Origin of the sequence: Qipengyuania flavescens (assembly GCF_029688735.1) — a bacterium.
GTDB lineage: Bacteria > Pseudomonadota > Alphaproteobacteria > Sphingomonadales > Sphingomonadaceae > Qipengyuania.
Map to the genome: position 1 here is coordinate 388,033 of NZ_JARULD010000002.1, position 57,118 is coordinate 445,150.

The window sequence follows — 57,118 nt, forward strand, 5'->3', positions numbered from 1 at the left end:
CGCAAGGGCAAGGCCAAGCCGATCGCCGGCAAGAAGAAGTAAGCCGGTCCCACGGACCGACGCTTTTCCCTTCTTGATAGAATAGAGGAATACACATCATGGCACGCGAACCCGGCCGCGTAAGGCGCCGCGACAAAAAGAACATTTCGAGCGGCGTTGCGCACATCAACGCCAGCTTCAACAACACGATGATCACCATCACCGACGCGCAGGGCAATGCGATCAGCTGGTCCAGCGCCGGCATGATGGGATTCAAGGGCAGTCGCAAGTCGACTCCCTACGCTGCGCAGGTCGCCGCCGACGACGCGGGCCGCAAGGCCGCCGAACACGGCGTGCGCACCCTCGAAGTCGAAGTGAAGGGCCCGGGCTCGGGCCGCGAAAGCGCGCTGCGCGGTCTCGCCGCAGTCGGCTTCACGATCACCTCGATCCGCGACGTGACGCCGATCCCACACAACGGGGTCCGTCCTTCCAAGCGTCGCCGCGTCTGATCCGTACCTGCCTGGTGGCTCGGATCCGCTGAGCCACCGACACATTTCACGGACCGGACGCTCTCGCCAGAGGGCTCCGGTCCCGCCCGCATCCGAACCAGGGGATTTTCATGTCCGTCAACATCAAGAACTGGCAGGAACTCAAGAAACCCAATACCCTTGATATCAAGGATTCCGGCGACAAGGCCCGCAAGGCCACCTTCGTCGCCGAACCGCTCGAGCGGGGCTTCGGCCTGACGCTCGGCAATGCCCTGCGTCGCGTGCTCCTGAGCTCGCTCCAGGGTGCCGCGATCACCTCGATCAAGATCGAAGGCGTGCTGCACGAATTCTCGTCGCTCTCCGGCGTTCGCGAAGACGTGACCGACATCGTCCTCAATGTGAAGCAGATCGCGCTGAAGATGGAAGGCGAGGGCATGAAGCGCCTGCAGCTTTCTGCCACCGGCCCTGCCGAAGTGAAGGCCGGCGACATCGCCGTGTCGGGCGACATCGAGATCATGAACAAGGATCTCGTGCTCTGTCACCTCGACGAAGGCGCGACGCTGAATATGGAACTGACCGCCGACACCGGCAAGGGCTACAAGCCCGCCGTGATGAACCGCCCGGCCGATGCGCCGATCGGCCTCATCCCGGTCGACAGCCTGTATTCGCCGGTCCGCCAGGTGAGCTATAAGGTCGAGAACGCCCGTGTTGGGCAGGAACTCGACTATGACAAGCTCTCGCTCAACATCGAGACCGACGGCACCGTCACCCCGGAAGACGCCGTGGCCTATGCCGCGCGCATCCTCCAGGACCAGCTGACGCTGTTCGTCCACTTCGAAGACGGCATTCCGCAGCCCAGCTCGGCCATGATCGGTCAGGCAGCAGAGCCGCAGGAAAGCGACACCAACCAGCTCAACCGTTACCTTCTCAAGAAGGTCGACGAGCTGGAACTGTCGGTCCGTTCGGCGAACTGCCTCAAGAACGACAACATCATCTACATCGGCGACCTGGTTCAGAAGACCGAGGCCGAGATGCTCCGCACGCCGAACTTCGGCCGCAAGAGCCTCAACGAGATCAAGGAAGTCCTGAGCTCGATGGGCCTGCGCCTCGGTATGGACATCCCCGGCTGGCCGCCCGAGAACATCGAGGAAATGGCCAAGAAGCTCGAACAGGAGCTGCTGGGTTAAGGTCTCGCACACGGGAATGGGCCGGACCCGCTAATCCGGCCCGTACCGGGCTACCTAGAACGGGCCCCTTACGAACGAAGGAAGAACTACGATGCGTCACAAGATTTCCGGCCGCAAGCTGCAGCGCAAGACCGGCCACCGCAATGCGATGTTCCGCAACATGGCTGCCGCGCTGATCAAGCACGAGCAGATCATGACCACGCTGCCCAAGGCGAAGGAAATGCGTCCTTACATCGAGAAGCTGATCACGCTGGCAAAACGTGGCGGCCTGTCGAACCGTCGCCTCGCAATGAGCCGCCTGCAGGACGAAACCCAGCTGAAGAAGCTGTTCGACGTCCTGGCCGAGCGTTACGGCGACCGCGAGGGTGGCTACACTCGCGTGATCAAGGCCGGCTATCGCGGCAGCGATGCGGCGCAGATAGCGATCATCGAACTGGTCGATCGCGATGTCGACGCCAAGGGTCAGGACAGCGGCCCGGTGATGACCGACGAAGACGAATTCGAAGACGCGTAAGCGCGATTGAAACGAACAAGCGGGGCTGGAAGAGCGATCTTCCGGCCCTTTTGTTTTGCGCGGAAGAGAACCCGTGGCACAAGGCGCGCATGATAAGACACGCCTTCGCAGCCGCAGCGCTGCTCGCCTCCGCTCCGCTAGCCGCGCAACCCGTAACCCAGGAAGACTTGCAGGCCCGTTACGACCGGGCGCTGGCCGCTGGGTACAAGTCGCTGTTCCTGTGCGGGGCGATTGCTTCCGACCCCAGCGGGCTGCGCCGCACCGAGCGCTCGGTCGAAGATTATGAACTGACCGGCATCTACGGCGCGCTCGATCCCATGGTGCGTGGGCTGGAACATCGCATCGAACGCGGCACCGATGGCATGATCGAATACGTCGCGACCGATTGGGCGGAGGATATGCCGCCGCGCGTGGCCGAGTATCGCGGGGATACGGGCTGCGCCCTGCTGCCGATCGGGGCTTCGCTACCGACGACGGAGGTAGTCCGGGGCATGCGCATCGACCGCGTGGGCGACCCCACCGTCTACCCGCTCGAAGAACAGCTCGTCCCGCGCGTGCACCAAGCGGCGCAACAGGCGCTCGGCCATACCTATGGCGAGGGCACGCGCACGACAGCCGTGCTCATCCGCCAGGGCGATGTAACGAAGGGCAAGGCGTTTGCGGCCGGCTTCGACGCCAACAGCACGCAGCGGACGTGGTCGGTCGCCAAGAGCCTCGCCGCGACGCTCGTGGGTGCTGCAGTCCAGAGCGGCGCGGCGGACGTCTCGCAATCTGCCGGGCTAGGCCTCGGCGACAGCGATCCGCGCCGCGCCATCACCATCGATCACGCGCTGCGCATGGCCTCGGGCCGCTATACGGATACCCCGGGCAATCGCACCGACCCGCTCTACATGGGCGGGACGACCGTGAACGAAAGCGCGCTGGACTGGCCGCTGCTCAATCCTCCGGGCACGGTGTACCGCTATGCAAACAATGACACGCTAGCCGCGGTAAAGGCGATCGACGGCTATCTGGCCGAAAGCCCGCCGATCGCGCTGTTCGAGCGGATCGGCATGCATTCCACGAAAGCGGAAACGGACTGGCAGGGCGACTATATTCTGTCGAGCCAGGTCTGGACCAGCGCCGCCGATCTCGCGCGGTTCGGTCAGCTTTATCTCAACGACGGCATGTGGCACGGCGCACGCGCTTTGCCGGAGAACTGGCTCGAATATGTTTCCGCCCCCTCCGGCCCGCAGCCGGACAACGGCTTCGGCTATGGCGCAGGTTTCTGGCTGTTCAACGACCACGAGGGCATTCCCGCCGACACCATCGCCGCGATGGGCAACCGTGGGCAGTATGTGGTGATCGTCCCGAGCATGAACATCGTTATCGTCCGCAGGGGCGAAGATCCGGCCGGCTCGCGCTTCGACATCGTCGCGTTCACGCGCGATGTGCTTGAAACCTTAAGATAAATATTGTTAATACAACTGGTGGATTAGCTGAACAAAAACTGTAGCCCGAATTCAGCCTCACCTCAGTGGCGCTCTCCTATCACCAAGTCAACCGAGGCAGTCCCGCCGCGGTGCAGACGAGGAGAGCCTCACATGACCAAGAACATCACAAGCTTCGCGAAGGGTGGGATCGCAGCGGCTGCCGTCGGCGGAATGGCGCTGGCCACAGCGACGCCCGCGCAAGCCCAGTATCGTGACCGCGACCGCGACGGGATTTCCGTCGGCGACGTTATCGCAGGCGCTGTAATCATCGGCGGAATCGCCGCCGTAGCCAGTGCCGCGAGCCGCGACCGGGGATATCGCTATGACGACAGGCGCTATCGCGGCGACCGCTATTATGGGCGCGGCAATCCGCGCGCAGCCGTCGAACGCTGCGTCAACGCCGCCCGCCAGGACGCCCGCCGGTATGGCTATCGCTATGCGCAGGTGACCGATATTCGCGATGTGGACGACACGCGCTATGGCTGGAAGGTCAAGGGCCGGATCATGGTCGATGGCAATTATCGCGGCGGCCGTTACGACCGCTACGGCTATCGCGACCGGTACAATCGCTACAACCGCTGGAACGACCGCGACAGCGGCAAGTTTACCTGCCGCATCGATCGCGGCCGCGTGACCGATCTCGACTTCAGCGGCATCCGCGGCCTTCGCTGATCAGCCGAACTAAATATCACCACAGGCGGTTCAGGCTCCATGCAGTCTGGACCGCCTATTTACGTCTTATCGTGTCGTCACGCGCGCCAGGTGGGGGTGCGCCCTGGGGTTAAAATTGTCATGACATCCTTTCGCAAATCTGCAGCCGTTCCCGCTTTCGTCGCGGCAATCTCGCTGGCAGGCACACCTGCTGCCGCCGCGGACATGCCCGCTCCCGTCAGCGCGTCGCCCATCCAAGCCGCTCCGGGCTGGGCGCCCGGCGACGACACTTCGGACTACCACCGCCGCTACCGCTATCGCCGCCATCGCGGCGTGAGCGCGGGCGATGTGCTCGCCGGCGTGCTGATCATCGGCGGGATCGCGGCCATCGCGAATGCCGCGAAGAACTCCGACGACCGCCGCTATCGCGACCGCGATTATCGCTATCCGGACCAGCGCCGAGACGACTATCGTCAGGATTACGATGCGCGCGGCGTGGATCGCGCGGTCGAGATGTGCGCCGACGAGGTCGAGCGCAACGCGCGCATCGGCAGCATCGATACCGTGAACCGGACTGCGAGCGGATGGCAGGTCACCGGTTCGCTCTATAATGGCGACGGCTTCACTTGCTCCATCGGGCAGGACGGCCGGATCGACGCCATCGAGTACGGTCGGGGTGGATCGGGCTACCAGGGCGCGATGGGCGAGTACGACGACGCGCAGAACTATGACGGCGGGCAGGATTACGCCGATGCGGACCGTCAGGAAGATCGTCAGTACGACAGCGATTACTATTCGGCAGCGCGCTCGCGCATGGATGCCAACCCGTTGCCGACCCAAACCGACGCGCAGCCCGCCTATCCGGGCGGTCCTCTGCCCGGCGAAGCGCAGGACGAACCGGACATCGAATACGGCAATGGCTACAAGGGTGTCGGCGCCGGAAGCTAATCCCGCTCGTAAGCCGGCAGCGACAACTTCCATTGAATGGCGGCGAGCCGCAGACCGAAACCGCATGTTGCGGCGATGACCCACACGGCGCTGCGGGCGACAGGTACGAACTCGCCCGCGACGGTCAGCGTGGCGGAGAGCGCCGCTGCCGTCACGTAGAGCTCGGGCCGCATCAGGATCGAAGGCCTGCCAGCGATCACGTCGCGGATGATCCCGCCGACGGTGCCCGTCACCACGCCCATGACCGCCGCAGGGACGGGCGGCACGCCATACTGCAGTGCCTTGGCCGTGCCGAGAACGGCATAGGCCGTCAGGCCCAGGCCATCGGCCACGTCCAGCAGTTTTCCGTCCCACCATCGCGTCGGCGTGAACCAGGCGAGCAGGGCGATGGCGAGGCACACCACGGCGACCAGCCCGTCTTCGATCCAGAAGACCGGCGCGCCGATCAGCAGGTCGCGCACCGTCCCTCCGCCGACGCCGGTGAGCAGGGCGAAAAACGCTAGCGTGACGAAGGTCTGCTTCTCCCGCGCGGCGACGAGCGCTCCGGTCAGCGCGAAGATCGCGACGCCGGCAAGGTCCAGCCAGTCGAGCACCGGGGTCAGCACTTCGGCGTTCACGCCGCGACCTTTGCCCGGGTTGAGACGCGAGCCTTACGGCGGCGGAACATCAGGATGCACCCCAACAGCGATCCGATCACGGCCAGAACGGCGAAGAGGATCAGTATCGGGTGGTGCGTGTCCTCGCGCGTTTCAAGGTCCATGATGTGAAGGCCCCACATGACGTCGAACAGCCGCCACCAGCGCGTGCGGACCGCCTCGATCTGGCCGGTCTCCGTGCCGACATAGACATGCGTCCCGTCCTCCAGCGCAACCTGCCACACCGGCATGGGCCGACGGAAATCGAAGGGCACATTGTCAGCCGAAAAGAGCTTGGTGCCCGCGACCCTGTCACCGCCCTTGATCGCTTCGGCCACGATCAGCCGTGCTTCCACATTGGACAGCGGGCTCATCCGCTCTCCATCGGCGCGGAAGCGGTCGCTGGTCCCATCCATGTAGGTTATCCGCGTAACCGCTTCGCCGCGCTCCATTTGCGTCGCGACCGAGCGGACCGGTTTGGTCCCCTCGGACGGCAGGGCGATGGCGATGTTCGTGTCGCCGGGCAGCGGCTCCTCCGCCACATCCTTGCGCAGGTGATTGCCGCGCACTTCCTCGATCGGCTTGGCCACCATGACGAGGCCCGTTACCGTCCACATCAGGATCGGTAAGCCGACAAGCCAGCCGAGCCAGATGTGCCATTTGGCAAAGCGCCGCATGGTGCGCTGGTGTCCCATGATGTCTCGCCGTCCTCAGCCGTGCAGGATACGCCCGATCGCCTCTGCCGCGGCAATGCAATCGAGATCGGCCCACCTGCGCGAAATCACCTGCATGCCGCAAGGCAGGCCATCGGTGTCGCCCACAGGCAAGACCGTCGATGGCAAGTTGGGGTAGGTCGCCAGGCCCGCCCAGCAGAGCGCCGAGCCGCCCGGCACCTCTGCGCCGTCGATGGCGATAGTACCGTCGAACACCCGCCCTTCGCGATGCGGCACGGCGAGTACCGGAGCGGGCGGGGCAAGAACGAAATCATAAGTGTCGAACAGCGCCGCCCACGCATTCTCGTTGCGCGCCTGCAGGTCGAGCATGTCGAACCAGTCCGTTGCACTGGCCCGCTTGCCATCGGGCGCGGGCGCACCGCGCGCCATGGCAACGTTGAGAATGCGCATATAGTCGGCTTGCTGGCGCTCGAGGTCGGGCAGCAGGTCGCTTGATCGCTCTACGGTCACCCCCGCATCGCCCAGCGCGGCCAGCGCTGCCTCGATTGGTCCCTGCACGGCATGATCGGTCGGGCAGGAGGGATGGTCCAGCAGCGCGAGAATGCGGCATTCGGCTAAAGGCTTGCCATTGGACCTCAACGGCAGGCTGGCAGTAAGTTCGAGCAGGAGGCGCAGGTCCGCGCCATTGCGTGCCAGCGGCCCGGCGATGGAAAGCGCCCCGTCATGTCCGTCCGAGCCAGCCATCGCCGGATGGTCGTGCCCGTGTTTGGAGATCAGTCCCCAGCTCGCCTTGTGACCCCAGATACCGCAGAAATGCGCAGGCACGCGCACCGATCCGCCGATGTCGGTACCATATTCGCACGGCACCATCCCGCTGGCGACGGCCGCTGCCGACCCGCCCGAGGATCCGCCAGGCGAACGCGCATGATCGTGCGGATTGTTGGTCCGGCCATAGACCGGATTATTCGATTGCCAGTCGGCAAGATCGGGCGGCACATTCGTCTTCCCGACGAAGACCACGCCGGCGCGCTTCAGCCTGTCCACCACATGGGCATCGCGAGTGGCGATGTTCTCGGCGTATTCTTCGTGCCCCCATGTCGAAGGCAGGCCGGCGATGTCGAAGCTTTCCTTGATCGTCATCGGCACGCCGAACAGCGGCTGGTCGGCACCGGCGTTAGCCACATCCATGGTCCGAGCCTGACCGAGCGCCCGGTCGAAATCGGTCACGACGACCGCATTGATATGCGCGTCGTCCTTCTCGATCCGCGCGATTGCCGCTTCGACCGCTTCATAGGGCGACATCTCGCCGCGGCGGATGGCCGTAGCGGTCTCGACAGCGCTGGGTCTCTTGGTCAGTCTCGGATAGGCCATGCGTTTCTCCCCGCCGCCAGTCTAGGCCGCGGGATGTGGCACGCAAGCCTTACTCCGCGACTGGTGGAGCTTTGCTTCTCGCTCGCTCGATTTGCGACAAGGCAATCGCGAAGCCGAGGATGGGGGCGGCACCATAGCCGATGAGCGCGCTGGGATAATTCGAGAGCACGGCAGCGATCGAAAAGCCGAACAGGGTTCCCGCCAGCGCATGCCGTTGGGCCATGGGAGCAGGCAGGGCGTGCAGGATCAGTAGGAAGCTCGCGACCAGGCAGGCTAACAAGGCAAGGGCTGCCAGTGGCTGCACCACCGCGACATCGACCAGCACCCGCTCGACGAAGGGCTGGGCGGGCAATTCCCCGCGCACCCACATGACCAGCGTGGCGAAGAAACCGGTCCCGGCAACGACGCCATCCTTCCAGTCGCGCTTCGCGTTGTAGAGGCCCATGGCCGCGAAGGTGAGCGCCAGCCCGCTCGCGGCGTCGGGCTGGAATGCGGCAGCGAGGATGCCCGCCAGCAGGATCGGTGCCGAATAGTCCTCGTCGCGGGCGGTGAGTGCTGCCAGCATTGGGATGGCCAGCATGCCGGCGTGCAGCGTGAATGGTCCGAGTGGCAGCCAGCGGGCGATGCCGTTGACATAAGGGCCGGTGAGCAGCGGTAGCGCCAGCAGGACGAGCAGCGCCACAATAGCGAAACGTCGCGTCTTGGTAGCATCGATCTGCGGCAAGAAGGCGATAAGCGCGAGGCCAACCACTAACGTCACCGCATTGACCATCAGGAACGACGCGGGCGCGCCCATCAGCCAAAGCGCGCCGAGCCCTCCCATGACTGGGAGGGCGAGGGCGAACAGGCCGACAAAGCCCGCGCGGCTCATTGCAAGACGGCAAGCCGAAAATAGCCCGCACCGACGATTGCGACGCTGCGGGCCATGATCGGAGCCTCCTGCGGATCAGACGTGGATGGCTTTGCCCTGCACGGCCATCGCCGCTTCCTTGAGCGCTTCGGAATGGGTCGGGTGGGCGTGGCAGGTGTAGGCGATGTCCTCGCTCGTGGCGCCGAATTCCATCGCCTGCGCCGCCTGCGCGATCATCGTGCCGGCGACGTTGTTGATGCACCATACGCCCAGCACGCGGTCGCTGTCGGCTTCGGAGATGACCTTCACGAAGCCGTCGGGTTCGTGATTGGTCTTGGCCCGGCTGTTGGCCATCATCGGGAACTTGCCGACCTTCACCTTGGACTTGTCGCCGCCCATTTTCTCGACGGCTTCTTCCTGCGTCAGGCCAACGCCGGCGAATTCGGGGAGGGTGTAGACCACGCCCGGGATGATGTCGTGGTTTACGATGCCGGTCTGGCCCGCAATGTTTTCCGCACACGCGATGCCTTCATCCTCGGCCTTGTGGGCGAGCATCGGACCGGGCACGCAGTCGCCGATCGCCCAGACGCCGTCCACCGACGTGCGGAAGTCGTGGTCGGTTTCGATCTGGCCGCGCTTGTTGGTTTCGAGGCCGATATTTTCGAGGCCGAGGCCTTCGGTGTTCGGCTTGCGCCCGATAGAAACGAGCACGCAATCGGCTTCCAACGTCTCGCTCTCGCCGCCATCGGCGGGCTCGAGCGTCAGTACGGCCTTCTTGCCCTTGACCTCCACGCCGGTGACCTTGGTCTTCATTTTGAGGGTCATGCCCTGCTTCTTGAAGATCTTGGCTGCCTCCTTGCGGACGTCGCCATCCATGCCGGGCAGCAGCTGGTCGAGGAATTCGACAACCGTCACATCCGCTCCGAGCCGGTTCCAGACCGAGCCCATCTCCAGCCCGATCACGCCGCCGCCGATGACGACCATCGTCTTCGGCACCGCCTTCAGCTCGAGTGCGCCGGTGGAATCCACCACCACGCCGCCATCGTTGTCGATCTCGACATTGGGCAGCGGAGTGACCGAAGAACCGGTCGCAATGATAATGTCCTTGGCCGTGACGGTCTCGTCGCCGACCTTTACCGTATGTGCGTCCTGGAAAGTGGCGTGGCCCTTCTTCCAGTCGACCTTGTTCTTCTTGAACAGGAACTCGATCCCGCCGGTCAGGCCCTTGACCGCATCGAGGCGCTGCGCGTGCATCTGGTCGAGATTGAGCTTCGGCTTCACGTCGATGCCCATTTCCGCCATCGCGCCATTGGCAGCGGCGTCGTAGAATTCGGACGCGTGCAGCATCGCCTTGGACGGGATGCAGCCGACGTTGAGGCAGGTCCCGCCCAGCGTCTCGCGGCTTTCGGCGCAGGCGGTCTTCAGCCCAAGCTGTGCCGCGCGGATCGCAGCGACATAGCCACCCGGGCCAGCGCCGATGACAAGGACGTCATAGTCGTATTCAGCCATTTCAATTCAACCTTCGCGTGCCGCAAATGCAGGATTTTAGTGTTGCGAGCGACATAGAGATTCAGCCGTCGATGGCAACCGTTGCCAAACGTCGTAGTAATTCATATAAGGGCTTATGGAAAACGCAGATGACGTACCGCCGATCGGTCTGGGCACCTTGCTCCGGGCGGTGCTGACCCAGCTCGAACCGGCGGTGGAGCAAGCCTACTCCGCAGCCGACCCCAGGATGCGGTCGCGGTACTACCCGATCCTGCGGCATTTGCTGATCCACGAAGAAGCGAATGTCGGACAGATCGCAGCAGCCGTCGGGGTGAGTCAGCCCGCGATTACCCAGACTATCCGCCAGATGGCGGAGGTCGACTTGCTGGACGTCAGAACGGGGGCAGACCGCCGCGCGCGAAACGTCAGGCTGAGCGCCTCGGGGTTGGAGATGGTCGAACGGCTACGCCCGGTCTGGCAGACCGTATCGGCTGCCGCCGACGGTTTGGAGCGCGACAGCGGCCAGCCGATCTTCGCCGCGCTCGAGGCAGTGCTGGAGGCACTTTCGAGCCGGGGTTTCGCAAACAGGATCGCGCAAGAAAAAGGCACCGACACATGAGATTTCTTTCAGCCGGAGCTGCACTCTGCCTGGCTGCTGCCCCGTTGCATGCGGCTCCCGTAGACGAGAACGAGCAGCGCACCGCCTTGCGCGAAGCTGCCCGCATGATCGAAGACCGCTATGTCGCCGTGGAGCGCGTCGACAAGCTCGTTGACGCGCTTAAGCAGCTCGAGCGGGAGGCGACGACCACTGTCGAGGGCGAAGATTTCGCGGCGGCTGTCACTGCACGCATGCGCAAGGTTTCGGGCGACGGTCACCTCGGCCTGTCATATAGCGAGCAGCCGATCGCGGAGCCCGAAGAGCCCAGCGAGCAGCTGGCGCTCAACGACGATTTCGAGCAATGGTACGGAGCGCCCGTCAATAACGGCGTCGAGAAGATCGAGCGGCTGGTAGGCAACATCATGCTGCTCGACCTGCGTGCTTTCCCGCCACCATCGATGGGCGCCGAGACGATCGCGGCTGCGATGAATGTCGTCGCGCAAGGCGAGTCGCTAATTATCGATTTACGCCGCAATGGGGGCGGGGCGGAAACGGTCCTGCTGGTGATGGGCTATCTGGTCGATCCCGGCAGCCAGTTCATGTCGACCTACGACCGGCCGAGCGACACATGGACACATCAATCGGTGCCCGACTGGGTGCCGGGCAAACGCTTCGGGTCCGACAAGCCGCTATACGTGCTGACATCCAGGCGCACATTCTCTGCAGCGGAAGCGCTTGCCTACAGTTTGCAGGCAATGGGTCGCGCGACAATCGTCGGCGAAGTGACGGGCGGCGGAGCGCACCCGTTCGAATATCGCAAGGTCAGCACGCATTTCGCGCTCGACCTGCCGGAGGCAATGTCACGCCACCCGCTTACGGGTACGAACTGGCAGGATGTCGGGGTGACACCCGATGTGGAAGTAGCGCAAGAAAACGCATTGGCCGTCGCTCTCGAACTCGCGCGGAAGGCTATCGGCGAATGAAAAGGACCTGTCGGTCAGCCGGTTGATTGGGCGGTTGGCTCGTCCCCGATGCACGCTCTCAAGACCTCTTCCACCCGTGCCGGGTTGATATCCAGCTCTCCGTCGGCGGAGAAATCTTCCCGGAAGTCGTCCGCGCTGCATTCGCATGCGGCGTCGATCCGCTCTGCAGATACACCGACACTTTCGGCGATACCCTGACATTGCTCGATATAGCGCGTGCGGACTTCGTTCCCGATCGCGTCACCCGCCATTTCGGAAGCTACGTCGCACCCCGCCAGCGCAAAGCTGGCCGCGGCGCATAGGATGAGCGCTCTCATGCTTCGGCTCCTTACAAGTCGATCAGCATCCGGGTCGGATCTTCAATCGCTTCCTTGATGATCTTGAGTGCGGTGACCGCCTCGCGCCCGTCGATCAGGCGGTGGTCGTAGCTGAGCGCGATATACATCATGGGGCGGATCACGATCTCTCCATCGACGACGACCGGGCGGTCCTCGATGCGGTGAAGGCCGAGCACGGCGCTCTGCGGCGGGTTGATGATAGGGGTCGACATCAGCGATCCGAAGACACCGCCGTTGGAGATGGTGAAGGTGCCGCCCTTCATGTCTTCCATCGTCAGCGTACCGTCCTTGGCGCGCTTGCCGAAGTCGGCGATGTCCTTCTCGATCTGCGCGAAGCCCTTGTCCTGCGCGTCGCGGATGACCGGGACAACCAGGCCGTTGGGCGCCGAAACCGCGACCGAAATGTCGACATAGTCGTGATAGACGATCTCATCGCCTTGGATGTAGGCGTTGACCGAGGGAACATCCTTCAGCGCCAGACAAGCGGCCTTGGCGAAGAAGCCCATAAAGCCGAGGCGGATGTCGTGCTTCTTGGCGAACAGGTCCTTGTATTTGCCGCGCGCTTCCATCACCGCCGACATGTCGACATCGTTGAAGGTGGTCAGCAGCGCGGCCTCTTCCTGCGCGCCCTTGAGGCGCTTGGCGATGGTCTGGCGCATGCGCGTCATCTTGACGCGTTCCTCGCGGCGCTCGCCTGCCGGAGCCGATGCGGTTGCCGTCTGCTGCGGCGCGGCGTCGGCGATCGAGCCGCCGCCGTCCTTCTTGGCCTGAGCAGCCGCAATCACGTCTTCTTTGGTCAGGCGACCGTCCTTGCCGGTGCCCTTGATGGTCGAAGGATCGACGCCGTGCTCAAGAACTGCACGGCGGACGGCGGGCGAGAGCGTCTGCGAAGCGTCGGAGGAGGCTGCGGGGGCGGGGCTGGGCGTGGGCGTTTCCGCGCGCTGTTCCTTTCCCTCTTCCCGCTCTTGCTCAGCGCGGCCCGCTTCTTCGCCGGTGCCAGCGCCGGTCGCGCCTTCTTCGATCACGGCAATAACGGCGTCGACCTCGACCGTGTCACCGACCGCGACCTTGAACTCCTTGATCACGCCGGCGACCGGTGAGGGGGCTTCGACCGCGACCTTGTCGGTTTCGAGGCTGATGATCGGCTCGTCCACGGCGACCGCATCGCCGACCTGCTTCAGCAGCTCGCCGACGCTGGCTTCGGTAACGCTTTCGCCCAGTGTGGGGACTTTGACTTCGGTGGCCATGTCGTTCGGGTTCCTTCTCTGGCCCTAAACCTTGAAACGGATCAATTGCAGGTAGTGGTCGCGGCGGAGGTGTCGCCGTCGTTCAGACCCAGCGCGATGCCGACCAGCGCTTCCTGCTGGATCTGGTGGCGGCTGGCATAACCGGTGGCGGGGGAAGCAGCGACTTCGCGCCCGGCGTAGCAGGGGCGCATGCCCTTGTGTCCGGCCTGTTCGGCCGCTTCCTCGATCAGGCGGTCGACGAAGAACCACGAACCGTTGTTCTTCGGTTCTTCCTGGCACCAGACGATCTTTTCCAGATTGGTCATGCGTTTCAGGCGCACGGCCAGCGGTTCGCCAGGGAAGGGGTACAGCTGCTCGAGACGCACGATGGATACGTCGTCCAGCCCGGCTTCGTCGCGGCGCTGCATCAGGTCGTAGGCGACCTTGCCACTGCACAGCACGAGGCGCTTTACCTTCTTGTCGTCGATCTCGGTCATGTCGGACTTGATCCGCATGAAGTGATGATCGCCCATGAACTCTTCCGCGCTGGACTTGGCCAACGGATGGCGGAGCAGGCTCTTCGGCGTCATAATGACCAGCGGCTTGCGGAAGCCGCGCAGCATCTGGCGGCGCAGGACGTGGAAGTAATTAGCCGGGGTGGTAATGTTGCAGACCTGGATGTTGTCGTTCGCGCAGAGCTGCAGGAAACGTTCGAGCCGCGCGGAGCTATGCTCCGGACCCTGGCCTTCGTAACCATGCGGCAGCAACAGCACGAGGCCGTTGGCGCGCAGCCATTTGGCCTCGCCCGCGGCGATGAACTGGTCAATCATGATCTGCGCGCCATTGGCGAAGTCGCCGAACTGCGCTTCCCACATGACCAGGCTCTTCGGATCCGCCATCGCAAATCCGTATTCGAACCCGAGCACGCCGTATTCGGACAGCGGGCTGTCGTAGACCTCGAACTTGCCATGGGGCAGGGTGGTCAGCGGGATGTATTTGCGCTCGTCCTTCTGGTCGACCCACACGGCATGACGCTGGCTGAACGTGCCGCGGCCCGAATCCTGGCCGGAGAGGCGGACACCGAAGCCCTCGGTCACGAGGCTGCCGAAGGCGAGCGCTTCGCCGGTCGCCCAGTCGAAGCCTTCTCCGCTGGCGAACATCTCGCGCTTGGCATCGAGCACGCGGCCCAGCGTCTTGTGGATCGTGATGTCTTCGGGGACACTCGTCAGCGTGCGGCCGAGGCTGTCGAACAGCTTCTTCTCGATCCCCGTATCCGCGTTGCGACGCGCGTTCTCCGCATCGGCGGGCTTGTTCATACCCGCCCAGCGTCCGCCGAACCAATCGGCCTGATTGGGCTTGTAATCCTTGGCGGCGGCGAATTCTTCTTCGAGCAGGCTGGTGAATTCATCGATCAGCTGGTCGGCATAGCCCTTCTCGATGACGCCTTCGTCCTCGAGTCGCTTGGTGTAGAGTTCGCTGACCTTGGGATGCTGGCGAATTTCGTCATACATCAGCGGCTGGGTGAACTTGGGCTCGTCGCCCTCGTTATGGCCGAAGCGGCGATAGCACCACATGTCGATCACGATGTCGCGACCGAACTTCTGGCGGTATTCGATCGCTAGCTTGCAGGCGAAGGTGACGGCCTCGGGATCGTCGCCATTGACGTGCAGGATCGGTGCCTGGACGCCCTTGGCCACATCGCTGGGATAGGGGCTGGAGCGCGCGAATTGCGGGCTGGTCGTGAAGCCGATCTGGTTGTTGATGACGAAGTGCAGGCAGCCGCCGGTGTTGTAACCGCGCACGCCGGAGAAGCCGAGGCACTCCCACACGATACCCTGACCGGCGAAGGCCGCGTCGCCATGCAGCAGCACGGGCAAAACCTGCTCGTGCTTCTTGAGGTCGTCACGGATCGCCTGCTGCGCGCGGCTTTTGCCGAGCACGACCGGGTTCACCGCTTCGAGGTGCGACGGGTTCGGCACAAGGCTCATGTGCACGTCGATGCCGTCGAACTCGCGGTCGGTGCTGGTGCCGAGGTGGTATTTCACGTCGCCCGAACCGCCGACATCGTCGGGGTTGGAAGACCCGCCGGAGAACTCGTGGAAGATGACCTTGTAGGGCTTGCCCATGACATTCGCGAGCACGTTCAGGCGGCCGCGATGGGCCATCCCGTAGATGATTTCGCGCACGCCGAGTTGGCCGCCGTACTTGATCACCGCTTCGAGCGCCGGGATCATCGACTCGCCGCCATCGAGGCCGAAGCGCTTGGTGCCGACGTATTTCTTGCCGAGGAACTTCTCGTACTGCTCCCCGCGGATCACGGCGGCGAGGATCGCGCGCTTGCCCTCGTCGGTGAACTGGATCGTGTCTTCGGGCGTCTCGAACTTGTCCTGGAGGAAGCGGCGTTCCTCCGTGTCCGAGATGTGCATGTATTCGAGGCCGACATTGCCGCAATAGGTCGCACACAGGGCATCGTAGAGCTCGCGCACGGTAACCCATTCGAAGCCGAACACGCCGCCGACATAGACCTCGCGGTCGAGCTGGCCGTCGAAGCCGTGCCATTCGAGCTTCAGGTCCTCGGGCACTTCGCGATGCGACAGGCCCAGCGGGTCGAGATCGGCCGCCAGATGCCCGCGTACACGATAGAGCCGCACCAGCAGCATCGCCCGGATGCTGTCGTCCGCGGCCTTTTCCAAAGCCTTGGGATCGAGCTGCTTGCCGGCCTTTTCCGCCGCCTGAGCGACAGCCACGCGCATCTGCGTGGGGTCGAGCGCGGCGGTCAGGTCCGCCCCGCTGTCGACCACTTCGGCCAGCCAGCGCGGGTTGCCCCAGCTCGGACCCTGCTGCGGGCCTTCCTGATCGCCCATCTCGGGCAGGAAATCGTGGCTCTCGTTACCCATCGGGTCCCTTTCGCACCGACCCTATTGTCGGTTCATAGTGCCAATGCTTCTGCGGTGCGGAAGGCTCCCGGGGAGGAGACGGCCTGTCCGCTGCGAAGGCTCAGGCGAGTTCCTTCAGCAGGCCATCCAGCGTCGTGCCGAGTTCGGAGGGCGAGGGCGACACGCGGATGCCGGCCTTCTCCATCGCCTCGATCTTGTCCTCGGCGCCGCCCTGGCCGCCGCTGACGATGGCGCCAGCGTGACCCATGCGACGGCCCGGAGGCGCCGTGCGGCCGGCGATGAAGCCGACGGTCGGCTTTTCGAGGCCCTTCTTGCGCTGGTGCGCGATGAATTCGGCCGCTTCTTCTTCCGCGCTGCCGCCGATTTCGCCGATCATGATGATCGACTTGGTGGCATCGTCCTTAAGGAAGAGGTCGAGCACGTCGATGAAGTTGGTGCCGTTCACCGGGTCGCCGCCGATGCCGACTGCCGTGGTCTGGCCGAGACCGACCATGGTCGTCTGGTGGACGGCTTCATAAGTCAGCGTGCCCGAACGCGAGACGACGCCGACGCTGCCCTGCTGGAAGATGGAGCCGGGCATGATGCCGATCTTGCATTCGCCGGGGGTCAGCACGCCGGGGCAGTTCGGACCGATCAGGCGCGACTTGCTGCCTTCGAGCGCCCGCTTCACGCGCACCATGTCGAGCACCGGGATGCCTTCGGTGATGGCGACGATCAGCTCGATCTCGGCGTCGATAGCCTCGAGGATCGAGTCCGCGGCGAAGGGCGGCGGCACGTAGATGCACGAAGCGGTCGCCCCGGTCGCATGCTTGGCTTCGGCGACGGTGTTGTAGACCGGCAGGCCGATGTGCTCGGTGCCGCCTTTGCCCGGCGTCACGCCCGCAACCATCTGCGTCCCGTAATCGAGCGCCTGCTGCGTGTGGAAGGTGCCGGTATCGCCGGTCATCCCCTGGGTGATGACCTTGGTGTTCTTGTCTACGAGGATGGACATATAAATGCTCCTAGAAAGCAGCGCCAATTAGCCGCACTTGCGGTTGATCGGAATTTGGGTCGGTGAAAAATTGAATGCCGCGAGGACCAGCAGCAGTTGAAACCATCCAAAGCTGGCTCTCCGACTGCTTGAGAGGTTTTGAATCGAGAATCGAGGTCAGTATTTTGACGACCTTATTTTGCTCATATTGATCGCTTAAAATGGCTCGAACAACACAAACGCGGTTCACACCATCACCGTCGGTCGGAAACTCAATCGAGATCGGAGCCGAGATGTGTTGGTAGTTCTGGCCGTTGAATGTCCAAGCATCATTTTCGAAACGAGACCTATCGGCTCCATTTTTGTCCGCCGAAAGCATGCATAAGGCAGCCGAGTTCGCCACATCGTCGACGGTGGCTGTCTCGGCGGCGTTTGCAGCAGAAGCTGCAGTCAATGTCGCCGCTAAGAGAATTGCCGCTAAAAGAATTACTGAAAACCGCATCACGCCAGCGAGCTATCCAGCCCTTTGCACGCCTCGAGCAATTCCTCGACCGCGTCGGTCGAGACCTTGAGGTTGCTCTTTTCCTCGTCCGATAGTTCGATCTCGATCACTTCCTCGGTGCCGCCCGCGCCGATCACGGTGGGCACGCCCACATACAGTCCGTCGAGGCCGTACTTGCCTTCGACATAGCTGGCGCAGGGCAGGACGCGCTTCTGGTCGCCCAGATAGGCTTCGGCCATGCTGATCGCGCTGGTGGCGGGGGCGTAATAGGCCGAGCCGTTGCCGAGCAGGCCGACGATCTCGCCGCCGCCGCCGCGGGTGCGCTTGACGATCTCGTCGATGCGATCGGCCGAGACGCCCTTGATCTTGGCATAGTCGTTGACCGGAATGCCGTTGATCGTGGTGTAGCTGGTGACGGGCACCATGGTGTCGCCGTGGCCGCCGAGGACGAAGGCGTTCACATCCTTCACCGACACGTCGAACTCCCAGGCAAGGAAGGTGGCGAAGCGCGCGCTGTCGAGCACGCCGGCCATGCCGACCACCTTGTTATGCGGCAGGCCGCTGAATTCGCGCAGCGCCCAGACCATCGCGTCGAGCGGGTTGGTGATGCAGATCACGAAGGCGTCGGGGCAGTTGTTCTTGATGCCTTCGCCGACCGCCTTCATCACCTTGAGGTTGATGCCGAGCAAGTCGTCGCGGCTCATGCCGGGCTTGCGCGGGACACCGGCGGTAACGATCACGACGTCGGCGCCGGCGATGTCGGCATAGTCGTTAGTGCCGGTGATCTTGGCGTCGAAACCTTCGATCGGGCCGCACTGGCTGAGGTCGAGCGCCTTGCCCTGCGGCATGCCTTCGGCAATGTCGAACAGGACGATGTCGCCCATTTCCTTCTTCGCGGCGAGGTGGGCGAGGGTGCCGCCGATCATGCCGGAGCCGATGAGCGCGATCTTCTTGCGTGCCATGTAGGGGAGGGTCCTTGTCCTGTCGCGGGACCGATCATGAAACACGAGAGACCGATAGGTGGGCCACGCCGTAAGTGTCCCGCGAAGGCGGCACGGCACCCGGTCGATTGCGAGTGCGACCTAGGCCCCCGCGCACACGAATGCAACCGGCAATCGGCGGGCAGGTTCACATATCTTTGAGAATGGTTTGCAGTAGCAATAAGCGCTGCTACGCTTGGTTTAACAAGAGCTCAACCGGCCATCGCCCGGAAAGTTTCAATAGATGAGCGCGCTCGTCGTATCGAGGCGGCGGACGAGGTCTTCCGCCACGCGGCGATCCAGCGTGCGGCAGACCTCAAGCCACCATTCGTAGCTTTCCGTATCGCCGGTGAAATGCGCCTGTTCCGCTTGGTTGCGCGCCTCCCGGGCCGCGCCGAGACCGTGCTGCGCGAAGTGCTTCAACGCCGCGCGCATCATCATGTCGAAGGAGCTTTCGACCGCCACGTCGCCGCCAGCCACGCCATTGTCATTGGCCGCGCGGCCCAGCGCCTTGCGGGCCAGCGCGCGTGCGATCGGCGAATGGGCGGTGGAGCGGGCGGCGGCGAAGTGAACGGGCATGGGCAGTTGTCCTGCTTTCGATGTCGGCGCGCTGCGTCGCGCTCACCCGGTATTAGCGGGCTGCACCTAAGCTTGTGTTCCGCGGTATGGTTGTGAAGACGTAAATCTTTGTCTTCGCTTGCAGACGCCAAGGCCTACTCGCTCTTGCCCGGTTCCCTGATCCAGCGCCCGCTGTTCGCATATTCGTCGCGCACGCGACCGGACGAGGGCAGGTTGTCGTTCTTGGCGGGCGCTGCCGTAGCGGATTTCGCAGGCGCGCCGACCGGTATGTCGGGTGTCCTGTCCGCACCGATGGCGGAATTCGGCGGCGGCGCGGCTGCTGCGACCGGGCCGGGCACATCGCTCTCGGCGCGGCGCACGGCGGGGGCGGCGGCACCCGGCTCCACGCCCGCATAGGCATCGGTGAAGGCGCCCGAGCGTCCGGCGGAACCCTTCCAGCGATAAAAGCGATGCGCGCCGATGGTGCGGATGTAATCGAGGCTCGACGCCCAATAGGGGTTCACGTAATTCGTATGGTAATGCGTGGCGAGGCCGATGGGGCGGTAGACGTCGCCCGCCAGCGCCGCCAGCGCGATCGACTGGGCGCGTGCATAGCCGCCGCGCGACGGGGTGCGCCGCATGGATCCATCGCAGGTGAAGGAGAACTGGCAACCGGTCTTTCGCTCCGATCCCTGGAACACGACTCCGCAAACGCTGGCCGGATAGGCCGGATGCGCCACGCGGTTGAGGACCACCTGTGCCACCGCCTGTTGGCCGTCGTAACTCTCGCTCGCCGCCTCGTAATAGATCGCCATCGAGAGGCATTGCAGCGCGCGGGCCTTGTCGAGCCCGCCGCCCGCCTGCCGGAAAGCCTGCGCCGTCGCACCCGCGCCGTGGCTTTCGGCAAATTCGACCGTCTCCAGCGTGCCTTCTTCCTCGCGCAAGTCTGCAAGATCGGTGGTGAGCCGGGGCGCGTCTTCGAGGTAATAGAAGGCCGATCCGGGGAAGCTTTCACCCGCCGTCTCGAATGGCATCGGCGTCAGCGCGACGCGCTCTTGCTTGAGGCCGATGGCGCTGCGCAGGTTGGAGCCGAGTTCGCCTTGTGCGGCATAGGTCGGCAGGGCGATAGCAAGCGCGAGCGCGCCGAGGCGGATCGCCATCTGCCGCCTGTCGCGCTGGCGTTCGGCCCGGCGCTGCGCGCGCGTCGGCGCTGTGCGCAGGTTGCGCTTTCTACCGCCATCGCTGTCAGCCCTGCTGGCCAAATGCCGCCATCCTTTCACGCCCTGCATAGCCTGCCGCACGATGGCGCGGGAGAGGCTGCAGGTCCGGGTCCCGCCACGGGACGTCCGTCGCCGCGGCCCTTACCATGCAAATCCTTAATGCGAACTCCAACTTGTGCGCCGCAATATGGCGGTGTAGGAGCGCGCCTGCGTCATGGGTTGGCCTGTTCGCGCAGGCCCGAAGAGGGAAGGAGGTGCGATACCTCCGCTGCCCCCGCAACTGTGACCGGTGAGGCGCGCTCCATCGTGCCACTGTCCATTACGGGCGGGAAGGCGGGGCGCGGCCTGCGATCCGGGAGCCAGGAGACCTGCCCATGCGTGTCGTTCGGCCGCGGGCGGGGTGTACCGATGGCAAACGTGGATGCGAGCAATTCCGCTCCCTCCCGTCATGAGCGACGTTTCGCTTATGATGGAGGTTTTGTGTCCAGATTTCTGCTTTTACTGACTGTTTCCGCGTTTCCCTGTGCTGCGATGGCGCAGGAGACCGACGACGACATCATCATTCCGTTGGTGACTGATCACGCCGACACCATCACCGTGACTGCAAACGGCCTCGGCACCGATATCGGCAACACCGGCCAGGCGGTAACGATTATCGAGCGCGAGGAGATCGAAAGCGTGCAGGGGCCGGATGCGACGCGCGTCCTGCAGCGCACGCCCGGTCTCTCGCTGACCCGCAACGGCGGCGTCGGCGGCTTCACCGGCGTCAGCATCCGCGGCGCGAATTCGGAGCAGCTGCTGGTGCTGGTCGACGGGGTGAAAGTCAACGATCCGTCCTCGCCTTCGGGCGGGTTCGATTTCGGCAACCTCCTGCTTGGCACGGCGGGCAAGTTCGACATCCTGCGCGGCTCGAACAGCACGATCTGGGGGTCGGACGCCATCGGCGGGGTCGTCGATGTGTCCACCCGCGCCGAGACCGGCCTCGAGGGCAATGTCGAGTACGGCTCGCGCGATACGCTCTACGCCAGCGCCGTCGGCGGGCTGAAAGGTGATCGCTATTTCGCCGGGCTGACCGGCGCCTTTTACCGCACCGACGGCTTCTCCGCCGCGGCCTCCGGCACGGAGCCCGATGGCTTCGAACAGGTCGCGCTGGGCGGCACGGCCTTCTTCGACATCACCACGAACCTCGAACTGTTCGCCCATGCCAATTGGAGCGAGGGCGAGCTCGACATCGATGGCTTCCCGCCGCCGACCTTCGCTCTGGCCGACACGCTGGAAACGCAGGAAACCCGCCGGCACTGGGGCGATGTCGGCCTGGCCTATTACGGCAACGACCTCACCCTGCGCGCGGCCTACAGCCTGTCCGGTACCGAGCGCGACAATCTCGACGATGCTGGCAATTTGACATTTGCCGGGGACGGCCATTCGGAGCGCGTCCAGCTTCGCGGCGAATATCGCGCCATCGGTCCGGTAACCGTGGCCTTCGGCGCGGAGCACGAGTGGAGCGATTACGAGACCAGTTTCGATGCGCCGGGCGAGATCGAAATTTCCGGTGCCTACGTCCAGCTCGGCTTCGCATTGGGCGATATCGCGGCACATATCGGTTCGCGCGTGGACGATCACGAGCTGTTCGGCACCAACGGCAGTTATGGCGCCGATCTGTCCTACGGCCTCGGCAACGACTGGCGCATTCGCGCGAGTGTGGGCGAGGGCTTCAAGGCGCCGACGCTCTACCACCTGCGCAGCTTCTACGGCAACGCGGACTTGCGCCCTGAGGAGAGCACCAGCTTCGACCTCGGCGTTGAAAAGGGCCAGCGAGGGCGCGGCGCGCATGTCGCGCTCACCGCCTTCCGCCGCGACACGACCGACCTGATCAACTTCGCTTTCAGCGCGGAGCGTCCGTTCGGTTTCTACGACAACACCGCGCGCGCCCGGGCGCAGGGGTTCGAGGCCGAGGCAGGCTTCGATATGTCCGGTTCGTTTCGGGTGTCGGGCGTATTCTCCTATGTCGATGCTGAAGACCGCGCGACCGGCCTCGATCTCGCTCGCCGCCCGCGTCACTTCGGCACGCTGTATGCCGACTGGGACGCCCCCTTCGGACTGAAGCTGGGTGCGGACCTGCGCTTTGCGGGCGAGAGCTTCGACAATGCCGCCAACACGGTCGCGCTCGACGGCTACGAAGTGCTCGACCTGCGCGCGGCGATGCCAATCGGCGATACGCTGGAAGTATATGGCCGGGTCGAGAACGTCTTCGACGCCGATTATGCGACCGCGCTCGGCTATGCGTCGCCCGGCCGCGGTGCCTTTGTCGGCGTGCGGGCGCAAATGTGATCCGGCTGCTGCCCGCGCTGGCTCTGCTGCTCGCCGGATGCGCGAGCGAAGGGCCGGTGCGGGCGCCCGATCACCAACTGCCGACCATCGTCAGCCTCAACCCCTGCACCGACGCGATCCTGGCCGAGGTAACGGCGCCAGGCCAGCTGCTCGCGATCTCGCATTACAGCAAGGATCCGCGCGCGACCTCGATGCAGCCGGCAGATGCCGCTCGCTACCGGACCACGGGTGGTTCAGTCGAAGAGATTCTCGCGCTCGATCCCGATGTGGTAGTCGCAAGCAGTTTCATCGCTCCTGCGACCCGCGCGGCGCTGGAGGATCTGGGCGTCGAAGTCGTGACTTTCGGAGCGGCGAGCACGGTCGAGGAAAGTCTCGAGCAGGTGCGCGCTCTAGCCGAACTGGCGGGCGACAGGAGAGCGGGTGAGCGCCTTGCTGCGCGGATCGACGAAGCAATTGCCGATGCGGACCTGACGGGACAGTCTATCGAAGCGGCCTTGTGGCAACCGGGCGGCATCGTCCCCGGCGAGCGCGCGCTGATCAGCGACCTGCTGCGCCGCACTGGCTTCGCCAGCTACGGCGAGGCTCGCGGGCTCGGCCAGGCAGACTTTCTCGCGCTGGAGCAGGTGGTAGCCGATCCGCCGGAGGTTCTGCTGGTCGCCGGGAGCGATAATGGTCAGAGCCATCCTGTCCTCGAGCAGCTTCCCGGCATGTTGCGCGAGAGTTTCGACACCCGTCTGCTTTATTGCGGCGGTCCGACAATCATCCGCGCAGCCGAGCGGCTGGCCGAAATCCGGCGGAGTGTCTCGTGAACCGCGCGGTGGTGGTGTTCGGCCTGTTGCTTGCGATCGCCCTGCCGCTCTCGCTTCTGGCAGGTCGCGTGTGGCTCTGGCCGGACGCCACGCCAAATGCTGCGATCATCCTCGCTGAGCTCCGCCTGCCGCGCGCTCTGCTGGCTGTGATCGTCGGGGCAGGCCTGGGTGCGGCGGGGGCGGCGATGCAGGGTTATCTGCGCAATCCGCTTGCCGATCCGGGGCTGTTCGGCATCGCACCGGGCGCGGCGCTGGGGGCGGTCGTGGCGTTGTGGTTCGGCTACACGACGAGCGCGTGGTTGCTGCCGCTTTTCGCTCTGCTGGGAGCGGGCGGGGCCATGGCCCTGCTGGCTGCAATCGCCGGACGCACCGGGGGCATCGCGCTGTTCACGCTGGCAGGCCTGATGGTTGCCAGCCTCGCTGGAGCGCTCACCGCTCTGGCGATCAGCATGGCGCCGAATGCCTTTGCCATGAGCGAGATCGTCCTGTGGCTGAACGGCGCGCTGACCGACCGCAGCTGGCGCGAGGTCACGCTGGCCGCGCCGCTGGTGGGGCTCGGCGTGCTGCTTCTCTGGCGTACCGGCAAACCGCTCGACGCGCTGACTTTGGGCGAGCCGGTCGCCCGGTCGTTGGGCGTGAACACCGGCGCGCTCCTGTGGATGCTCACTGCAGGCATCGGTCTGACTGTCGGCGCGAGCGTGGCGGTTGCCGGGATCATCGGCTTCGTCGGCCTGATCGTGCCGCATCTCGTCCGGCCGTTCACCGACAGTCGCCCCTCGCAACTGATTGTCCCGAGCGCGCTCGCGGGGGCGCTGCTGGTGCTGGTCGCGGACAGCGCGGTGAGGGTCTTGCCTTTCGTGACGGAACTGAGGCTCGGTATCGCGCTGAGCTTGCTGGGCGCGCCGTTCTTCCTCTGGCTTCTGATACGAATGCGCAGGGGGCTCGCATGATGCTCGCTGCGCATAACCTCTCAATCGGCGATCGCCTCCACGACGTTTCGCTGGCCTTGGAGCCGGGACAGATCATCGCAATCTGCGGCCCGAACGGTGCAGGCAAATCGACATTGCTTGAGGCGCTGGCGGGTCTGCTCCCGCCGGAAAACGGGGCGATCGATCTCGGTGACAGCAATCTCGCGACCCTGCACCCGCGTGAGCGCGCACAGCGTATCGGCTATCTCCCGCAAGCGCATGAAATTGCGTGGGATGTTCCGGTCCGCAGTCTGATCGAGCTTGGTCGCATGCCGCATGGCGACACCCGCGCGGAGCCGGTCGAGGCCGCCATTGCTGCCCTCGACCTCGGACCACTCGAAAACCGCCGGGCCCAGTCGCTGTCCGGCGGCGAGACCGCGCGCGTATTGCTGGCGCGCGTGCTCGCCGGAGAGCCTGCATGGATACTCGCGGACGAACCGCTCGCCGCGCTGGATATCGGACACCAGCTCGCCTTGTTGCGCCACTTGCGCGATGCAGCCGACCAAGGCGCGGGCGTAGTGCTGGTGCTCCACGATCTCGCCCATGCGATGAATTGTGCCGACCGGGTCATCGTGCTCAACGAAGGGAGGCTCGCCGCCGACGGAGAGCCGCACGCAGCATTGGACGTATCGACCCTGCAAAGTGTCTGGAAAATCGACGCCCGATGGATTCGCGCGGACGACAAGCGGGCACTCATCGCCCGCTGAAGGGTTGCCTTGGCATGACTCGATCCGATCTCGAAAACCGATGGTTCGCGCTCACTCGCGATGAAATGCCCAGCCTTGCGCAGGACCGCGGCTGGCCGGTGCATCTCGACCATTGTTTCCAGCGTATCCTGCTGGACAATGCCGTAGGCGCAAAATGGAACGAGGAAATTCCCGCGCCCGCCTACCGCAACGCCGAGGATGCCGTGCTGGAGAAAGCCATCGCGCTGGGCCGTTCGGCGATCGCGGGCACCGAAGACCTGACCGAACTCAACAACAACTCATTGGCGTGGCGGGGTAAAGCGAAAGCTGCCTAGGCCGCGGCCCGCGCTTCGAAGCGGGCGACCACGCAATTGCGGCCCCGCTCCTTGGCGACGTAGAGCAGTTTGTCCACTTGCCCCAGCGCGGTGGTCAGCGGCAGTCCGCCAGACCATCCCATCACACCGATCGAAGCCGAGATGCGCAAATGCGGCACGTCGCGTACGGGCACGAGTTTTTCGATCGTCTGGCGTAGCTGTTCGGCAAAGGCGCGGCCCGCGCTTTCGTCCGACTGTTCGAGGACGATGGCGAATTCCTCTCCGCCGAGCCGGTAGCTGGTGTAGCCCTTCTGCCGCGCTCCTCGCATCGCATTGCGGATACTGTCGGCAACCGCGACGAGCACTTCGTCGCCCGCCTGGTGGCCGAAGGTGTCGTTGATACATTTGAAATTGTCGAGATCGATCGAAAGGATCGTTCTTGGGGCGTCCGGCTGGATGAGGTTCCCGTAGTCCTCGAATAGCGCGCGGCGATTACCAAGGCCGGTCAAGGCATCGTGGCGCGAGAGATATTCGGCATGGTGCAGGGCGCTTGCCACCTCTTCGTGGAGGTGCAGCTTGTCCACCGCGTCTTCAGCGGCCCTAATGGCCTGCCGTCGCTGCCCGATACCGAACGGAACCGCGCCGATCAGCGGAAATAGGACCGCCGCAGTGAGCGCCGGTTGCGATCCGCCATTGGTGATGAAGCTGCCGGCGAGAACGGAGAGGGCAAAAGCGCAGGCGAAACCGACCAGAATCCATGGGACAAGACCGACCAGCGAGCAGATCATGCACACGCCGGTGATAACCAGCACCAGCAGCGCCAGTCCGGCAGGCTCGACAGTCGGTGCAGCGAAGACAGGAAAGGTCAGCAGTCCCCATGACAGTCCCGAAAGGGAAAGGGCGATGCCGGCTAATCTAAAAGCCGCCTCGAAAGGTTCACCTGCTTCAAGCGTTCGGCGAAGGTGGGTGCAGGCCCAGCGGATCAGGCCGATCGAAACCGGCCTGAACAGCAGGGCGATGATGAGCAGGATATCGGGACCGATAATCGTGGCAATAACCAGGCAGAGCGACCAGGCAACAAGGCTCGCTGGTAGCGAATGCGCCTCGCGATCCGCCAGTCCGGATATGATCTCGCGGCGAACTTCTGCCGCCCAGGCGGCATTGCGCGTGACGCACACGCCCAGCCCGTCCTGATCCTTGAGTGTGTTCTCCGTCACGCCTTCCGTCCCTTCGGTACGAATAGGCTCGCACCGTTGCGAACGGGTTAACCTCGCAACGAAAAAGAGGCCGGAGCCACAGGACCCCGACCTCTCAAATCAACAGGAAAAAGCGATCAGTTGCCGATCGGCATCGTCGTCCCGCTATCACCGATGGTCGCGGCGCCGTCGTCCGCAACCTCGCTGTCGGCTGCTTCGTCGCCCGGAATTAGCCCGCGCGCTTCGAGCATCGGGCCGACTTCGGGCGCGCGACCCATGAAGTTCTGGAACATCTGGTAGTAATCCATCGTCCCGCCGCGGCTCAGCACGGTAGCGCGATAGTGATCGCCATTCTCGCGGGTGAGACCGCCATTGTCGAGGAACCACTTGCGGCTGTCACGGTCGAGCATCTCGGTCCACAGATAGCTGTAATAGCCTGCCGAATAGCCGGCGGGTCCGCTGAAGATGTGGTTGAAATAGCTGCTGCGATAGCGCGGCGGCACGAGGTCGATCTCGAGACCGAGTTCTTCCAGCGCCTGGCGCTCGAACGCGTCGACCTTGGCCGGTGTGTCGATGGCGGCGGCTTCCGCGGGAGACAGCGCGCTCCATTTCATGTCCAGCAGGGCAGCTGCCACGACCTCGCCGAAGTCGTAACCCTGGTTGAACTTCGACGCGGCTTCGATCCGGTCGATCATTTCGGTCGGGATGGTCTCGCCCGTCTCGTAATGCTTGGCGTAGTTCGAGAGGACCGACGGGTAGGTCGCCCACATCTCGTTCACCTGGCTCGGATATTCGACGAAGTCGCGCGCCGTGGCAGTGCCGGACAGGCTCTCGTACATCTGGTCCGCGAAGAAGCCGTGCAGTGCATGGCCGAATTCATGGAACAGCGTGTTGACATTGTCGAAGCTGACCAGCTGAACCTCGCCTGCCGGGGCCTTCGGGATGTTCAACACATTGTAGATGACGGGCTTGTTGCCCCACAGGTCGCTCTGATCGACGAAGTTGCTCATCCACGCGCCACCGCGCTTGGACGGGCGCTGGAACGGATCGAAATAAAACAGGCCCAGCTCCGATCCGTCGCGGTCGAACACCGTATAGGTGGTGACGTCCGGGTGATAGACCGGGATGTCGGTCCGCTTTTCGAAGCTAAGGCCGTAAAGCTGGTTGGCAGCGTAGAACACGCCGTCTTCCAGCACCTTGTCGAGCTGGAAATATTCCATGACCGCGTCTTCATCGAGCTGGAAGTTCTCGGCCTTCACCTTGTTGGCATAGCGATACCAGTCCCACGGCTGCACTTCGTAATCGCCGCCGTCAGCTGCGATCGCGGTGTTCAGCAAGGCCGCTTCGCGCCGCTGGGTCGCGGCGAGGGCGGGGACCATCTGCTCCATGAAGTTGAGCGCGGTTTCCGGCTTCTCGGCCATGCGATCCCACATGGCGTAGGTCGCCCAGTCGGGCTCGCCGAACAGCGCGGCCTTTTCAGCGCGCAGGGCCGCGATCTGGCGAACCTGGTCACGCGTATCGAACCCGCGCTGCCCGTCGGCGCGGTGATAGGACAGCTTGAACAGCTTCTCGCGCGTCGCCCGGTTTTCGAGCGTCGGCAGGAGCGGCTGCTGCGTGGTATTTTGCAGGGCGAGGGCGAACTTGCCCGGCTGGCCCTTCTCTGCGGCAAGTTCCGCCGCAGCTTTGATGTCGGCTTCCGACAGGCCCGCCAGCTCCTCGCGCGTGTCGACGATCAGCGGCTGGTCGCTCATGGCAGAGCGGACGGTCTGGCCGAACTCGGTCGTGATTTCGGACAGCTGCGTGTTGATCTGCTTCACCCGCTCGCGCTGCGCGTCGGTCAGCATGGCGCCGGCATGGACCATGCCTTCGTACGTATCCTCGAGCAGCTTGGCATCTTCCGGCGTCATCGTCATCGCGGCGCGATTGTCGTACACCGCCTTCACCCGGGCGAAGAGTTCGGGGTTGAGCGTGATGCTGTCGGAATGGGCGGTCAGCTTGGGGCTGATTTCGGTGTTGATCTCGTCCAGCCGATCGGTCGTGTTCGATCCGGTCAGCGCGAAGAAGACCGTCGCAACGCGGCCGAGCATACGGCCCGATTTCTCGAGCGCGACGATCGTGTTCTCGAAGGTCGGCGGGGCGGGATTGTCGATGATCGCCTGGATTTCGGCCTGGTGGATTGCCATGCCCTGCTCGAAGGCAGGCATGTAATCGTCTTCCGAAATCTTGGTGAAATCGGGTGCCTTGAACGGAAGCGTGCTTTCGTTGGCGAAATAGCCGGTGGCCTGCGGGACTTCATTGGCTTCGGCCATGGTCTCGATCTCTCCTCCGGGGGTGGTGGTGCAGCCTGCGACGAGTGCGGCGATGGCGGCGGTGGCCAGGATCTGGGCCTTCATAGTATCTCCCTTGGACCGGGCAGGGTTATGCCTGACCGGATAGATAGAATTGCGATACGCGCTTGGACCGGATTGCGTGGCTTGGAGCAAGCGAACGTATGTCGCCGGTCGGCGCTTGTGCACGCTTTATCGAACGGCATCGGGCCTTGCGTGTTCCTGAATGGCTCAGGCTACCGTCCGAGCGGATAATCGACGACCTCGGTGTAGAGCGATCCTTGCTCGCGCAGGTGACTCTCGAACAGACCGAAAGAGCTCGCTTGCCAGCTACCGAAACGTGTGGTCGAAGTGTCGGCGAGGAAGCTGCCGACCGGGCCGCTCGAAGCATTGAGGCGCGCCAAGGTTACGTGAGGCATGAACTTGCGGTGTTCGGCCTCGATACCCACGCTCTGGCAAATCCGTTCGATCTTCTTCTGCAGACGCCGGAGTGCCTCGTTCGGCGCGACACCAGCCCAGAGCAGGTGCGGTTTCCCTTTGCGTTCGAAAACGCCCGTACCGACCAACTCGACTTCGAAAGACGGCGTGCGCAACTTGCCGAGCGCTTCGGCAAGATCATTTGCGCGGTGCCTGTCGACCTCTCCGACATAGCGCAAAGTGAGCTGCAACTGGTCGTCATCCTGCCACCGCGCGCCTGTCACTCCCTCCATACTGTCGATCAGTCGGTCGCGAACAGGAGACGGAGGACGCAATGCGATGAACAGGCGGTGGGTCATACTGCGCCCTTACATGACGCGATCCCGATTGCGAGATGTCAGGCGTTCTGGCTGGCAGTTCCAGCCTCGCGCGGGTCCTCATATTCGGCCTCTGCGAAGATCGCAGCACGCCGTTCGGACCGGAATTGCAGCCCCCTCGCGACAGCGCCGCCAGCATGGGTGTAGTCGAGCTGCGAGGCTACCTCGTCATAGTCTCCCGCATCGATCGCCGCGTTCAGTCGGGGGCTTCGCTCCGGAGAAACATTGCCGATGCCGACATTGTAGACAAGATCCACGAGCGCATCGAATTCGTGCTGATAGAGCGGGAGGGCACCGACAAGCTGGCGCACGCCGCGCTCCGCTTCTTCAAGGTCCGCCGAAAGGAACGCCATGGCACGTTTCTCGCTGATAGTGTCGCCGACGCGCAAATTGTCTTCGGGTTCGACAAGATGGCCAACCCCAACGGTCGGATATCCGGCGACATCCCGATACACGGTATACCGCACGCCTTCTTCCTGAATCAGAGCTTGTTTGAAGTCGTCGCTCGCCTTGAGGAGCGCCGTAGGCTTGCGCGTTTCTGTTGCATCCACCATCATTGATGGTGCAGCGGCCGGATTACCTTTGTTAGTCTTGGGTAATTGCGGTCCGGTAAACGCAGTCAGGCCCAGCGCGCCGGCGGTAAGCATCATGGTGGCCTGACGGCGGGTAGAACGCCGAGGTTTGACCCCGAACGCTTTCCGCGCCGCTTCGCGCGCCTGTTTTAGGTCCCGACGATGGCGTCGAGCCTTGACCAGTCGCTTTACCGGGTTGCGCGTTTTTTGGTCGTCGCCTTGCGCTTGAATGCGTTGCCAGTCGCCCGGTTCAAGCGGCCGATCAAGATCGGCAAGAAGGGCTTTGAGGCGTTCCGATTGCGCCGGGGGCGGCGTAGTATTCTCCTGTTTCTCGACCATAAGGCGAGCACTGCTTTCCGTATCTGCTTATGAGCGTGTCTCGAAAGCGCTATGCCCCCGCGAACTCGGAACCGTGGATCCCTCGAACGCTATGTCTTTGATTTAAGAACGGTCGACGGCGAAAATTTGGTCCGCACTTCGTCGTTTTTCCAGCACGGTCGGGGCGAGACTCGATGCTTTGCACAGCGTAGGTCCGCAACGAGAGTGTGTACCTTCTACGCTTGGAAAGCGTCACCGAAATCGCCGTTCATCGCTGCAAACACCAGGCTTTCGCGCCGCGCGTGATGCGACTTGTGGCACATGTTTTTCACATGCCAGCGCAGGGTCTCGTAGCTGATCCCGATAGTTTTTCCGACACGGCGCATATCGATCTCGCGCATGAGGGTTTCGAGGATTGCCGTTTCGCGCTCGGTAAACCCGTAAAATGCCGCGAACAGTTTTGCGCGGGAGGCAATAGCATCCCGTGCACGGGCGATCGAAAGGAAAACGCTGTCCGATCCCATCCATTGTAAGGGCGAGGGCAGCGGCGACACCTCGATGGACGCACCGCCGATGCGGAAAGACAGAGTTTCTCCTTTCAGCGCATTTGCTACCGCCGCTTCGATCACGGCCAGCGTCGCAGGAACTCCGCTCGCTAACCTGTCATGCGCGATGAAAAGTGTAGATTTATGCAAGGTCCCGCCTTCGCGTCCGCCACGGTCGGCGTATCTTAGCACCAGCCCGCGATCGACGACGAGATAGACGAAATCGCCGGGATCGCGGTGCGCGCTGAGCAAGCGTGCGGCCCGCAACGAGTTGCGCAGCGACTTCTCCAGGATCGGCAGCAGGGCGCTTAGCCGGTCGGCTTCGGCCAGTTCGAAATAGGCTTCGCCGAAGCCGCGCTGCACGCTGATCGACTGGCGCCCGAATTCTGCATCGTCGCCGATGATACCATGCACGCTGTCGCGCACATCGCCCAAGCGGTTGATCGCTTCGAAATATTCGGTGTGCGCAATATCCTCGTTACGGACATATTGCTGGCCGAGTAAGCAAAGAAAGGCCGCTCCAAGGATCGAACCGGTTATAGTGCGAATTATAGCGCTCGATGGCCACCCGGTCGTGGTTCCAGTCGAGCGAGCGGCGACAGGGTCCACCGCCCGGCATGCCGAGCAGCATGGCTTTGGATCCGCCGACCCATTCGGCGATGTCGCGGAGTAGATCCTGCCAGCAATATTCGCCGAAACCCGCCGCTTCGCAGCGTTGTGCAAGCTGTTCTGCAGTGGCCCCCATTCGAAAGCGTTACCGCGTAATCGACAGCGTATCAACGAGTTGCTCCGCCCCCGAGCCATGCGACTGTCGAGTCTTCTCGATAAGGCAAGGCCCGGCCACCTGTTGGTGGCCGGGCCCGCATGTCGATTTGATGCTTTTCGGCGCGATCAATACAAGAAATCCGCCCCGCCGATGGCTTCGGCTTCGAAGCCGCTCACCAATGCCGGAGTCATGTCACCTGCGCTCTTAACATCGGGCAGGTCGGCCGCCGCAAGCCCGCCGAACTGCGCGCCGGTGAGCGCGATTTCGCCGGTCAGGCGGACAGTCATGTCGGACGATCCGTCACCGTCGACGTCGAGCAGGAGCAGAGTATCGCCGCCGCCGTCGTATTCGTAGCGCAGCTCGCCCGCCGTACCGCTGAACGCGGACTGGCCGACGAAGGCGAAGCCTTGGTTGCCGCCGACGTTAGCATTGGCATCGATTGCCGAGAGGTCGATGATGTCGCCCTGCGCTTTGGAGAAGTCGGTGATCGTGTCGGCCGCACCGGCGCTGGAACTGCTGTGGCCGAGCGAGGCGAAGACGAAAGTATCGCCGCCAGTCCCACCGGTCAGCGTATCGACGCCGAAACCGCCGGCGAGGGTATCATTCCCGCCTTCGCCGAACAGGTCGTCAGCTCCAGAATCGCCCGACAGACTGTCGCTGCCCGTTCCGCCGTGCAGTTCATCCGCGCCTCCTCCGCCGGACAGGATATCGCCCTGATCGCCGCCATAGAGGAGGTCGTTGCCGCCTGCGCCGGAGATGGTATCCACCCCGAGGCCGCCGAAAATCGTGTCCTCGCCATTGCCGCCAACGATCTCATCGCTGCCGTCGCCGCCGTCGATTGTATCATCGCCCGCGCCGCCATCGATGATGTCATTGCCTTCCTCGCCGAAGATGTCGTCGATTCCGACCCCGCCGTTGATGAGGTCATCACCGGTGCCGCCATAAATGTTGTCGAGGCCGAAACCGCCGAAGATCGTATCGTTATCTGTGCCACCGTAGATGGTGTCGCTCCCGGAGTTGCCGTCGATGAGATCATTCCCAGACCCACCCAGCATGACATCGTCACCGAAGTTGCCTGTCAGGCTGTCGATCCCCGCACCGCCTTCCAGCCGGTCGAAGCCAAAACCTCCGATCAGTTCGTCGTCACCGTCGCCGCCGAAGAGCCTGTCCGCTCCAGAGAGGCCGGAAATGAAGTCGTCGCCTTCTCCGCCCTCGATGATATTCGAAGTGCCCGACCCTGTCAGAGCATCGTTGAAAGCCGATCCGGTCAGGTTCTCGATCGATGTCAGCGTATCGACGCCGGCACCGAAGGTGTTTTGCGCTACCCCGAGGCTCAGCAAAGACACCGTCACCGCCGATGTGGCATTGTAGTAGGACGCAGTATCGCGGCCCCCCTGACCATTGAGCGTGTCGTCGCCATCACCGCCCACCAGCGTGTCGTCGCCGAATGCTGCGTTGATGACGTCGTTGCCTGCGCCGGTATCGATGAAGTTCGCACCGCCTGTGCCGGTGATGTTATCGGCGCCGCTGCCCGAAATCACGTTTTCGAAGTCTACGTAGCTTTCGCCGAAATCCGCCGTGAAATTGGTCACGCCGGTGCCCATATCGAGTGTGTAATCATAGTTTCCGACGGTCAGGTCCAAGGTGTCATTGCCGGAGCCCCCGTCGAGGATTTCGAAACTGCCGAAGGATGTGTCCGCGGCGACAATGTAGTCGTTGCCACCTTCGCCGAAGTAAGAACCTTCACCGCTTGAGTAGATAGTGTCGCTGCCACCACCGCCGTAAACGGTGTTGACACCACCGCCGCCGGAAATCGTATCATTGCCGTTCAAGCCGATCAGGGTGTTGTCGTCGAAATCGCCATTGATGGTCGATCCGGCAACGCCGCCGGTAATGACTTCCGTATCGACAAAGTTCGTAAGGCCTTGGTCGTAATCGGCGGCATTGATCGTGTTACCGCGTGGATCCCATACGGAGGCGAAAATTTCGCCAAGTCCGCCATTACTTTCCCAAGTAAATAGAATACGCCCGTCGCTTGTCACCGAGATGTCGGGAGTGAACGGATCGTTTGTACCGACGACGAATGTGCTTCCATCCGTGGTCCCATCCGCATTGAATCGCTGCGCTTCCAGCGTGAGGTCTGTATCGTTGTCCCAGGTGACGACGAAGCCGCCGTCTGGCAAGCCGATGACATTTGGTTCGTTTTCGCTGTCCGCAGTTCCGACGACCGTGCCGCTATTAACGATCGATCCGCCGTTGGTATAAATGCGGAAATTGACGTTCTGGCTTCCGTCTTCCCACACCATCACGAAGCCGCCTTCAGCCAATGCGGCGACCTTTGGCGCTGAGCCATTCGCTACGTTCGGGAAGCCAAATATCAGAGTCCCGCTTGTCGACCTGATCCCCACTTCGATGGAAGTGTCCGGACTGTCACCCTCTTCGTAAACAACCGCAAAGTTGCCATTCGATAATAGCGCATGATCTGCGGCCCGGTCGAAATCCGTGCTGTTCTGCGCAGCGTCGAATTCGGTGCCGACCACGCCGGTGTCGCTGACGGTGGCAAAGCGGATATTCTGATCGCCTCCAACATTGTCGGTGAAGGTGATGATCGACTCGTTTGTCAGCTGGTTTACGGTAATGGTCGGATTTGAAAGGCTGTCGGCGGCGATGCTTTCATCGGCCACTGTCGCCACATCGATGTTGGTACCGCTTTCATCGAACCGCGACCAACGGATCGTCGTCTGGTCCGCATTTCCGATCGCATCATCGACCAGAGCCATCACGAAGCCACCGTCATTGGTCGCCGCGATATCGAAATCACGCTCGTCGTCGGAGAACCAGTTGCCCAGCCGAAAGCTGTCCACGACGACATTGCCTTCGGAATCGTAAATCTTGCCAATGATGTCGGTGCCGGGGTCGGTGCCGATCGAGCCGTCGGCGCTTTCGGTCCAGACGACGAGAATATTACCGTTCGCCAACCCGATGATCTTCGGTTCGGTCTGGGATCCAGTCGCTGCGGAACCCGTGTTCACCTGGAACTGGGTGAGCATTTGGGTGGGGGTAGGCATCAGGATCGTCCTCCTCTGGCCACATCGACATGATGCGACTTCAAGATTGGCGACCTGACAGTCTTATTTTTATGAAGCTGGCAGGCTATCTAATACAATGGACTGAAAAGTCAAATCTAGTGGCGATCACCTACATCACAGTTTTCGAGAAATAGCCGGTGTCCGCGAGGAAGGGCCGACCGAAAAGCCGGAAGCGCATGGTTTATTCGATGGCAGATCGAGATCGATAAGAGATATGAGTGGTATCCGCTTGGGTCTCGTCCCCGTGCGATGACCGGCCTTAAGACGACTTGGCCCGGCCACCTGTTGGTGGCCGGGCCCGCATGTCGATTTGATGCTTTTCGGCGCGATCAATACAAGAAATCCGCCCCGCCGATGGCTTCGGCTTCGAAGCCGCTCACCAATGCCGGAGTCATGTCACCTGCGCTCTTGGCATCGGGCAGGTCGGCCGCCGCAAGCCCGCCGAACTGCGCGCCGGTGAGCGCGATTTCGCCGGTCAGGCGGACAGTCATGTCGGACGATCCGTCACCGTCGACGTCGAGCAGGAGCAGAGTATCGCCGCCGCCGTCGTATTCGTAGCGCAGTTCGCCCGCCGTACCGCTGAACGCGGCCTGGCCCACGAAGGCGAAGCCCTGGTTGCCGCCGACGTTAGCATTGGCATCGATTGCCGACAGGTCGATGATGTCGCCCTGCGCCTTCGAAAAGTCGGTGATCGTGTCGGCCCCACCGGCGCTGGAGCTGCTATGTCCGAGCAAGGCGAAGACGAAAGTATCGCCGCCCGTACCACCGGTCAGCGTATCGACGCCGAAACCGCCGGCGAGAGTGTCGTTCCCGCCTTCACCGAAGAGCTGATCGGCTCCGGAATCGCCCGACAGATTGTCGCTGCCCGTTCCGCCGTGCAGTTCGTCCGCGCCCCCTCCGCCGGACAGGATATCGCCCTGCTCGCCGCCATAGAGGAGGTCGTTGCCGCCCCCGCCGGAGATGGTATCCACCCCAAGACTGCCGAAGATCGTGTCCTCGCCGATACCGCCGTCGATCCTGTCGCTGCCGTCGCCACCGTCGATCGTGTCGTCGCCCGCGCCGCCGGAGATAACGTCGTTTCCTTCCTCGCCGAAGATGTCGTCGATGCCGACCCCGCCGTTGATGAGGTCATCGCCGGTGCCGCCATAGATGTTATCGAGACCGAAGCCGCCGAAGATTGTATCGTTATCTGCGCCACCATAGATGGTGTCGCTGCCATAATTGCCGTTGATAAGATCATTCCCGGAGCCACCCAAGAGAACATCGTCACCGAAGTTGCCTGTCAGGCTGTCGATCCCCGCACCGCCTTCCAGCCGATCGAAGCCAAAACCTCCGACCAATTCGTCGTCACCGTCGCCGCCGAAGAGCCTGTCCGCTCCAGAAAGGCCGGAAATTAAGTCGTCGCCACTTCCGCCAACGATCGTATTGTTCGCTCCCGACCCGGTAAGAACATCATTGAAATCCGATCCGGTCAGGTTCTCGATCGACGTCAGCGTATCGATTCCGGCACCTTGGGTATTCTGTGCTACGCCCAGGCTCTGAAGCGAAACGTTCACTGCCGAGGCCGCGTTGTGGTAGGACGCGGTATCACGACCGCCTTGGCCATTGAGCGTATCGTTACCCGCCCCGCCGGTCAGCGTGTCGTCGCCGAGCCTGCCTTCGATGTGGTTGTCGTTTGCACCGCCGGTCAAAACGTCTGCGTAATCGCTTCCGATCAGGCCTTCGATCGAAACGAGCGTGTCGATACCCGCGCCAATCGTGTCTCGCGGCACGCCTTGAGTGGCCAAGGTCACCACGACGCCGGCATTGGCGGAGGCATAGGAGGCGAAATCGTACCCCGCATTCCCGTTGATGAAGTCATTTCCGCTGCCACCATCGATAACATCGTCACCGGAGCCTGCATCAATGACGTCGTCTCCTGCGCCGGTCGATATTTGGTCGTCGCCTGCATTGCCGACAACCACATCATTGCCACTGCCCGTGGTGATGGAAAGTGATCCTGTATGATCAGTTACCGTGCCACCGTTCGTGAAGTCGAAAAGCACGTCCTGCGATGTGGAGGAAAGATCGACGGTTGTCGTTCCGCCACCGCCACTCGCCAGGCCATCGACGACAAAGGCAAGCGTTTCCACGCCGGTAAACCTAATACTCTCGCCGCCGAGCGTCGAGATTTCGCCCGGCGCGAAGGAAATTGACGGATCGCTCCCCGCTGCGAGTCGTACAAACAAGGCATCGTCGCCTAAGCCGCCATCGACATTGGCCTGAGTGTTCGTGCCAGCGCCGAGGACGAAGGAAAATACATCGCCGCTGCTGCTGCCGATGAAAGTGTCGGTCCCGCCGCCGCTGATGAACTGGACACCTTCGCTACCGGAAAAGGCACTTGCGTCGGCGCTGTCGTCATTGGTGTCGACGATCATTCCTCCGACATTGGCACCGAACCGCAACACGATACCTTCGATGTTCGACATCGAGGTCTGCACGTCCGGTCCCAGCAGGCCGCCCTCACCGGTGCGGACGGAGGAATTCGTGATCGTGACATTACGAGGCGATCCTTCGTCGGCGTGCCGAACCGCACTGGTGAAGTCGAACATGAGGTAGTCTGTACCGGTCCCGCCATCGATGATGTCGATGCCATCCGAACCGATGATCACGTCATCGCCCGAAAATGTCGAAATTATATCGAGGCCTTGTGATCCGGCAGTATGATCGTTTCCAGCCGTTCCCGTACTAATGGGCAAACCAATGGCAAGATCGATGTTTATCAATCCTATTTCGAGGTCCAGATCGATAATTCCGAGATCGGCTTCTATGTCTATCAGGCTCATTGCAACTCTCCACATTGTCCCGCCCAAGGAACGACCGGTTAGTGTAACGGCTTGAAACGCCTATTTAATCACAGGAGAGTTGGTCATCGCTTTGAATAAGGCAACACGGTAATAATTCTAAATCGATTGCATTGACCGTGAAAGTACGGTAGTTACTTAACTAATCTTCAACCATGCTCAAAACGCTTTGGCGGCGAGCACTAATGCGCCTGCGAAATTTTGTGCATCCAGCTTTTTGATGATGTTCGATCGATGCATCTCGATCGTCCTGACGCTCAAGCCGAGCGAGTGTGCAACCGATTTCGCGCTTCGACCGTTGCTCGACACCTTCAATACGCTCAGTTCACGCGGCGTCAGCTGGGCTAAGGCCATGAGGTCGTGATCGTCGAGTTGGAATGATGGGGCCTGCGTCAGCTTGTCGCGAGCCTCCTTGACGGCATCGACCATTTCCGCCTGCCGAAAGGGCTTTTCGAAGAAGTTTATCGCACCCTCCTTCATGGCGTGAACCGCGTCGCTCACGCTGCAGGGTCCGCTCAGCAGGATGATCTCGTGGCCATTGTCGCAGTCGCTTTTCAATTTATGCAGCAGCGCCATGCCGTCGAGATCGGGCAAGCAGGTATCCAGGATAATAAGGCCGCGAGGGAGGTTTTCACAGTCTTCTAAAAACGGCTTGCCCCTATCGTACCAAGTCACTTGAGGGTGCATGTGGGCAACGACCTCGCAAATGTGCTCCTTCTCACGTTCATCTTGCTCAACAATATAAATATACATAACTTGCCAGAAATCTTATCCTATAGGATTGATAAATACGGTAGTTCTACGGTATCGAATACATTATAAGATAAATCTATTTCTTATTAGTATGGATATCTCCTAAGGCAGGTATTTCAATTTTCCGCTTCGCTCAAGCCTCCCTCCGGACGTTTACTAACATTTATGCACGGAAGCATTTTCAAAATTAGCTTTTGATATGGCATTTTTGAAGGGTCGGTTTCGAATTTGCGGCGTGTTGTCAAGCACCCTCGATCAAGCGATTGCGGAATCCGCGAGGGGGCTGGAATTGTCCGACTGGAAGGCCCATCTGCCTGCCCATGGCACTCACCAAAATTTCCGTCCGCGGCGCGCGGGAGCATAATCTCAAAGGCGTGGATATTGACCTGCCGCGTGACAGCCTGATAGTGATTACCGGGCTGTCCGGCTCGGGCAAATCCAGTCTCGCGTTCGATACGATCTATGCCGAAGGGCAGCGGCGTTATGTCGAGAGCCTTAGTGCCTATGCGCGTCAGTTCCTCGAGATGATGCAGAAGCCCGACGTCGAACATATCGACGGGCTCTCTCCCGCGATCTCGATCGAGCAGAAGACCACCAGCCGCAATCCGCGCAGTACCGTAGCCACCGTCACCGAGATCTACGACTACATGCGCCTTTTGTGGGCGAGGGTGGGGGTGCCCTATTCGCCCGCCACCGGCCTGCCGATCGAGGCGCAGACGGTCTCCAACATGGTCGACCGGGTGATGGCACTGCCCGAAGGTACGCGCCTCTATTTGCTCGCGCCGGTGGTTCGCGGGCGCAAGGGCGAATACCGCAAGGAGCTGGCCGAGTGGCAGAAGGCGGGCTTCACCCGCGTGCGCATCGACGGCGAGATGTACGCAATCGAGGACGCGCCCGCACTCGACAAGAAGTTCAAGCACGACATCGAAGTGGTAGTGGACCGGCTGGCGGTGAAGGCGGGGCTGGAGACGCGGCTGGCAGACTCTTTCGAAACGGCGCTGAAGCTGGCGGATGGCCTGGCTTATGTCGATCTCGCCGATACGACCGTGGCGGAGGCGCTGGCGGAGCGGAAGGATGTGCGCCCGGCGACCATTGGGCCAGACGCAGGCAAGGGCGGCGCAATGAAAGGCGCAGGCCTGCCCGACAATCGAATCGTGTTTTCGGAGCGTTTCAGTTGCCCTGTCAGCGGCTTCACCATCGAAGAGGTCGAGCCGCGGCTGTTCTCCTTTAACGCGCCGCAGGGGGCCTGCCCGACCTGCGACGGGATCGGCGAGAAGCAGCTGTTCGATCCGCAGCTGGTCGTGCCCAACGAGGCGCTCAGCCTCAAGAAGGGCGCGGTGGTGCCCTGGGCGAAGAGCAACCCGCCTTCGCCCTATTACATGCAGGTGCTCGCCAGCCTGGCGAAGGAATACGAGTTCAGCCTCGAAACGCCGTGGGAGGATTTCGACCGCGAGATCCGCGACATCATCCTTTACGGCACGAAAGGCCGCGCCATCCCGCTGACTTTCAAGGACGGGCGCAAGCAGTACACGGTGAAGAAGCCGTTCGAGGGCGTCATCGGCAACCTCAACCGCCGCATGCTGCAGACCGAAAGCGCCTGGATGCGCGAGGAGCTGGCCAAATTCCAGACCGCGCAGCCGTGCGAAACCTGCCACGGCAAGCGCCTCAACGAGAAAGCGCTGGCGGTGAAGATCGCCGGGACCGACATCGCCACCCCGACCAAGATGAGCGTCGCGGATGCGAAGGACTATTTCCTGAAACTCCCCGATGCGCTGAACGATACGCAGCAGCAGATCGCCAAGGCCATCCTCAAGGAAATCAACGAGCGGCTGGGGTTCCTCGACAATGTCGGGCTCGACTACCTCAACCTCGACCGGACCAGCGGCACACTGTCCGGCGGGGAGAGCCAGCGCATCCGCCTCGCCAGCCAGATCGGCAGTGGCCTCTCGGGCGTGCTCTACGTGCTCGACGAGCCCAGCATCGGCCTCCACCAGCGCGACAACGACCGGCTGCTCGAAACCCTCAAGCGCCTGCGCGATCTCGGCAACACGGTGATCGTGGTCGAGCATGACGAGGACGCCATCCGCACCGCCGACCATGTGGTCGACCTCGGCCCCGGCGCGGGCGTGCATGGCGGCGAAGTTGTGGCGCAGGGCACGCTGAAACAGGTGCTGAAGTCGAAGAAGTCGCTCACCGCGGACTACCTCACCGGGCGGCGCGAGATTGCCGTTCCGACCGAGCGGCGCAAGGGCAACGGGCACGAGCTTACCGTCCACGGCGCGCGGGCGAACAATCTCAACAACGTCACCGCCAGCATTCCGCTCGGCACCTTTACCTGCATCACCGGCGTCTCGGGATCGGGCAAGTCGTCCTTCACCATCGACACGCTCTACGCCTCAGCCGCGCGCCAGTTGAACGGTGCACGCGTGGTCGCGGGCGCACACGACAAGGTCACCGGCCTCGAATATTGCGACAAGGTGATCGAGATCGACCAGTCGCCCATCGGCCGCACCCCGCGCTCCAACCCGGCGACCTACACCGGCGCCTTCACCCAGATCCGCGACTGGTTCGCCGGCCTCCCCGAAGCGCAGGCGCGCGGGTACAAGCCCGGCCGCTTCAGCTTCAACGTCAAGGGCGGCCGCTGCGAGGCGTGTCAGGGCGACGGCCTGATCAAGATCGAGATGCACTTCCTGCCCGACGTCTACGTCACCTGCGAGGAATGCGGCGGCAAGCGCTACAACCGCGAAACGCTGGAGGTGAAGTTCAAGGGCCTTTCCATCGCCGACGTTCTCGACATGACGATCGAGGATGCGGAAGGCTTCTTCAAGGCCGTCCCCCCGATCCGCGACAAGATGCACATGCTGAACGAGGTGGGGCTGGGCTACGTCAAGGTCGGCCAGCAGGCGACCACGCTGTCGGGCGGCGAGGCGCAGCGGGTGAAGCTCGCCAAGGAACTCAGCAAGCGCAGCACCGGGCAGACGCTCTACATCCTCGACGAGCCTACCACGGGCCTCCATTTCGAGGATGTCCGCAAGCTCCTCGAAGTGCTCCACCGGCTGGTGGACCAGGGCAATTCGGTCGTCGTGATCGAACACAATCTCGACGTCATCAAGACCGCCGACCACATCCTCGACCTCGGCCCCGGCGGCGGCGTGCGGGGCGGGGAGATCGTGGCGCAGGGCACGCCGGAGGAGGTGGCCGAGGTGGGAGAGAGCTATACGGGGCAGTATCTCAAGCCGATGCTGGTGCGGCAGCGGGAGGCGGCGGAGTAGCTTGTGTATATTTAAGTTGACATAAATATTTATGTAACCCATAGAGTGGTTATCAATCTATGGAGAATGATGATGTCAACGAAATACCGAAAGCTAACTTTGTACCTTGCGTCGATTGATGAGGCAGAGTGGACGGCAACCTTCAACGAAATCGAGAATGTGCTCGGCTTCTCCCTTCCCGAGAGTGCTAGGCAATATCAGGCTTGGTGGTCGAACCAGATGCGGTCGCAAAGTCTTGCTTGGCAATCTGCGGGCTGGAAAGCGACAGCGCTTGACCTTGAGAATGAGCGGGTGACTTTCGTCTATGTGGCGGGTGAGGAACGCGATGAAGTTCCACAGTCTAGCCCAATGACAATACAAGAAGCGAAAGAGCGCTTGGCGGCGACGTTTGGTGTTGATCCAAGCCAAGTTGAGATTACGATCCGTGCCTAGCTGTTACACCAGCCGACTGCAGCGGCTGGTGAATACAGCAGTGATGACGAACGTTATTCAAACAAATTCAAGTCCAAGCATGAGGACTCAAATTCCGTTTCGAAGATGGTATGAAGGTTAGGTGGATTAAACGGCATGCCGATCGCGCACCTATGGAATTTGCTTCTTGAATAAGTAGCAGTCGATTACAGAGGTATCACCTCCTCGGCCCTCTAACTTGATCGAAATTGGGCCAGAAAGGTCTTCCAGCGCCATTGATGCGAACCGCACTAATGTGAACCCTTTCCTTTCGAGGGCGCCTATCACTCGTGAGGGAGGATATGTATGAGAAGGAAGGTCCACTTGATCTCCAGTTCGTGTGACGAACCGCGATTTTTTTAGGCTCATTTTTGAACGAAATTTCTTAGCCCAAGTGTGGCTAGGTAATGTCGTGAGCCAAAAGCCTCCAGGGGCTGTTATTCGAGCGACTTCATTCCATAGCTGCTCGTCATTGTAGGGGTCCGCGAGAAACGAGAATGTTCCTTGAATTGTTTTGTCCCCGAACGGCATCCTCCTTGCATCACACACTAAGAGGTCTTTGACACTGTTTTGCCATTTTAGGGAGTGGCGAAGCATCCGCTCCGAGTCATCTTGAAGAACCAGTTGTTCATGAAATTTATGAAGATCGGGCAGTGCCTCAAGGACTGTACTCTTGCCCGCTCCAGTTTCCACGAAAGTGCCATTTTCGTCGCCGTGTTCGAAGATGTCCGTTGAACCCAATCCACTAATGAATTTGATCCCCAATTCGCGAAAGTTCGCGCAGGTTGGGTGAAGGGTCGGTTCGTAGTATTCCTCCGCTACGATATCGTATGGTGAAAAGTGACTAATCAAAACGATTTCCTACATGCACTAGGTCAAAGTTTAGTTCAATTTGCCGCGCGAGAATCCAAAAATCGGAGAGACATTTCCCTAGTTTTTCAGTGACCTCTAAGCCCTCAATCTTGGCCAAGAAGGAGGCTTGATCACTTTTTTCGCAGAAAAAGTCTTTCTCTTCAGCATCGATATAGACGATGCCGATCATTTTTCCTGTCTCTGGGTCTGGAATAATGAGTGCGAGACAAGAGGGTTTTGCAGCCGCCGCCTCAGCTTGGCTCTCCATCATGCTCCATTCGTTAATAAGTGCAGCTTTTTTTCGATCATTTCCTTGGAACGCGTCGCCGATGATCTGAGAGACCTCTGACCGTGCCGCTCGGCCAATTATGCCATACCTCATCGAAAATCGCCTGCCTGGCCCTTTCCTGGGAGGGTGCTTAAATGTCCCGTTTGCGGGATTGCAGTATGGGCTAAGCTGATAGAGTTGGTCCTGAAAAATCGGGTCTGGAACATAAACAGTCATTCTAGGACGAGCCGCTAGTGCTTTGCCTTGAGATTCTGCGCTCAATTCTTTCCAGAACTCCGAGCAAAATTTTGACGCATAACTTTTGAGGTTCACGGTTCGTTCAAACCTGAAAAGTTCAACGTCGGTCTTTTCGATAAGTTCTTTGAAAGTTTTCTCGGTATCCGCCTTCAACGTGTCGAGATTTTCTCGCGCCAACTCAACCTCAAAGTTCCTTAATTTGATCTTCCTTATAATTGGGAAGCCACGAAAGGCCCGCGCGATCCGATCCAAAGAAAAGATGAAAATGACGAAAATGCCCACCGCAGCTAAAGGCCAAGCCAATTCCCCAGTAAGCTTAATCCAATCTGCCACTCGATTCGTCCTCCTTGTACCCCTGCTTACGCAGCAGAATCGCGGTTCGCTACCGCAACTTGAAGGCCATATGTTTCCTAATTGGCTGTCCTACTCCCTAATCTCGCAATAACTAACCCGGTTCACTGCATTCCAAAGAGGTGAACCATGAACGCTCTCGTCACCATCGATGCCGCCCCCACCGCCGGTCCGCACGGGGAGGGGCAAACCGTGTTCTCGCACCGGCCAGTCCTTTGTTTGGGCCCTCAAACACCGGGCGGGGCGCATCCGCGCCCCTTGGACTCCTTGATTAAGCTCGGACGGCTGGTCAACCTTGCCTCGCCTGCGGCTCGGAAGATTTCGCCATCCAGCTAGTGTTGGGCTGATACTCCTGTCCTACACGCTCCGCCCTGTATAAATGACCCGGTTCCCTTCCTCATCCGCAAGGTGAACCGCATGACCGATCTCAGCAACCACCCCGTCGTCCTCCACTCCGATCTTTTCGCCGAGCACGAGCATGCGCCGCAGACGCAGTTCGTGGCGGAGCGGCAGGTGGCGTTTCTCGAGGCGCTGGCGGTCACCGGATCGGTGCGGGCCGCGGCGCGGCGGGTGAAGGTCTCGCACCAGACCTGCTATCGCGCGCGGCGGGGCTCCGCTGCCTTCGGGCGGGCGTGGGATGCCGCGCTGGTGGTCGCGCGCGCGGCGGCGGAGGCGAAGCTGGCGGATTGCGCCATGAACGGCGTGGAGGAGGAGGTGTGGTATCACGGCGAACTCGTCGGCACGCGCCGCCGCCTCTCCGACCGCCTGCTGCTCGCGCATCTCGGCCGGCTCGACCGCCTGCGCACCGACACGCGGATCGAGGAGCTGGCGGAGAATTTCGACGCCATGCTCACCCGCATGCGGCGTGGGGGAGCGATCGAGGTGGAGGCTCCCGCCGATACCGCCGACATTTTGTCCCCTGGACCGTGTAACATGCGGTCCATGTCTGGGGCGGCCGAGGGGCTTGCGGAGGCTCCCGACGCGCCGCCAGAGCCGCCCTGCGACTGCATCGGCGCGCAGCTCGGCACCGATCGCGGGCAGCCGCACTACCGCGTCGGAGCCGAAGGGTGGGAGCCGGTATGCAATGTGGGCGAGACGGCGGATGGGGCCGCTGCGATATGCTGCGCCGCGCCGAGCTGGCCGGAATGCCGGGAATGCCCGCACTACCCGCGCGTCTCTCGCCTGATCGAGGAAATGGACGAAGCGCGCCCCGCCGATGCGCCATCAGTCGAGGAGTTGTCGGGCGAGACGTGGGACGTGGAGGCATGCCAGATGGCCGCCTTCGAAGCGGGCGACGAAGACTGGTGGCGCTACGGCGCGGACTGGACGCTGCACACGCGCAACGCGGCGGGGGAGTGGGTGGCCCAGGGGGAGAGCTCCGGCTGACGCCGCCGTGGCGCAACGCTCACCCCTCCTAGAGCACCGGGCCGGCGGAGGCCCGGCAAGGCCGACCGGCCGCCCGCAGCGGGCGCAGCTTGCTGCGCGTCTAGCGAGGACGCAGCCGCGAATACGGCTGCGAAACACAAGGACTTAGTCAAGCAATGCCAATTCCACCCGGCCATGCCCGCGCTGGATCAGGCCGAGCTGCTCGGCGGCGGCGCGGCTCACGTCGATCACGCGGTTGCCGTGGAAGGGCCCGCGGTCGTTGATGCGGACGGTCACGCTCTTGCCGTTGCGGGGGTTGGTCACCTGCACCAGCGTGCCGAAGGGCAGGGTGCGGTGCGCGGCGGTCATGGCGTGCATGTCGAACGCCTCGCCGCTGGCGGTGCGGCGGCCGTGGAACTTGCGGCCGTAATAGGACGCGCCGCCGCTCTGGAGGACGGTGAGCACGGGTTCCGGCTCCACCGGCGGGTCGAAGGTGTCGAGGTCGACGATCTTGCCGGCCACCTCCGGCTCGGGCGGGAGGCTGGAATAGGGCGCGAAATGCTCGACGAAAGCGGCTTCGGTCGCGGGCATCGGCCCCGCGCTCTGCGAATGGCCCGCGCTGGCGGGAAGGGTAACGGCGGCAGCAAAAAGCAGCGCGCGGATCGTGCGTTTGGTCATCGAATGAACCTCCCGTTCGGATCGGGTGGCTATACCGGAGGGCCCGGCGGGAGTCGTTAACCCGACGGGCGATGGCCCCATTCCCGCCACAGTTCGTCGCGCTTACGGGATCGAAAGACGCATCCGTACCGAGTTTCGTGGGTCGGGCTAGCTTGAGCCACTAGAGGTTGAGCGAGGGAGGATTCGCCCGCTCGCAAGGAGCCCGCATAGCAAATGGGGCCGGCATCACTGCCGACCCCACTCTCACCGATGCGTGGCCGTGTTCCTTCATCCGGAGATCAAGGGACGCGTAACTTGGCATCCGATGTTTTCCCTTCTGGTCCATCCGAAGATTTCCCTTCCGGTTCTGTCACCGGCGCTCGCACCGGCATCCGGATCCACCCTCGGGCTGACCCGCTCGGGTGCGCCAGGTCGCAAGGACCCTCGCTTCCGTCGCAGACCGGCCTTCATCAGGCGGTTCCGCAGCTTGGATTTCCGTTGATGGCCTTCCGCCTCGAACGGTCACATCGCTGTCCGGTCCGAAGACCTTTCCTAGATGCCACCTTCGGCTTCCGGCCGGGTTGGCCAAGCTCGTGTCGGAACACCTTCGCGGCTCCGTCATCGACCCGCCTTGCGTCCGACCGAGGTCTTCAGCACGAGGGTCTCTTGAACCGCGCGGACAGGTTCCGCCACGTCATTCCGGTTTGGAAATACTCTGATCTATCAAGCCTTTCGGCCGTCCAGTTCAGCTTGTTTCCGCGCCGTTCCGATGAATTGAAGCTGCGCCTGAAGGCCCGATTCTGCAACTGCCCGACCGGCGACTTTTCCACTTTCGCCAGTTTTCGCTGTGGACGGGAGTGGATAACTCAACCGCCGGTCGCAAATTCCTGTCGTTATTCGCCTCGCAGGCGCAATATCGCAATGCAGATTCGTGCTGCGCCGCAACTAACGATCGCGTTTGGCGAGCAGCCGCAGTCGCAGGGCGTTGAGCTTGATAAAGCCTTCCGCGTCCTTCTGGTCGTAGGCGCCCGCATCGTCCTCGAAGGTCACATGCGCTTCGGAATAGAGCGAGTTCGGCGATTTGCGCCCCACCACCATCGCATTGCCCTTGTAGAGCTTGAGGCGAACCGTCCCGCTCACCTTCTCTTGGCTCAAATCCACCGCCGCCTGCAGCATCTCGCGCTCGGGGCTGAACCACAGGCCGTTGTACACCAGTTCGGCATAGCGCGGCATCAGTTCGTCCTTGAGATGCGCCGCGCCGCGATCGAGCGTGATCTGCTCGATCCCGCGATGGGCGCGGGCGTAGATCTCGCCGCCCGGGGTCTCGTACATGCCGCGGCTCTTCATGCCGACGAAGCGGTTCTCGACCAGATCGAGCCGCCCGATGCCGTGCTTGCGACCGAGATCGTTCAGCGCGGCGAGCAGCGTCGCGGGGCTCATCGCCTCGCCGTTCAGCGCCGTACCGTCGCCCCTCTCGAAATCGATGGTGATGTATTCGGGCGTGTCGGGCGCATCCTCCGGATGGTCGGTGCGCGAATAAACGTAGTCCGGCGTCTCCTCCCACGGGTCCTCCAGCACCTTGCCCTCGCTCGAGGTGTGCAGCAGGTTCGCATCGGTCGAGAAGGGGCTCTCCCCGCGCTTGTCCTTGGGCACGGCGATCTGGTGCGCTTCGGCCCAGGCGATCAGCGCGGTGCGGCTGGTCAGGTCCCACTCGCGCCACGGAGCGATTACCTTGATGTCCGGGTCGAGCGCATAGGCCGACAGTTCGAAGCGCACCTGGTCGTTGCCCTTGCCGGTCGCGCCATGGGCGATGGCATCGGCGCCGGTCTCGTGCGCGATCTCGACGAGGCGCTTGGAGATCAGCGGGCGCGCGATGCTGGTGCCGAGCAGGTAATCGCCCTCGTAGCGGGCATTGGCGCGCATCATCGGGAAGACGAAGTCGCGCACGAATTCCTCGCGCAAATCCTCGATGAAGATGTGCTTGTCGGGAATGCCCATGGCGCGGGCCTTCTCGCGCGCCGGCTCGATCTCCTCGCCCTGGCCGAGATCGGCGGTGAAGGTGACCACCTCCAGCCCGCGCTCCACCTCGAGCCACTTGGCGATGACGGAGGTATCGAGACCGCCGGAATAGGCGAGGACGACACGTTTGATCTCGGACATGGATACACCTTCGCTAGCTTGGCCGCGCCGCTAGCAGGAGCGTGACGCTGTAGGCAAATGGGAATGTGTGGGGGTAGAGCGAGTGAAGATAAGATATTGGCGACGTGATCTTCGCTCGACCGTTTCTGTGCGCACGACATTGCAGAGGGGAGAGACTAGAGAGGCGCGCGATAGCAGTGGAAAGATTGGCGTCTTATTGCCTTTGCCTCGCTGATATCCTCGACGCCGACAGCGAGACATGCATATAGAGAGTTAGTTGACCCTGATCGAAGTGAATTAGCTACTAGATATGGGGTGATGAGCAGATGCTCATCACCCCTATGTTGAGAATGATAGACCAACCAACCCTTCCGTTTTGGGAAACTCCGCCTGAGCACCGCGCGACGTGGACTTCGCGCGACCTCTGGCTCCGCCTGAGTGAGCATAATCTAGCAGAATTCTCCGAGGATGATCGGATCGAGCGCAAAAGTGCTTCAAAGGTCGATCGGCGCCGCTACGCCGAATATCTAAGCATGTGGGCTAATACCGTGGAAGGCGGGATCATGCTCTTTGGCGTCGAGAACAACGGAGCTGTAACTGGCTGTGCCAGTCTGAGCCAACCGGAGCTAAACGCACTGAAAAGTTGCCATACTCAGTTATGTCCAGAAGCATCGCCAGAATTTCGAACTATCGGCATCGAAGTCGACGGCAAACCGAACTTCGTCGTAGCAGCGTACATACCGTACCGCGGAACGCTGGTTGAAACTCACAAGGCCGAAGCCTTTATTCGACATGGCGACAACAAGCATCGAATGAGCGCGGAGGAAAGAGATGATTTCCGCGCAACACGGCAAGAAAGGCGTTGGGAGCAAAGGCCCAACGAGCACTTCAAGTTTCCGCAGGATTTCGACGAAAACGTCGTTCAAGAATTTTGTACGAACTTCCGTGAAAGAGAAAACAAACCGGATTGGAGCACTGAGGATATACTAGTAGACCGCCATCTAATGATAAAGGATGGCGATCGATATGTGCCTCTAAATTGCTTGACACTTTTTGCCGCTAAGGACCCGCTTTCATTCCATGCCGGCGCTCGTATTCGTGTACAACGATTCGAGGGAACGGAGGAGGGCGCGGGTGAGACATTTTCGCCTTTGCGCGATTTCTATCTGGAAGGAAACATCCCACGCATCCTGCGTGAAGGCGATACCATGCTGGCTAACATGAACTATAATGTCACTTGGCTAAGCAATGAAGGTAAGTTCGTCACGACGCCCGAGTACCCAAAATGGGCATGGTTTGAGGCGCTCGTGAACGCCCTCGTCCATCGCTCGTATAGCTTCTCCGGGTCAGAAATTTTTGTTAAGTTTTTTTCTGATCGAATGGAGGTTGAGAGCCCGGGCGGTTTCGTACCGCCAGTCAACGCAGCCAACATTTACAATCAGAGAGCTGCGCGTAATCCCCATCTTATGGAGGCACTTCGTTACCTCGGTTTTACGCAGATGTCGCGCGAGGGAACTCGGAGGATGAGGCAAAGCATGGAAGACTATAACCTTCCAGCTCCGAATTTCTCGCAAGAAGCGATCAATGGGGTCTCAGTGAGGGTCACTTTGAGAAATGACCATCACACGCGCAAGCGAGCCTTGGACAAAGATGTAGCCACATATTGTGGAGTGGATACTTGGAAGCAGCTTCAAGAATATGAAGTCCAGATTATGGGCTATGCGTTCAATAATCGTTCCATACAAGTGGCTGAAGCATCACGGATCACCGGACGCACTTGGAATACTTCCAAGAAGGACTTGGATCGCTTGGTCCGAAAGGGACTTCTCGCGTTTGTCCCTCCGAAGTTCCAGCGTGATCCCAAGGCGCGCTATGAATTGGTGGGCGATAGAAGGGGTGGTCTCCGCGAAGCCTAATTCTCGGTTCCGGTTTTCGATACCACGTCGGCCACTCAATTAGTTTTCCTACTTGCCAAGCGCGGTGGTACTGGACCGCATGGCCTACGCTGCGCCCAACCTGCATCTCTCCATCAGCGAACAGCCCGCACATCCCCCCGCAGCTTTTTCCGCATTGGACCGTGTAACATGCGGTCCATGTCGTAGGACTGCACAGGCGCGAACCCTCGTTTCGTCCTACACGGCAGTCGGCTTCAAATCCGCGCCCTCAATCCCCGCCCAGCAGCCTCTGCTCCGCCGCCGCCATGTAGTCGCGCGTGATCGGCAGGGCGCGGCGGTCGCGGACGTACTGGATCTGGTAATTGCCCATGCCGCCCCATTCGAAGGCGGCGGTCGCGCCGGCGAGGTAGAAGGTCCACATGCGGTAGAAGCGCTCGTCATAGAGGTCGACGATGGCGGCGCGGTTGGCTTCGCAGCGGGCGTACCATTCGCGCAGGGTCTTCGCGTAGTGCAGCCGCAGCGTCTCGATGTCGGAATGGATCAGGCGGCTTGTCTCGCTGGCCGCCAGCGTCTCCGACAGGGCGGGGATGTAGCCGCCGGGGAAGATGTACTTGGAGGTGAAGGCATCGGTCGTGCCCGGCCCGCCGAAGCGGCCGATGGTGTGGACCAGCATCACGCCGTCGTCGGCCAGCAGGTTGGCGCAGGCGCGGAAGAAGGTCTCGAACTGCGGGCGACCGACATGTTCGAACATTCCGACCGAGACGATGCGGTCGAACCGCTCGCCGCGTTTGGCGAGATCGCGGTAGTCGACCAGTTCGAAGATCACGCGGTCGTCCACCCCGGCCTCGCGGGCGCGGCTGCGGGCAAGGGCGAGCTGCTCCTCGGACAGGGTGATGCCGTGGACCTCGACGTCGAAGTGCTTGGCGAGGAAGATCGCCATCCCGCCCCAGCCGCAACCGATGTCGAGCACGCGCTGCCCGTCGGCCAGCGCCAGCTTGGCGGCGATATGGGCGAGCTTGGCGTGTTGGGCCTCGGCGAGGGTCTCGACGCACTCCGGCCAATAGGCGCAGCTGTATTGCATGTGCTCGGGGTCGAGCATCAGGCGGTAGAGGTCGTTGCCGATGTCGTAGTGATGGGCGACGTTCCTGCGCGCGCCGATGCGGTCGTTGATCGACCCGATGGCGAAGGTGGCCCGGTTGCGGATGCGGCGACCGAGCGAGGGCGGGCGGAGCTGGCCGCCACGCTCCCACACGGCGTTGGAGCGCAGCAGCTGGACGAGCTCCATGATGCCGCCACCCTCGAGGTCGAGGCGCTGGTCCATGTACGCCTCGGCCGCGCCGATGCGGGGATCGAGCAGGATGTCCCGTGGCACCTTGCCGTCGCGGAAGATGACGGCGAGTTCGGGATAGCCCTCTGCAGGAGTTCCGAAACGAGTGACGGTACCGTCGGCGAAGCGCGCTTCGAGCACGCCCTTCTCGATGACGGAGCCGAGGAAGCGGGACAGCAGGCGTTTGCTCATGGCGCTATCTTGCCAAAGCCCGGAGCCGTGTCCAGCCCGTCAGATGCCGGCGTACCACTGGTAGCCGGCGCGGTCCTCCCAATAGCCGCCCTGTCCCCCGCCGACGTCGTCGAGACTGGCGACGGCTTCGATCCCGGTGAGGTACTTGGCGTGCTTGTAGCCCAGTTGCCGCTCGATCCGCATGCGCAAGGGGGCGCCGTTGCGGACGGGGAGGGGCTCGCCGTTGAGGCTGTGGGCGATGATGGTCTGGGGGTGGTAGGCATCGATCAGGTCGACGCTCTCGTAATAGTCCTGGCCGTTGAGGTTGTCGGCGCAGCGGAAGACGATGAACTGCGCTTCGGGGCTGAGTTGGGCCTCGTCGAGCAGCAGGGAGAGCTGCGGGCCCGTCCACTCGCCGATCGCGCTCCAGCCCTCGACGCAGTCGTGGCGCGTGACCTGCGAGCGCTGGGGCAGGCGGCGGATGTTGTCGAGCGTGAGGGCGAGCGGGTTGCGGACCAGCCCGCCGACGGTGAGCTGCCAGTTGGCGAACCCTTCCTCGACATGGCGCGGGTAGTCGCCGTTCTGGGGATCGACCGAGCCGTTGCCGCGGAAGAAGGGGGAGACCGCGCTGCGCGGGTACTCGGGCGCAAGGGCCTCGCGATTGGTAAGCAGGCGGTGTGCGCCCATGTGCCATTTCTCGGCCGCAGACAGCAGGCGTGCGCCGGCATCGGTATCGGCCACCTTGTTGCAGCCGGCGACGAAGGCGGCACCCGCCGCAGCCAGGAACCCTCTACGCTTCATGGGTCGATCCCCCGGTTATCATGGCGCGCATCTGTCCGATCGGCCCGGACAGCAGGACGAGCGCGACATGCACGATGAAGAAGCCCAGGATCGCGAAGGCGAAGATGAAGTGCAGGCTGCGCGCCGACTGGCGCCCGCCAAGCAGGTCGACCAGCCAGCCGAAGGTCGGCTCCATGCCGGGGCTGATCGCGATGCCGCTGAAAACCATCATCGGCAGGAAGATGCCGAGCACGAGGCCGTACGCCAGCTTTTGGAGGAAGTTGTACTTCCCCTCGCCATGGTCGAAATTGAGCTTCGCATGCTCGACGATATCGCGCCAGATCGCCTTCGGGCGCCACTCCCTGCGGGTGGTAATGAGGTCGCGCTTGAAGTGCCGGTTGAGGAGCATGGCGATCCACATGAACAGGAGTCCGAGCGCGAAGGGCCAGGCCATCAGGATGTGCCAATCGCGCGCCACGGCGAGGCTGTAATAGCCCGGGATCGTCATCCAGTCGGGGAAGCGCGGGACCTCGAGCCAGGCTTGGCTGCGATCGAAACCCCAGTCGCCCCAGTAGAGCAGGCGATGGGCGTTGCTGATGGTCAGGCCGGACATGAACAGCACGACCACGCACAGCAGGTTGAGCCAATGCCAGATCCGCGTGGAAAGGACGTGCCTCTTCATTCCGCTTCCACCTCGCGCGCCAAGTAGATCACGTCGCGCGATTGAGCCATCAGGTGCTGCCCGCTGTCGATGTAGAGCGTCTGGCCGCTTGCCAGGTGCCGGCCCGCCAGGAACAGAGCTGCGTCCGCGACTTCGGCGGCATCGGTCTTGCGGCGGAGCAGGTTCAGGCGGTGCGACACTTCGGTTTCCGCCTCGCTCTGGTCATGGCTGGGCAGGATGGCACCGGGTGCGAGGCCGTAGACGCGGTCCGTGTCATCCGCCGCGCCCATGGACAGCATGTCGATAGTGGCATCCAAGGCGTGCTTGCTCATCGTGTAGCTGAAGAAGTCGGGATTGGGGTTGGCGAGCTTCTGGTCGGTAATCTGGATGACGCAGCGCCCGGCCTCGCTTCGGGCGTTCGCGAGGTAGGCTTGAGCCATGCGGGAGGGGGAGGTGGCGTTGACTTGCATCGCTCTCCGGTTCGTCGCCGGATCGAGTGCGGTTACACTGTCCTCCTCGAAGATGGACGCGCAGTTCACCAGCGCGCCCCAGTCGGGGAGCTTTGCGGCGAGGTCGTCGACCATGGCGACGGCGCTATCGCCATCTGCGAGGTCGCAGCGGATCGTCTCCGCGCTCGGCAATGCAGCAGCCAGTCGTTCGGCGGCGTCGGCGGAGCGGCGGTAGTGGACAACGACATGCCAGCCCGCCGCGCCGAAGGCTTTCGCGATCGCTGCACCGAGGCGCTTGGCACCTCCGGTGACGAGCACGGCTGGTCTGTTGGTCTTCGGCATGGCTCTCCTACCTTAGCCGAACGCGCTCCAATGGAAAGGCGCGCCATGCAGGGCCGAAACCTCGCATCGCGCGCCTCCTGCGAACCGAAGAGCTGAACCCCTCGAACTATCCGAACATCTTTAGCGGCAGCGAAGGCTCCCGCGGTCGATCTCGCGGCCGACGATCGCGCCCACCGCGCCACCGAGTATCGCACCGAGCGTACGGTCGCCACGGCCCGCGAGTTCGTGACCCGCGAGTGCTCCGACGCCGGCACCGATCACCAGACCGGTCGTGCCGTTGTCGCGGCGGCAATAGTAGCGGCCATCGTCGCCACGCCACATGCGGCTGCTGCGCGTGATGCGGCGCGGTTCCATGTAGTAGCCGCGGCTGTCGTAGATCGCGCGATCCTTGGCGCGCTTGCCATGCGCCGGCGCCCAGGGCGGCGGGTCGGCAGCAGCGGGAGCGGCGGTGCCAAGTCCGGTGACGGCCAACGTGCCGGCGGCGAATGCGAGAGCGAGTTTCTTCATCGTTTGTGCCTCATTATCCTGTGGTCTGGCTCTTCAACCCGGACGGTGGTGAGGGGGTCCACAACCTCGGATGAACGAGCGGCACTAAGGCCGGATTAGCGATAAGCCGACCCACCGCGCGCGACGAATTGCTAGCCATCACGCCCCTTCGTCGCCTTGTCTCGCCATTGATCGGTGAGCCGGTCCAGCGCTGCGATCTCGCCAAGCTCCGCTCCGGTAGCTTCGCTTCTCGGGTCGTGAAGCGCGGCAAAGACCCGGGCGACGTTCCAGCCCTCGTGGACTCGCTCTACCAACTCCAGCACGTCGCCCGCTTCGGCTTCGCCTTCCTCGACGACGCGGTAGTACCAGCCGCACATGTGCTCGGCGAGGATACGCTTCACCATGTCCTTGTGCCCGAAGCGATGCTCGATCTTCCAACAGGGCTGGCGCGGCTGGCTGACTTCCAGCATAGCGCTACCGAAGCGAAAGCGGTCGCCGATGCAGACGTCGCTCTCCACCAGCCCCGTGCTCATCAAATTTTCGCCGAAAGCGGCTGGCCCCTGAAGCAAGCCATGCCCGCCGAGCCAGTCATCCCACGCACGGTAGTGATCGCTCGCATAGTGATGCACGGCCATGTCCGGTCCGCCATGATGCTTTGTATCGGCGACCATATCGCCCTCGATCCCGAAGCTGCGGATGGCCACCGGACCTGCAATTGGCCGCTTGTCGATCGCGCTGAGTTCCGCGCCGTTGAAGGGGCGGGGCAGGCCGATACAGACTGCTGTGATGACCACGCTCATCGCCAAACTTCCATCCCTACAGGATAGGAGACATGGACCGCATGGACCACTGTCCTGGGCGGAAAAAACCGACCACCCGCAATGCGCCGGTTAATCGCGGTTTGAAAGAGGATCAGATCGACCATGCCGGTCTTTGAGCATAGCCCGCTGCTGTAGGAAAGCCGGTCGGTGGACTAGCTCACGCGCGAGGGCGCTGCACCGTCAGGGCCATCCAGTCGCGCTGCGTCCCGTCGACTGCCTTTCCGGCATAGGTTTCCGAGGAGGCGATCGCGAACCCGGCGGTGCGATAGACATCTTCGAGCCAGCGGGCATCGGGAAAGTTATGCAGCCGACCGAGCAGGTCCCTGCCTTCGCCGCTGCCCAGCTTAAAATTGGCAAAATGCCAGCCGCCGGGCTGCAGCGCGCGATGAATTGACGCGAGTACGGAAGGCAGGTCGGTTCGCGCGACATGCAGCAGACAGGCATGCGCCCAGACCGCGTCGTATGCGGCTACGGCGTCGAGCTCGTCGAAGCGAAGCAAACGCGCGCCGACATCGAAACGTTCATTGGCCTTGTGGATCATTGCGGGGGTACCGTCGGTCGCGTCGAGATGGAAGCCGCGCTCAGCAATCCGAGCCGAATCCCGCCCGCCGCCACAGCCGAGCTCGAGTACGCTGGCACCGGGCGCGAGCCGGTCGAGAAAAACGTTAAGATGGCGGCTCGGCGCCTGCCCGAAGCCCAACGTGTAGCGCGGCGCGTTCTTCTCGTAGAACGCTATCGTCGCCGGATCGCTCATTCCGGCGGTAGCTCTCGATAGACTGGGGCTATATCGCGCAGCATCTTGCCCTGTGCGTACCGGAACACCATCAGGATCAGCACCATCGTCACGAAGAAATCCGCGAAGGTACTGTAGAAGAGCCAGAAATCGGTCGACCCGTAGAACGCGACAACCAGGTTCAGACCGGCCATGATCGCGCCGAGTACACCCATGCCGATGCCAAGCCGCGCGGGATCTATGTCGCGATAGGGCAGATAGCGTTTCAGCCGGACCGCAAGCCGGTTCCCGCCAGCCACACCATCGAAAAAGAACAATGAGGCGCTGACGAGGCCGACGACGGACGAGCGGTACTTGACCGCATCGTCGGACTGGAAAACCAGCGCGAGGCCTGCGGAAAGCAACAGCAAGGCTATGCCGAATAGCGCCAAACCCCCGAGCAGGTCGATCTTGGTCAACCGCTGTGCCACCAATAAGGCGACGCCGACCGCAGCCCCGACCAGCGCAGCGGTGGTGAGATCGGTCAGCTTGGCAATGACGAAGAAGAGGAGGCCTAGCAAAATATCGACCGCCAGCGGAATGCGATTGCGCTTGAAGGCGCCGAAATCGATGTGGGAGTTATGGCCGCCCGCGCTGTCGTTGAAGTCTTGCGACAGTGCGTCGCCGACCGTTCCGTTGGCATAGCTTTCCATCATCTCCCGATAATGCTCGGGATATGCGATGGTCTCTCCGGGGTGGCTTTCGTAGATGAGTTCCCCGTCGCGCCGGACCGCGATGCCAAGATTCATCGAGCTAATGTAGCCGGCTTCGACCTCAATCAACGAGCCGTCGAGGAGCGGCGCGGACAAGCGATGATTGCGTACGGCGTCGGGACCGATGGCCGGGGTCGCATCCATCGAGACGACCCTGCCATCGAGGCACAGTTCCGAGAACAGACCATCGCTGCGCGAGCGCAGCGTTACCAGCCCGTTGGTGGAACCAATCCGAAAGCGGCGCCGATA

Annotated in this window: 52 protein-coding genes and 1 riboswitch (2 of these 53 running past the window's edge); of the genes, 18 read left to right on the forward strand and 34 right to left on the reverse strand. The window is 62.4% G+C overall.

The features are described from left to right. The 7 genes from rpsM to P8R33_RS07245 form a co-directional block, all read left to right on the forward strand. Positions 1–42, forward strand: partial view of a 30S ribosomal protein S13 gene (gene rpsM, locus P8R33_RS07215; RefSeq protein WP_278322393.1) — the final stretch only. Its footprint begins 327 nt before the window's first position; 42 of the gene's 369 nt are visible here — the last part of the coding sequence; the start codon falls outside the window, past its left edge; its stop codon occupies positions 40–42. A 56-nt stretch (positions 43–98) separates the two neighbouring features. Continuing rightward, on the forward strand, positions 99–488 hold the full coding sequence (gene rpsK / locus P8R33_RS07220) for a 30S ribosomal protein S11 (RefSeq protein WP_006831904.1): 390 nt from the start codon (positions 99–101) through the stop codon (positions 486–488). 110 nt (positions 489–598) lie between these two features. Then, a complete protein-coding gene (locus P8R33_RS07225) occupies positions 599–1,654 on the forward strand; it encodes a DNA-directed RNA polymerase subunit alpha (protein WP_278328307.1) in 1,056 nt (351 codons plus the stop codon). A 91-nt stretch (positions 1,655–1,745) separates the two neighbouring features. Next, on the forward strand, positions 1,746–2,168 hold the full coding sequence (gene rplQ / locus P8R33_RS07230) for a 50S ribosomal protein L17 (RefSeq protein ID WP_278328308.1): 423 nt from the start codon (positions 1,746–1,748) through the stop codon (positions 2,166–2,168). Between the two features lie 89 nt (positions 2,169–2,257). Continuing rightward, positions 2,258–3,619, forward strand: coding sequence for a serine hydrolase domain-containing protein (locus tag P8R33_RS07235; protein ID WP_278328309.1), 1,362 nt, complete (start codon positions 2,258–2,260; stop codon positions 3,617–3,619). Between the two features lie 132 nt (positions 3,620–3,751). Next, positions 3,752–4,312 (forward strand): hypothetical protein, encoded by a 561-nt coding sequence (locus P8R33_RS07240; RefSeq protein ID WP_278328310.1) that lies wholly within the window; start codon positions 3,752–3,754, stop codon positions 4,310–4,312. A 120-nt stretch (positions 4,313–4,432) separates the two neighbouring features. Continuing rightward, positions 4,433–5,239, forward strand: coding sequence for a hypothetical protein (locus P8R33_RS07245; RefSeq protein WP_278328311.1), 807 nt, complete (start codon positions 4,433–4,435; stop codon positions 5,237–5,239). On the opposite strand, the gene P8R33_RS07250 is transcribed toward P8R33_RS07245, so the two are convergent. The 5 genes from P8R33_RS07250 to lpdA all read right to left on the reverse strand — a co-directional run bounded on the left by P8R33_RS07250 (position 5,236) and on the right by lpdA (position 10,278). Further along, a complete protein-coding gene (locus P8R33_RS07250; protein WP_278328312.1) occupies positions 5,236–5,856 on the reverse strand; it encodes a trimeric intracellular cation channel family protein in 621 nt (206 codons plus the stop codon). The two genes, P8R33_RS07245 and P8R33_RS07250, sit on opposite strands and share 4 nt — an antisense overlap. Then, on the reverse strand, positions 5,853–6,569 hold the full coding sequence (locus tag P8R33_RS07255) for a PepSY domain-containing protein (protein ID WP_278328313.1): 717 nt from the start codon (positions 6,567–6,569) through the stop codon (positions 5,853–5,855). Before P8R33_RS07255 ends, P8R33_RS07250 begins: the two co-directional genes overlap by 4 nt. A 15-nt stretch (positions 6,570–6,584) precedes the next feature. Continuing rightward, on the reverse strand, positions 6,585–7,919 hold the full coding sequence (locus P8R33_RS07260; RefSeq protein WP_278328314.1) for an amidase family protein: 1,335 nt from the start codon (positions 7,917–7,919) through the stop codon (positions 6,585–6,587). Between the two features lie 49 nt (positions 7,920–7,968). Next, positions 7,969–8,790: a hypothetical protein gene (locus tag P8R33_RS07265; protein ID WP_278328315.1), complete on the reverse strand. Its 822-nt coding sequence runs from the start codon at positions 8,788–8,790 to the stop codon at positions 7,969–7,971. Positions 8,791–8,865: 75 nt separating this feature from the next. Next, the gene (gene lpdA / locus P8R33_RS07270) at positions 8,866–10,278 is read right to left on the reverse strand and encodes a dihydrolipoyl dehydrogenase (RefSeq protein WP_278328316.1); all 1,413 of its coding nucleotides are present in this window, start codon (positions 10,276–10,278) and stop codon (positions 8,866–8,868) included. 115 nt (positions 10,279–10,393) lie between these two features. Here lpdA and P8R33_RS07275 point away from each other — a divergent pair, with 115 nt between their 5' ends. Both P8R33_RS07275 and P8R33_RS07280 read left to right on the forward strand, forming a co-directional pair. Continuing rightward, complete coding sequence (locus P8R33_RS07275) at positions 10,394–10,876, forward strand: MarR family winged helix-turn-helix transcriptional regulator (protein WP_278328317.1); 483 nt, start codon at positions 10,394–10,396, stop codon at positions 10,874–10,876. After that, positions 10,873–11,838, forward strand: coding sequence for a S41 family peptidase (locus P8R33_RS07280; RefSeq protein WP_278328318.1), 966 nt, complete (start codon positions 10,873–10,875; stop codon positions 11,836–11,838). The genes P8R33_RS07275 and P8R33_RS07280 overlap by 4 nt, the downstream gene beginning before the upstream one ends. A gap of 14 nt (positions 11,839–11,852) precedes the next feature. Here the strand turns inward: P8R33_RS07280 and P8R33_RS07285 are convergent, their stop codons facing one another. The 8 genes from P8R33_RS07285 to P8R33_RS07320 all read right to left on the reverse strand — a co-directional run bounded on the left by P8R33_RS07285 (position 11,853) and on the right by P8R33_RS07320 (position 20,571). Further along, the gene (locus P8R33_RS07285) at positions 11,853–12,155 is read right to left on the reverse strand and encodes a hypothetical protein (protein WP_278328319.1); all 303 of its coding nucleotides are present in this window, start codon (positions 12,153–12,155) and stop codon (positions 11,853–11,855) included. Between the two features lie 11 nt (positions 12,156–12,166). After that, a complete protein-coding gene (gene odhB, locus P8R33_RS07290; protein ID WP_278328320.1) occupies positions 12,167–13,423 on the reverse strand; it encodes a 2-oxoglutarate dehydrogenase complex dihydrolipoyllysine-residue succinyltransferase in 1,257 nt (418 codons plus the stop codon). Between the two features lie 41 nt (positions 13,424–13,464). Beyond that, a complete protein-coding gene (locus tag P8R33_RS07295) occupies positions 13,465–16,299 on the reverse strand; it encodes a 2-oxoglutarate dehydrogenase E1 component (protein ID WP_278328321.1) in 2,835 nt (944 codons plus the stop codon). Positions 16,300–16,399: 100 nt separating this feature from the next. Then, the gene (gene sucD, locus P8R33_RS07300) at positions 16,400–17,290 is read right to left on the reverse strand and encodes a succinate--CoA ligase subunit alpha (protein WP_278328322.1); all 891 of its coding nucleotides are present in this window, start codon (positions 17,288–17,290) and stop codon (positions 16,400–16,402) included. 10 nt (positions 17,291–17,300) lie between these two features. Then, entirely contained in the window at positions 17,301–17,774 is a 474-nt protein-coding gene (locus P8R33_RS07305; protein WP_278328323.1) for a hypothetical protein, read from the reverse strand. After that, positions 17,771–18,733 (reverse strand): malate dehydrogenase, encoded by a 963-nt coding sequence (gene mdh / locus P8R33_RS07310; protein WP_278328324.1) that lies wholly within the window; start codon positions 18,731–18,733, stop codon positions 17,771–17,773. The genes P8R33_RS07305 and mdh overlap by 4 nt, the downstream gene beginning before the upstream one ends. A 255-nt stretch (positions 18,734–18,988) precedes the next feature. Next, the gene (locus tag P8R33_RS07315; RefSeq protein WP_278328325.1) at positions 18,989–19,330 is read right to left on the reverse strand and encodes a hypothetical protein; all 342 of its coding nucleotides are present in this window, start codon (positions 19,328–19,330) and stop codon (positions 18,989–18,991) included. 134 nt (positions 19,331–19,464) lie between these two features. Then, entirely contained in the window at positions 19,465–20,571 is a 1,107-nt protein-coding gene (locus P8R33_RS07320; RefSeq protein ID WP_278328326.1) for a cell wall hydrolase, read from the reverse strand. A gap of 171 nt (positions 20,572–20,742) precedes the next feature. Next, positions 20,743–20,906, forward strand: a riboswitch (cobalamin riboswitch). A 154-nt stretch (positions 20,907–21,060) separates the two neighbouring features. Here P8R33_RS07320 and P8R33_RS07325 point away from each other — a divergent pair. The 5 genes from P8R33_RS07325 to P8R33_RS07345 are packed head-to-tail and all read left to right on the forward strand — an operon-like array spanning position 21,061 to position 25,658. Further along, positions 21,061–22,860 carry a TonB-dependent receptor plug domain-containing protein gene (locus P8R33_RS07325; protein WP_278328327.1) on the forward strand — a complete coding sequence of 600 codons (1,800 nt, stop codon included), beginning with the start codon at positions 21,061–21,063 and terminating at the stop codon, positions 22,858–22,860. Further along, positions 22,857–23,669: a helical backbone metal receptor gene (locus tag P8R33_RS07330; RefSeq protein ID WP_278328328.1), complete on the forward strand. Its 813-nt coding sequence runs from the start codon at positions 22,857–22,859 to the stop codon at positions 23,667–23,669. The genes P8R33_RS07325 and P8R33_RS07330 overlap by 4 nt, the downstream gene beginning before the upstream one ends. After that, positions 23,666–24,619 (forward strand): FecCD family ABC transporter permease, encoded by a 954-nt coding sequence (locus P8R33_RS07335; protein ID WP_278328329.1) that lies wholly within the window; start codon positions 23,666–23,668, stop codon positions 24,617–24,619. Before P8R33_RS07330 ends, P8R33_RS07335 begins: the two co-directional genes overlap by 4 nt. Further along, the gene (locus tag P8R33_RS07340) at positions 24,616–25,344 is read left to right on the forward strand and encodes an ABC transporter ATP-binding protein (protein WP_347569040.1); all 729 of its coding nucleotides are present in this window, start codon (positions 24,616–24,618) and stop codon (positions 25,342–25,344) included. Before P8R33_RS07335 ends, P8R33_RS07340 begins: the two co-directional genes overlap by 4 nt. A gap of 14 nt (positions 25,345–25,358) precedes the next feature. Further along, the gene (locus tag P8R33_RS07345; RefSeq protein ID WP_278328330.1) at positions 25,359–25,658 is read left to right on the forward strand and encodes a GCN5-related N-acetyltransferase; all 300 of its coding nucleotides are present in this window, start codon (positions 25,359–25,361) and stop codon (positions 25,656–25,658) included. Here P8R33_RS07345 and P8R33_RS07350 read toward each other — a convergent pair. From P8R33_RS07350 to P8R33_RS07390, 9 genes are all read right to left on the reverse strand, one after another. Continuing rightward, on the reverse strand, positions 25,655–26,854 hold the full coding sequence (locus P8R33_RS07350) for a GGDEF domain-containing protein (RefSeq protein WP_278328331.1): 1,200 nt from the start codon (positions 26,852–26,854) through the stop codon (positions 25,655–25,657). The two genes, P8R33_RS07345 and P8R33_RS07350, sit on opposite strands and share 4 nt — an antisense overlap. Positions 26,855–26,970: 116 nt before the next feature. Further along, on the reverse strand, positions 26,971–29,226 hold the full coding sequence (locus P8R33_RS07355; RefSeq protein WP_278328332.1) for a M3 family metallopeptidase: 2,256 nt from the start codon (positions 29,224–29,226) through the stop codon (positions 26,971–26,973). Between the two features lie 170 nt (positions 29,227–29,396). Continuing rightward, entirely contained in the window at positions 29,397–29,936 is a 540-nt protein-coding gene (gene thpR, locus P8R33_RS07360) for an RNA 2',3'-cyclic phosphodiesterase (protein ID WP_278328333.1), read from the reverse strand. Positions 29,937–29,974: 38 nt separating this feature from the next. Then, complete coding sequence (locus P8R33_RS07365; protein WP_278328334.1) at positions 29,975–30,865, reverse strand: lysozyme; 891 nt, start codon at positions 30,863–30,865, stop codon at positions 29,975–29,977. A 215-nt stretch (positions 30,866–31,080) separates the two neighbouring features. After that, the gene (locus P8R33_RS07370; protein ID WP_278328335.1) at positions 31,081–31,824 is read right to left on the reverse strand and encodes a helix-turn-helix transcriptional regulator; all 744 of its coding nucleotides are present in this window, start codon (positions 31,822–31,824) and stop codon (positions 31,081–31,083) included. 43 nt (positions 31,825–31,867) lie between these two features. Further along, positions 31,868–32,134 (reverse strand): hypothetical protein, encoded by a 267-nt coding sequence (locus P8R33_RS07375; RefSeq protein WP_278328336.1) that lies wholly within the window; start codon positions 32,132–32,134, stop codon positions 31,868–31,870. Positions 32,135–32,280: 146 nt separating this feature from the next. Further along, on the reverse strand, positions 32,281–35,223 hold the full coding sequence (locus tag P8R33_RS07380; protein ID WP_278328337.1) for a calcium-binding protein: 2,943 nt from the start codon (positions 35,221–35,223) through the stop codon (positions 32,281–32,283). 350 nt (positions 35,224–35,573) lie between these two features. Continuing rightward, positions 35,574–38,069 (reverse strand): calcium-binding protein, encoded by a 2,496-nt coding sequence (locus P8R33_RS07385; RefSeq protein ID WP_278328338.1) that lies wholly within the window; start codon positions 38,067–38,069, stop codon positions 35,574–35,576. A gap of 177 nt (positions 38,070–38,246) precedes the next feature. Next, the gene (locus P8R33_RS07390; protein WP_278328339.1) at positions 38,247–38,840 is read right to left on the reverse strand and encodes a response regulator transcription factor; all 594 of its coding nucleotides are present in this window, start codon (positions 38,838–38,840) and stop codon (positions 38,247–38,249) included. Between the two features lie 320 nt (positions 38,841–39,160). On the opposite strand from P8R33_RS07390, the gene uvrA reads away from it, so the two are divergent. Both uvrA and P8R33_RS07400 read left to right on the forward strand, forming a co-directional pair. Continuing rightward, entirely contained in the window at positions 39,161–42,112 is a 2,952-nt protein-coding gene (gene uvrA / locus P8R33_RS07395; RefSeq protein WP_278328340.1) for an excinuclease ABC subunit UvrA, read from the forward strand. A 72-nt stretch (positions 42,113–42,184) separates the two neighbouring features. Then, entirely contained in the window at positions 42,185–42,544 is a 360-nt protein-coding gene (locus tag P8R33_RS07400) for a DUF7662 domain-containing protein (protein ID WP_278328341.1), read from the forward strand. 150 nt (positions 42,545–42,694) lie between these two features. On the opposite strand, the gene P8R33_RS14810 is transcribed toward P8R33_RS07400, so the two are convergent. Continuing rightward, on the reverse strand, positions 42,695–43,216 hold the full coding sequence (locus P8R33_RS14810) for a methyltransferase domain-containing protein (protein WP_446532504.1): 522 nt from the start codon (positions 43,214–43,216) through the stop codon (positions 42,695–42,697). A 190-nt stretch (positions 43,217–43,406) separates the two neighbouring features. Continuing rightward, positions 43,407–44,273, reverse strand: coding sequence for a hypothetical protein (locus tag P8R33_RS07405; protein ID WP_278328342.1), 867 nt, complete (start codon positions 44,271–44,273; stop codon positions 43,407–43,409). A gap of 435 nt (positions 44,274–44,708) precedes the next feature. Here P8R33_RS07405 and P8R33_RS07410 point away from each other — a divergent pair, with 435 nt between their 5' ends. After that, positions 44,709–45,677: a hypothetical protein gene (locus P8R33_RS07410; RefSeq protein ID WP_278328343.1), complete on the forward strand. Its 969-nt coding sequence runs from the start codon at positions 44,709–44,711 to the stop codon at positions 45,675–45,677. 144 nt (positions 45,678–45,821) lie between these two features. Here the strand turns inward: P8R33_RS07410 and P8R33_RS07415 are convergent, their stop codons facing one another. Both P8R33_RS07415 and P8R33_RS07420 read right to left on the reverse strand, forming a co-directional pair. Then, positions 45,822–46,334: a septal ring lytic transglycosylase RlpA family protein gene (locus P8R33_RS07415; RefSeq protein WP_278328344.1), complete on the reverse strand. Its 513-nt coding sequence runs from the start codon at positions 46,332–46,334 to the stop codon at positions 45,822–45,824. 924 nt (positions 46,335–47,258) lie between these two features. Continuing rightward, positions 47,259–48,473, reverse strand: coding sequence for an argininosuccinate synthase (locus P8R33_RS07420; RefSeq protein WP_278328345.1), 1,215 nt, complete (start codon positions 48,471–48,473; stop codon positions 47,259–47,261). 305 nt (positions 48,474–48,778) lie between these two features. On the opposite strand from P8R33_RS07420, the gene P8R33_RS07425 reads away from it, so the two are divergent. After that, a complete protein-coding gene (locus tag P8R33_RS07425) occupies positions 48,779–50,368 on the forward strand; it encodes an ATP-binding protein (RefSeq protein ID WP_278328346.1) in 1,590 nt (529 codons plus the stop codon). A 247-nt stretch (positions 50,369–50,615) separates the two neighbouring features. Here the strand turns inward: P8R33_RS07425 and P8R33_RS07430 are convergent, their stop codons facing one another. The 8 genes from P8R33_RS07430 to P8R33_RS07465 form a co-directional block, all read right to left on the reverse strand. Then, positions 50,616–51,866: an SAM-dependent methyltransferase gene (locus P8R33_RS07430; protein WP_278328347.1), complete on the reverse strand. Its 1,251-nt coding sequence runs from the start codon at positions 51,864–51,866 to the stop codon at positions 50,616–50,618. A 39-nt stretch (positions 51,867–51,905) separates the two neighbouring features. Beyond that, the gene (locus tag P8R33_RS07435; protein WP_278328348.1) at positions 51,906–52,646 is read right to left on the reverse strand and encodes a molybdopterin-dependent oxidoreductase; all 741 of its coding nucleotides are present in this window, start codon (positions 52,644–52,646) and stop codon (positions 51,906–51,908) included. Further along, on the reverse strand, positions 52,636–53,307 hold the full coding sequence (locus tag P8R33_RS07440) for a cytochrome b/b6 domain-containing protein (RefSeq protein ID WP_278328349.1): 672 nt from the start codon (positions 53,305–53,307) through the stop codon (positions 52,636–52,638). Before P8R33_RS07440 ends, P8R33_RS07435 begins: the two co-directional genes overlap by 11 nt. Beyond that, positions 53,304–54,077, reverse strand: coding sequence for an SDR family oxidoreductase (locus P8R33_RS07445; RefSeq protein ID WP_278328350.1), 774 nt, complete (start codon positions 54,075–54,077; stop codon positions 53,304–53,306). Before P8R33_RS07445 ends, P8R33_RS07440 begins: the two co-directional genes overlap by 4 nt. Before the next feature lie 120 nt (positions 54,078–54,197). After that, the gene (locus P8R33_RS07450; protein ID WP_278328351.1) at positions 54,198–54,584 is read right to left on the reverse strand and encodes a glycine zipper 2TM domain-containing protein; all 387 of its coding nucleotides are present in this window, start codon (positions 54,582–54,584) and stop codon (positions 54,198–54,200) included. 131 nt (positions 54,585–54,715) lie between these two features. Continuing rightward, on the reverse strand, positions 54,716–55,363 hold the full coding sequence (locus P8R33_RS07455; RefSeq protein WP_278328352.1) for an MOSC domain-containing protein: 648 nt from the start codon (positions 55,361–55,363) through the stop codon (positions 54,716–54,718). A 178-nt stretch (positions 55,364–55,541) separates the two neighbouring features. Next, entirely contained in the window at positions 55,542–56,138 is a 597-nt protein-coding gene (locus tag P8R33_RS07460; protein ID WP_278328353.1) for a class I SAM-dependent methyltransferase, read from the reverse strand. After that, positions 56,135–57,118: the 3' portion of a septation protein IspZ gene (locus P8R33_RS07465; RefSeq protein ID WP_278328354.1), read on the reverse strand. It continues 24 nt past the right edge of the window; the window shows 984 of its 1,008 coding nt (coding positions 25–1,008); its start codon lies beyond the right edge, outside the window; it ends in the stop codon at positions 56,135–56,137. Before P8R33_RS07465 ends, P8R33_RS07460 begins: the two co-directional genes overlap by 4 nt.

What these genes read in the sequence shown, in the direction of transcription:
- lpdA (WP_278328316.1), bottom strand. Translation starts at nt 10,278, where the DNA reads ATGGCTGAATACGACTATGACGTCCTTGTCATCGGCGCTGGCCCGGGT.
- P8R33_RS07420 (WP_278328345.1), bottom strand. Translation starts at nt 48,473, where the DNA reads ATGTCCGAGATCAAACGTGTCGTCCTCGCCTATTCCGGCGGTCTCGAT.
- P8R33_RS07390 (WP_278328339.1), bottom strand. Translation starts at nt 38,840, where the DNA reads ATGTATATTTATATTGTTGAGCAAGATGAACGTGAGAAGGAGCACATT.
- P8R33_RS07235 (WP_278328309.1), top strand. Translation starts at nt 2,258, where the DNA reads ATGATAAGACACGCCTTCGCAGCCGCAGCGCTGCTCGCCTCCGCTCCG.
- P8R33_RS07380 (WP_278328337.1), bottom strand. Translation starts at nt 35,223, where the DNA reads ATGCCTACCCCCACCCAAATGCTCACCCAGTTCCAGGTGAACACGGGT.
- mdh (WP_278328324.1), bottom strand. Translation starts at nt 18,733, where the DNA reads ATGGCACGCAAGAAGATCGCGCTCATCGGCTCCGGCATGATCGGCGGC.
- P8R33_RS07410 (WP_278328343.1), top strand. Translation starts at nt 44,709, where the DNA reads ATGACCGATCTCAGCAACCACCCCGTCGTCCTCCACTCCGATCTTTTC.
- P8R33_RS07415 (WP_278328344.1), bottom strand. Translation starts at nt 46,334, where the DNA reads ATGACCAAACGCACGATCCGCGCGCTGCTTTTTGCTGCCGCCGTTACC.
- P8R33_RS07455 (WP_278328352.1), bottom strand. Translation starts at nt 55,363, where the DNA reads ATGAGCGTGGTCATCACAGCAGTCTGTATCGGCCTGCCCCGCCCCTTC.
- P8R33_RS07240 (WP_278328310.1), top strand. Translation starts at nt 3,752, where the DNA reads ATGACCAAGAACATCACAAGCTTCGCGAAGGGTGGGATCGCAGCGGCT.
- P8R33_RS07460 (WP_278328353.1), bottom strand. Translation starts at nt 56,138, where the DNA reads ATGAGCGATCCGGCGACGATAGCGTTCTACGAGAAGAACGCGCCGCGC.
- P8R33_RS07325 (WP_278328327.1), top strand. Translation starts at nt 21,061, where the DNA reads ATGGCGCAGGAGACCGACGACGACATCATCATTCCGTTGGTGACTGAT.
- P8R33_RS07435 (WP_278328348.1), bottom strand. Translation starts at nt 52,646, where the DNA reads ATGAAGCGTAGAGGGTTCCTGGCTGCGGCGGGTGCCGCCTTCGTCGCC.
- P8R33_RS07315 (WP_278328325.1), bottom strand. Translation starts at nt 19,330, where the DNA reads ATGCCCGTTCACTTCGCCGCCGCCCGCTCCACCGCCCATTCGCCGATC.
- P8R33_RS07385 (WP_278328338.1), bottom strand. Translation starts at nt 38,069, where the DNA reads ATGAGCCTGATAGACATAGAAGCCGATCTCGGAATTATCGATCTGGAC.
- P8R33_RS07245 (WP_278328311.1), top strand. Translation starts at nt 4,433, where the DNA reads ATGACATCCTTTCGCAAATCTGCAGCCGTTCCCGCTTTCGTCGCGGCA.
- P8R33_RS07275 (WP_278328317.1), top strand. Translation starts at nt 10,394, where the DNA reads ATGGAAAACGCAGATGACGTACCGCCGATCGGTCTGGGCACCTTGCTC.
- P8R33_RS07400 (WP_278328341.1), top strand. Translation starts at nt 42,185, where the DNA reads ATGTCAACGAAATACCGAAAGCTAACTTTGTACCTTGCGTCGATTGAT.
- odhB (WP_278328320.1), bottom strand. Translation starts at nt 13,423, where the DNA reads ATGGCCACCGAAGTCAAAGTCCCCACACTGGGCGAAAGCGTTACCGAA.
- P8R33_RS07260 (WP_278328314.1), bottom strand. Translation starts at nt 7,919, where the DNA reads ATGGCCTATCCGAGACTGACCAAGAGACCCAGCGCTGTCGAGACCGCT.
- P8R33_RS07440 (WP_278328349.1), bottom strand. Translation starts at nt 53,307, where the DNA reads ATGAAGAGGCACGTCCTTTCCACGCGGATCTGGCATTGGCTCAACCTG.
- P8R33_RS07365 (WP_278328334.1), bottom strand. Translation starts at nt 30,865, where the DNA reads ATGGTCGAGAAACAGGAGAATACTACGCCGCCCCCGGCGCAATCGGAA.
- uvrA (WP_278328340.1), top strand. Translation starts at nt 39,161, where the DNA reads ATGGCACTCACCAAAATTTCCGTCCGCGGCGCGCGGGAGCATAATCTC.
- P8R33_RS07430 (WP_278328347.1), bottom strand. Translation starts at nt 51,866, where the DNA reads ATGAGCAAACGCCTGCTGTCCCGCTTCCTCGGCTCCGTCATCGAGAAG.
- P8R33_RS07265 (WP_278328315.1), bottom strand. Translation starts at nt 8,790, where the DNA reads ATGAGCCGCGCGGGCTTTGTCGGCCTGTTCGCCCTCGCCCTCCCAGTC.
- P8R33_RS07425 (WP_278328346.1), top strand. Translation starts at nt 48,779, where the DNA reads ATGCTCATCACCCCTATGTTGAGAATGATAGACCAACCAACCCTTCCG.
- thpR (WP_278328333.1), bottom strand. Translation starts at nt 29,936, where the DNA reads ATGACCCACCGCCTGTTCATCGCATTGCGTCCTCCGTCTCCTGTTCGC.
- P8R33_RS07450 (WP_278328351.1), bottom strand. Translation starts at nt 54,584, where the DNA reads ATGAAGAAACTCGCTCTCGCATTCGCCGCCGGCACGTTGGCCGTCACC.
- P8R33_RS07345 (WP_278328330.1), top strand. Translation starts at nt 25,359, where the DNA reads ATGACTCGATCCGATCTCGAAAACCGATGGTTCGCGCTCACTCGCGAT.
- rpsK (WP_006831904.1), top strand. Translation starts at nt 99, where the DNA reads ATGGCACGCGAACCCGGCCGCGTAAGGCGCCGCGACAAAAAGAACATT.
- P8R33_RS07445 (WP_278328350.1), bottom strand. Translation starts at nt 54,077, where the DNA reads ATGCCGAAGACCAACAGACCAGCCGTGCTCGTCACCGGAGGTGCCAAG.
- sucD (WP_278328322.1), bottom strand. Translation starts at nt 17,290, where the DNA reads ATGTCCATCCTCGTAGACAAGAACACCAAGGTCATCACCCAGGGGATG.
- P8R33_RS07355 (WP_278328332.1), bottom strand. Translation starts at nt 29,226, where the DNA reads ATGAAGGCCCAGATCCTGGCCACCGCCGCCATCGCCGCACTCGTCGCA.
- P8R33_RS07375 (WP_278328336.1), bottom strand. Translation starts at nt 32,134, where the DNA reads ATGGGGGCCACTGCAGAACAGCTTGCACAACGCTGCGAAGCGGCGGGT.
- P8R33_RS07280 (WP_278328318.1), top strand. Translation starts at nt 10,873, where the DNA reads ATGAGATTTCTTTCAGCCGGAGCTGCACTCTGCCTGGCTGCTGCCCCG.
- P8R33_RS07340 (WP_347569040.1), top strand. Translation starts at nt 24,616, where the DNA reads ATGATGCTCGCTGCGCATAACCTCTCAATCGGCGATCGCCTCCACGAC.
- P8R33_RS07225 (WP_278328307.1), top strand. Translation starts at nt 599, where the DNA reads ATGTCCGTCAACATCAAGAACTGGCAGGAACTCAAGAAACCCAATACC.
- P8R33_RS07255 (WP_278328313.1), bottom strand. Translation starts at nt 6,569, where the DNA reads ATGGGACACCAGCGCACCATGCGGCGCTTTGCCAAATGGCACATCTGG.
- P8R33_RS07285 (WP_278328319.1), bottom strand. Translation starts at nt 12,155, where the DNA reads ATGAGAGCGCTCATCCTATGCGCCGCGGCCAGCTTTGCGCTGGCGGGG.
- rplQ (WP_278328308.1), top strand. Translation starts at nt 1,746, where the DNA reads ATGCGTCACAAGATTTCCGGCCGCAAGCTGCAGCGCAAGACCGGCCAC.
- P8R33_RS07295 (WP_278328321.1), bottom strand. Translation starts at nt 16,299, where the DNA reads ATGGGTAACGAGAGCCACGATTTCCTGCCCGAGATGGGCGATCAGGAA.